General features: G+C 51.0%; 55 protein-coding genes (2 of these 55 cut by a window edge). 24 read left to right on the forward strand and 31 right to left on the reverse strand.

Going from position 1 to position 57,671, the window contains the following annotated elements; genetic code table 11:
* From DFR42_RS13250 to DFR42_RS13270, 5 genes are all read left to right on the forward strand, one after another.
* Positions 1 to 1,137, forward strand: partial view of a hypothetical protein gene (locus tag DFR42_RS13250; protein WP_245936950.1) — the 3' portion only. The gene continues 75 nt to the left of window position 1, outside the view; only the last 1,137 of its 1,212 coding nucleotides appear in the window; its start codon lies beyond the left edge, outside the window; its stop codon occupies positions 1,135 to 1,137.
* Entirely contained in the window at positions 1,134 to 1,904 is a 771-nt protein-coding gene (locus DFR42_RS13255) for an SDR family oxidoreductase (RefSeq protein ID WP_110255437.1), read from the forward strand. Before DFR42_RS13250 ends, DFR42_RS13255 begins: the two co-directional genes overlap by 4 nt.
* 204 nt (positions 1,905 to 2,108) lie before the next feature.
* Positions 2,109 to 3,218 (forward strand): ABC transporter ATP-binding protein, encoded by a 1,110-nt coding sequence (locus tag DFR42_RS13260; RefSeq protein WP_110255438.1) that lies wholly within the window; start codon positions 2,109 to 2,111, stop codon positions 3,216 to 3,218.
* A 9-nt stretch (positions 3,219 to 3,227) separates the two neighbouring features.
* Complete coding sequence (locus DFR42_RS13265) at positions 3,228 to 4,532, forward strand: amino acid deaminase (protein ID WP_110255439.1); 1,305 nt, start codon at positions 3,228 to 3,230, stop codon at positions 4,530 to 4,532.
* Positions 4,533 to 4,534: 2 nt separating this feature from the next.
* Entirely contained in the window at positions 4,535 to 6,001 is a 1,467-nt protein-coding gene (locus DFR42_RS13270; RefSeq protein ID WP_110255440.1) for an N-acyl-D-amino-acid deacylase family protein, read from the forward strand.
* A gap of 97 nt (positions 6,002 to 6,098) precedes the next feature.
* Here the strand turns inward: DFR42_RS13270 and DFR42_RS13275 are convergent, their stop codons facing one another.
* Together DFR42_RS13275 and DFR42_RS13280 are read right to left on the reverse strand one after the other, a co-directional pair.
* Entirely contained in the window at positions 6,099 to 7,223 is a 1,125-nt protein-coding gene (locus DFR42_RS13275) for an SEL1-like repeat protein (protein WP_110255441.1), read from the reverse strand.
* Positions 7,224 to 7,973, reverse strand: coding sequence for a ubiquinone/menaquinone biosynthesis methyltransferase (locus DFR42_RS13280; RefSeq protein WP_170133512.1), 750 nt, complete (start codon positions 7,971 to 7,973; stop codon positions 7,224 to 7,226).
* A 199-nt stretch (positions 7,974 to 8,172) separates the two neighbouring features.
* Here DFR42_RS13280 and DFR42_RS13285 point away from each other — a divergent pair, with 199 nt between their 5' ends.
* Positions 8,173 to 8,559, forward strand: a complete 387-nt coding sequence (locus DFR42_RS13285; protein WP_146218843.1) for a hypothetical protein — start codon at positions 8,173 to 8,175, stop codon at positions 8,557 to 8,559.
* Positions 8,560 to 8,667: 108 nt separating this feature from the next.
* Here the strand turns inward: DFR42_RS13285 and DFR42_RS13290 are convergent, their stop codons facing one another.
* On the reverse strand, positions 8,668 to 9,501 hold the full coding sequence (locus tag DFR42_RS13290) for an isocitrate lyase/PEP mutase family protein (protein ID WP_170133513.1): 834 nt from the start codon (positions 9,499 to 9,501) through the stop codon (positions 8,668 to 8,670).
* Positions 9,502 to 9,667: 166 nt separating this feature from the next.
* Between DFR42_RS13290 and DFR42_RS13295 the strand changes: the two genes are divergently transcribed.
* Positions 9,668 to 10,120 (forward strand): NIF family HAD-type phosphatase, encoded by a 453-nt coding sequence (locus DFR42_RS13295; protein WP_211324298.1) that lies wholly within the window; start codon positions 9,668 to 9,670, stop codon positions 10,118 to 10,120.
* Between the two features lie 211 nt (positions 10,121 to 10,331).
* On the opposite strand, the gene DFR42_RS13300 is transcribed toward DFR42_RS13295, so the two are convergent.
* From DFR42_RS13300 to DFR42_RS13320, 5 genes are all read right to left on the reverse strand, one after another.
* Entirely contained in the window at positions 10,332 to 10,952 is a 621-nt protein-coding gene (locus DFR42_RS13300; protein ID WP_211324299.1) for a YdcF family protein, read from the reverse strand.
* Between the two features lie 62 nt (positions 10,953 to 11,014).
* On the reverse strand, positions 11,015 to 11,713 hold the full coding sequence (locus DFR42_RS13305) for a hypothetical protein (protein ID WP_110255445.1): 699 nt from the start codon (positions 11,711 to 11,713) through the stop codon (positions 11,015 to 11,017).
* Positions 11,714 to 11,723: 10 nt separating this feature from the next.
* Positions 11,724 to 12,218: a hypothetical protein gene (locus tag DFR42_RS13310; RefSeq protein WP_110255446.1), complete on the reverse strand. Its 495-nt coding sequence runs from the start codon at positions 12,216 to 12,218 to the stop codon at positions 11,724 to 11,726.
* A gap of 122 nt (positions 12,219 to 12,340) precedes the next feature.
* The gene (locus DFR42_RS13315; protein ID WP_211324300.1) at positions 12,341 to 13,615 is read right to left on the reverse strand and encodes a M56 family metallopeptidase; all 1,275 of its coding nucleotides are present in this window, start codon (positions 13,613 to 13,615) and stop codon (positions 12,341 to 12,343) included.
* Positions 13,605 to 13,982 (reverse strand): BlaI/MecI/CopY family transcriptional regulator, encoded by a 378-nt coding sequence (locus DFR42_RS13320; RefSeq protein ID WP_211324301.1) that lies wholly within the window; start codon positions 13,980 to 13,982, stop codon positions 13,605 to 13,607. Before DFR42_RS13320 ends, DFR42_RS13315 begins: the two co-directional genes overlap by 11 nt.
* 215 nt (positions 13,983 to 14,197) lie before the next feature.
* On the opposite strand from DFR42_RS13320, the gene DFR42_RS13325 reads away from it, so the two are divergent.
* Positions 14,198 to 15,883 (forward strand): glycoside hydrolase family 43 protein, encoded by a 1,686-nt coding sequence (locus tag DFR42_RS13325; RefSeq protein ID WP_211324302.1) that lies wholly within the window; start codon positions 14,198 to 14,200, stop codon positions 15,881 to 15,883.
* On the opposite strand, the gene DFR42_RS13330 is transcribed toward DFR42_RS13325, so the two are convergent.
* The 3 genes from DFR42_RS13330 to DFR42_RS13340 form a co-directional block, all read right to left on the reverse strand.
* Positions 15,880 to 16,515 carry a 2-dehydro-3-deoxy-6-phosphogalactonate aldolase gene (locus tag DFR42_RS13330; protein ID WP_110255449.1) on the reverse strand — a complete coding sequence of 212 codons (636 nt, stop codon included), beginning with the start codon at positions 16,513 to 16,515 and terminating at the stop codon, positions 15,880 to 15,882. The genes DFR42_RS13325 and DFR42_RS13330 overlap by 4 nt on opposite strands.
* A 37-nt stretch (positions 16,516 to 16,552) precedes the next feature.
* Positions 16,553 to 16,882: a hypothetical protein gene (locus DFR42_RS29225; RefSeq protein ID WP_170133514.1), complete on the reverse strand. Its 330-nt coding sequence runs from the start codon at positions 16,880 to 16,882 to the stop codon at positions 16,553 to 16,555.
* Between the two features lie 154 nt (positions 16,883 to 17,036).
* Positions 17,037 to 19,985, reverse strand: coding sequence for a TonB-dependent receptor plug domain-containing protein (locus DFR42_RS13340; protein ID WP_211324303.1), 2,949 nt, complete (start codon positions 19,983 to 19,985; stop codon positions 17,037 to 17,039).
* Between the two features lie 422 nt (positions 19,986 to 20,407).
* On the opposite strand from DFR42_RS13340, the gene DFR42_RS13345 reads away from it, so the two are divergent.
* The 5 genes from DFR42_RS13345 to DFR42_RS13365 all read left to right on the forward strand — a co-directional run bounded on the left by DFR42_RS13345 (position 20,408) and on the right by DFR42_RS13365 (position 27,692).
* Positions 20,408 to 22,849, forward strand: a complete 2,442-nt coding sequence (locus DFR42_RS13345; protein WP_245936951.1) for an outer membrane beta-barrel family protein — start codon at positions 20,408 to 20,410, stop codon at positions 22,847 to 22,849.
* Positions 22,850 to 23,127: 278 nt separating this feature from the next.
* Complete coding sequence (locus DFR42_RS13350; RefSeq protein ID WP_110255452.1) at positions 23,128 to 23,847, forward strand: response regulator transcription factor; 720 nt, start codon at positions 23,128 to 23,130, stop codon at positions 23,845 to 23,847.
* Positions 23,844 to 25,388, forward strand: coding sequence for a sensor histidine kinase (locus DFR42_RS13355; RefSeq protein ID WP_110255453.1), 1,545 nt, complete (start codon positions 23,844 to 23,846; stop codon positions 25,386 to 25,388). The genes DFR42_RS13350 and DFR42_RS13355 overlap by 4 nt, the downstream gene beginning before the upstream one ends.
* The gene (locus DFR42_RS13360) at positions 25,385 to 25,651 is read left to right on the forward strand and encodes a DUF4212 domain-containing protein (protein WP_110255454.1); all 267 of its coding nucleotides are present in this window, start codon (positions 25,385 to 25,387) and stop codon (positions 25,649 to 25,651) included. The genes DFR42_RS13355 and DFR42_RS13360 overlap by 4 nt, the downstream gene beginning before the upstream one ends.
* 4 nt (positions 25,652 to 25,655) lie before the next feature.
* Complete coding sequence (locus DFR42_RS13365; protein ID WP_110255455.1) at positions 25,656 to 27,692, forward strand: sodium:solute symporter family protein; 2,037 nt, start codon at positions 25,656 to 25,658, stop codon at positions 27,690 to 27,692.
* A 26-nt stretch (positions 27,693 to 27,718) separates the two neighbouring features.
* Here DFR42_RS13365 and DFR42_RS13370 read toward each other — a convergent pair whose 3' ends face one another.
* The 3 genes from DFR42_RS13370 to DFR42_RS13380 all read right to left on the reverse strand — a co-directional run bounded on the left by DFR42_RS13370 (position 27,719) and on the right by DFR42_RS13380 (position 29,186).
* Positions 27,719 to 28,300, reverse strand: a complete 582-nt coding sequence (locus DFR42_RS13370) for a hypothetical protein (RefSeq protein WP_110255456.1) — start codon at positions 28,298 to 28,300, stop codon at positions 27,719 to 27,721.
* A 130-nt stretch (positions 28,301 to 28,430) separates the two neighbouring features.
* A complete protein-coding gene (locus DFR42_RS30000) occupies positions 28,431 to 28,841 on the reverse strand; it encodes a GFA family protein (protein ID WP_110255457.1) in 411 nt (136 codons plus the stop codon).
* A 78-nt stretch (positions 28,842 to 28,919) separates the two neighbouring features.
* Positions 28,920 to 29,186 carry a hypothetical protein gene (locus tag DFR42_RS13380; RefSeq protein ID WP_110255458.1) on the reverse strand — a complete coding sequence of 89 codons (267 nt, stop codon included), beginning with the start codon at positions 29,184 to 29,186 and terminating at the stop codon, positions 28,920 to 28,922.
* 604 nt (positions 29,187 to 29,790) lie between these two features.
* Between DFR42_RS13380 and DFR42_RS13390 the strand changes: the two genes are divergently transcribed.
* The 3 genes from DFR42_RS13390 to DFR42_RS13400 all read left to right on the forward strand — a co-directional run bounded on the left by DFR42_RS13390 (position 29,791) and on the right by DFR42_RS13400 (position 31,344).
* Positions 29,791 to 30,024: a hypothetical protein gene (locus tag DFR42_RS13390; protein ID WP_110255460.1), complete on the forward strand. Its 234-nt coding sequence runs from the start codon at positions 29,791 to 29,793 to the stop codon at positions 30,022 to 30,024.
* Positions 30,025 to 30,503: 479 nt separating this feature from the next.
* On the forward strand, positions 30,504 to 30,872 hold the full coding sequence (locus DFR42_RS13395; RefSeq protein ID WP_110255461.1) for a hypothetical protein: 369 nt from the start codon (positions 30,504 to 30,506) through the stop codon (positions 30,870 to 30,872).
* Positions 30,873 to 30,906: 34 nt separating this feature from the next.
* Positions 30,907 to 31,344: a nuclear transport factor 2 family protein gene (locus tag DFR42_RS13400; RefSeq protein WP_110255462.1), complete on the forward strand. Its 438-nt coding sequence runs from the start codon at positions 30,907 to 30,909 to the stop codon at positions 31,342 to 31,344.
* Between the two features lie 379 nt (positions 31,345 to 31,723).
* Here DFR42_RS13400 and DFR42_RS13405 read toward each other — a convergent pair whose 3' ends face one another.
* The 6 genes from DFR42_RS13405 to DFR42_RS29000 form a co-directional block, all read right to left on the reverse strand.
* On the reverse strand, positions 31,724 to 32,017 hold the full coding sequence (locus DFR42_RS13405; RefSeq protein ID WP_110255463.1) for a hypothetical protein: 294 nt from the start codon (positions 32,015 to 32,017) through the stop codon (positions 31,724 to 31,726).
* 294 nt (positions 32,018 to 32,311) lie between these two features.
* On the reverse strand, positions 32,312 to 33,130 hold the full coding sequence (locus DFR42_RS13410; protein WP_110255464.1) for a hypothetical protein: 819 nt from the start codon (positions 33,128 to 33,130) through the stop codon (positions 32,312 to 32,314).
* Positions 33,131 to 33,221: 91 nt separating this feature from the next.
* Positions 33,222 to 33,599: a hypothetical protein gene (locus DFR42_RS13415; protein ID WP_110255465.1), complete on the reverse strand. Its 378-nt coding sequence runs from the start codon at positions 33,597 to 33,599 to the stop codon at positions 33,222 to 33,224.
* Positions 33,596 to 33,991, reverse strand: coding sequence for a hypothetical protein (locus tag DFR42_RS28995; RefSeq protein ID WP_146218844.1), 396 nt, complete (start codon positions 33,989 to 33,991; stop codon positions 33,596 to 33,598). The genes DFR42_RS13415 and DFR42_RS28995 overlap by 4 nt, the downstream gene beginning before the upstream one ends.
* 46 nt (positions 33,992 to 34,037) lie before the next feature.
* Positions 34,038 to 34,295, reverse strand: coding sequence for a hypothetical protein (locus DFR42_RS13425; protein ID WP_110255467.1), 258 nt, complete (start codon positions 34,293 to 34,295; stop codon positions 34,038 to 34,040).
* A 650-nt stretch (positions 34,296 to 34,945) separates the two neighbouring features.
* Positions 34,946 to 35,158 carry a hypothetical protein gene (locus DFR42_RS29000; protein ID WP_146218845.1) on the reverse strand — a complete coding sequence of 71 codons (213 nt, stop codon included), beginning with the start codon at positions 35,156 to 35,158 and terminating at the stop codon, positions 34,946 to 34,948.
* A gap of 279 nt (positions 35,159 to 35,437) precedes the next feature.
* On the opposite strand from DFR42_RS29000, the gene DFR42_RS13430 reads away from it, so the two are divergent.
* The 4 genes from DFR42_RS13430 (at position 35,438) to DFR42_RS13445 (ending at position 39,646) form a co-directional block, all read left to right on the forward strand.
* A complete protein-coding gene (locus tag DFR42_RS13430) occupies positions 35,438 to 36,877 on the forward strand; it encodes a circularly permuted type 2 ATP-grasp protein (RefSeq protein ID WP_110255468.1) in 1,440 nt (479 codons plus the stop codon).
* A gap of 14 nt (positions 36,878 to 36,891) precedes the next feature.
* Positions 36,892 to 37,842: an alpha-E domain-containing protein gene (locus DFR42_RS13435; protein ID WP_110255469.1), complete on the forward strand. Its 951-nt coding sequence runs from the start codon at positions 36,892 to 36,894 to the stop codon at positions 37,840 to 37,842.
* Between the two features lie 12 nt (positions 37,843 to 37,854).
* Positions 37,855 to 38,661: a transglutaminase family protein gene (locus DFR42_RS13440; RefSeq protein WP_110255470.1), complete on the forward strand. Its 807-nt coding sequence runs from the start codon at positions 37,855 to 37,857 to the stop codon at positions 38,659 to 38,661.
* A 106-nt stretch (positions 38,662 to 38,767) separates the two neighbouring features.
* A complete protein-coding gene (locus tag DFR42_RS13445; RefSeq protein WP_110255471.1) occupies positions 38,768 to 39,646 on the forward strand; it encodes a proteasome-type protease in 879 nt (292 codons plus the stop codon).
* 53 nt (positions 39,647 to 39,699) lie between these two features.
* On the opposite strand, the gene DFR42_RS13450 is transcribed toward DFR42_RS13445, so the two are convergent.
* From DFR42_RS13450 to DFR42_RS13460, 4 genes are all read right to left on the reverse strand, one after another.
* Positions 39,700 to 40,791 (reverse strand): acyltransferase family protein, encoded by a 1,092-nt coding sequence (locus DFR42_RS13450; RefSeq protein WP_110255472.1) that lies wholly within the window; start codon positions 40,789 to 40,791, stop codon positions 39,700 to 39,702.
* Entirely contained in the window at positions 40,743 to 41,021 is a 279-nt protein-coding gene (locus DFR42_RS29230) for a hypothetical protein (protein ID WP_170133517.1), read from the reverse strand. The genes DFR42_RS13450 and DFR42_RS29230 overlap by 49 nt, the downstream gene beginning before the upstream one ends.
* A 396-nt stretch (positions 41,022 to 41,417) precedes the next feature.
* Positions 41,418 to 41,876 (reverse strand): DUF4124 domain-containing protein, encoded by a 459-nt coding sequence (locus tag DFR42_RS13455; RefSeq protein ID WP_110255473.1) that lies wholly within the window; start codon positions 41,874 to 41,876, stop codon positions 41,418 to 41,420.
* 149 nt (positions 41,877 to 42,025) lie between these two features.
* Positions 42,026 to 42,586: a DNA-3-methyladenine glycosylase I gene (locus DFR42_RS13460; RefSeq protein WP_110255474.1), complete on the reverse strand. Its 561-nt coding sequence runs from the start codon at positions 42,584 to 42,586 to the stop codon at positions 42,026 to 42,028.
* Between the two features lie 129 nt (positions 42,587 to 42,715).
* Between DFR42_RS13460 and DFR42_RS13465 the strand changes: the two genes are divergently transcribed.
* Positions 42,716 to 44,902 (forward strand): S41 family peptidase, encoded by a 2,187-nt coding sequence (locus DFR42_RS13465; RefSeq protein ID WP_110255475.1) that lies wholly within the window; start codon positions 42,716 to 42,718, stop codon positions 44,900 to 44,902.
* 125 nt (positions 44,903 to 45,027) lie between these two features.
* Here the strand turns inward: DFR42_RS13465 and DFR42_RS13470 are convergent, their stop codons facing one another.
* From DFR42_RS13470 to mutM, 7 genes are all read right to left on the reverse strand, one after another.
* Positions 45,028 to 46,350, reverse strand: a complete 1,323-nt coding sequence (locus DFR42_RS13470) for a tetratricopeptide repeat protein (protein WP_146218846.1) — start codon at positions 46,348 to 46,350, stop codon at positions 45,028 to 45,030.
* A 160-nt stretch (positions 46,351 to 46,510) separates the two neighbouring features.
* Positions 46,511 to 47,674 (reverse strand): ABC transporter permease, encoded by a 1,164-nt coding sequence (locus tag DFR42_RS13475; RefSeq protein WP_110255477.1) that lies wholly within the window; start codon positions 47,672 to 47,674, stop codon positions 46,511 to 46,513.
* On the reverse strand, positions 47,674 to 48,504 hold the full coding sequence (locus tag DFR42_RS13480) for an ABC transporter ATP-binding protein (RefSeq protein WP_110255478.1): 831 nt from the start codon (positions 48,502 to 48,504) through the stop codon (positions 47,674 to 47,676). The genes DFR42_RS13475 and DFR42_RS13480 overlap by 1 nt, the downstream gene beginning before the upstream one ends.
* On the reverse strand, positions 48,501 to 49,976 hold the full coding sequence (locus tag DFR42_RS13485; protein ID WP_170133518.1) for an alpha/beta hydrolase: 1,476 nt from the start codon (positions 49,974 to 49,976) through the stop codon (positions 48,501 to 48,503). Before DFR42_RS13485 ends, DFR42_RS13480 begins: the two co-directional genes overlap by 4 nt.
* Before the next feature lie 349 nt (positions 49,977 to 50,325).
* A complete protein-coding gene (mutY, locus tag DFR42_RS13490) occupies positions 50,326 to 51,543 on the reverse strand; it encodes an A/G-specific adenine glycosylase (RefSeq protein WP_110255480.1) in 1,218 nt (405 codons plus the stop codon).
* 4 nt (positions 51,544 to 51,547) lie between these two features.
* Entirely contained in the window at positions 51,548 to 53,485 is a 1,938-nt protein-coding gene (locus tag DFR42_RS13495) for a dynamin family protein (protein WP_211324304.1), read from the reverse strand.
* 102 nt (positions 53,486 to 53,587) lie between these two features.
* Entirely contained in the window at positions 53,588 to 54,409 is an 822-nt protein-coding gene (gene mutM / locus DFR42_RS13500) for a bifunctional DNA-formamidopyrimidine glycosylase/DNA-(apurinic or apyrimidinic site) lyase (protein ID WP_110255481.1), read from the reverse strand.
* A gap of 109 nt (positions 54,410 to 54,518) precedes the next feature.
* Between mutM and DFR42_RS13505 the strand changes: the two genes are divergently transcribed.
* The 3 genes from DFR42_RS13505 to ispE all read left to right on the forward strand — a co-directional run.
* Positions 54,519 to 56,384 carry a tetratricopeptide repeat protein gene (locus tag DFR42_RS13505; RefSeq protein ID WP_245936952.1) on the forward strand — a complete coding sequence of 622 codons (1,866 nt, stop codon included), beginning with the start codon at positions 54,519 to 54,521 and terminating at the stop codon, positions 56,382 to 56,384.
* Between the two features lie 121 nt (positions 56,385 to 56,505).
* A complete protein-coding gene (gene lolB / locus DFR42_RS13510; RefSeq protein WP_170133519.1) occupies positions 56,506 to 57,144 on the forward strand; it encodes a lipoprotein insertase outer membrane protein LolB in 639 nt (212 codons plus the stop codon).
* A protein-coding gene (gene ispE, locus DFR42_RS13515) for a 4-(cytidine 5'-diphospho)-2-C-methyl-D-erythritol kinase (protein WP_110255484.1) crosses the window boundary here: on the forward strand, positions 57,141 to 57,671 show its 5' portion. 357 nt of this gene lie beyond the right edge of the window; 531 of the gene's 888 nt are visible here — the first part of the coding sequence; the start codon lies at positions 57,141 to 57,143; the stop codon falls past the right edge of the window. The genes lolB and ispE overlap by 4 nt, the downstream gene beginning before the upstream one ends.

The following is a 57,671-nucleotide window of genomic DNA, read 5'->3' on the forward strand; positions in this document are numbered from 1 at the left end:
GTCGATGCTGCACTGGCCATGGGTGTCACCGATGTCAGCCTGGCTTGCAGCTACCACGCAGGTAAATTCTTGCGCCCACATGCACGCAAGGGGCCCAGGGTGATTTTCCCTGAAGATGGTGTGCTTTATTTTGAGCCACGGCAAGAACGATATGGCGAAATCAAACCACAGGCGCATAGTGATGCAGCCATCCGTCATGTGCTGGCAGATTTATTGGCCGACGGCCGCCTGCGTGTGCATGCCTGGACAGTCTTGCTGCATAACACCCGTCTGGGTACAGCTTACCCGCATCTGACGACGCAAAATGTGTTTGGTGACCGCTATGTGTATAGCCTGTGCCCCATGCAGCCAGCCGTGCTGGAATATGCGCGTGCAGTTTGCCGTGACCTGGCGCAGCAATATGAGCCAAGCAGCCTGATACTCGAAAGCCCGGGCTGGCAACCCTATGCCCACGGCTATCACCATGAATTTGCCCAGATGCCCTCGAATGCCTGGCTGGATGTCATGCTGGGCATGTGCTTTTGCGATGCCTGCCAGCGTGCTGCCACTGAGCAAGGCATACAGATCAAGGCTGTGCAGCAACGCATTGCAGGCAATATCAACGACTATTTGAGCAACCCCGTGCCCGTTACTGCCCATCAGGCACAAGACTGGATACAGGCAGACTTGCTCAGGGACCAGGAGCTGCGTGCCTTCATCACTTTGCGACAGCACCGCGTCACCACGCTGGTAAGCCATATCGCTGCAGATTTACGCAAGACCACGCAACTGGCCGTCATCCCCACGGTACAAAGGCCGACTGCCTATTGCTGGCAGGAAGGCAGCGACCTGGCTGCGCTGGCCGATGCGGCAGATTATCTGGAAGTGCCGTTTTACGAACCCAGCGCAGCCCGTGCCATCAATGATGCGCGCCATACCTTGCATGCCGTCGGCGACCGGCCAGAAAAGATACGTGCGATATTGCGACCCGGTTACCCTGATCTCAACACTGGGGCAGAACTAGATGCCGCTATCACGGGCCTGCGTGAACTGGGCATCAGTGATTTTGCATTTTACAACTATGGCTTGCTGCCACAAAAACAACTGGCTCATCTGGCGGCGACACTCAACAGCCAGTTTGGAAAGGACACAGCATGAAACGCCATGTACTCATCACCGGAGCATGCGGCGGCATAGGCAGCGTGCTGTGCCAGCGCTTTATCGCCAACGGCGACCAGGTCTATGCCCAGGATTTGCCTGATACAGCACTCGACGCCCTGGTAGCAAAACTGGGGGCACAAGACTGCGTTGCCGTTGCCGCTGACCTGACTGATGCTGCCGCCTTGCAAACCTCACTGGCAACAGCCCTGCAAGGTAATGGCATTGATGTACTGGTCGCCAATGCCGGTGCAGCACAAAGCCTGAACCTGGCCAGCACCACAGCAAGCAGCTGGAAGCAGGACCTGGACCTGAACCTGAACGGCACTTTCCACAGTGTTGAAGCCGTACGCGACGGCATGCAGGCCAAACGCAAGGGCAATATCGTCCTCATCGGTTCAGTCAATGGCATGACATCGCTGGGCCACCCCGCCTACAGCGTCGCCAAGGCTGGCCTCATCAGCTATACCAAGGCGCTGGCAATGGAGCTGGGCAAACATGGCATACGCGCCAACATTGTCTGCCCCGGCACGGTAAAAACCCAGGCATGGCAAGCCCGCGCCGCGAAAAACCCGCAAGTGTTTGAAGACCTGAAGAAATGGTATCCGCTGCAAGACTTTGCGACGCCTGACGATATCGCCGATGCTGTGCTGTTCCTGGCATCCGATGCAGCACGCGTCATCACCGGCGTCGCCCTGCCAGTAGACGGCGGCCTGATGGCAGGCAACCGCATGATGGCCATGGAATTGACGCAAGAGGAAATTTAAATTGTTGTTGAAGACCTCTCAACACAGAGGCACAGAGGGGGCACAGAGGTCACAGAGAACTGCAAAATCAATTTAAGGTCGTCTTGGTATTTTGCATTTCTTGTTCTTTTTGTTTTTCTCTGTACCCCTCTGTACCCCTCTGTGCAAACTCTGTGTCTCTGTGTTGAAAGGTCTTGATCTTCGGTAACAAGCAGAAAGAATGTAATGGCAGCCGTACAGTTAAAAAACATCGTCAAGCACTATGAGCAAACCCCGGTTGTGCATGGCATAGATCTGGACATTGCTGATGGTGAATTCGTGGTGCTGGTCGGGCCTTCGGGTTGTGGCAAAAGTACGCTCATGCGCATGGTGGCGGGGCTGGAAGAAATTACTGCTGGTGATTTTTATATAGGCGGCCAGCGGGCAAATGATTTGCCTGCGCAGCAGCGCAATATTGCCATGGTGTTCCAGAGTTATGCACTCTACCCGCACCTGACTGTGTATGAAAACATCGCCTTCGGCCCCAAACTGCGCAGGGAGCCAGAAACCAGCTACAGGCCGCGCATAGAAGCAGCGGCGAAGATGCTCAATCTCGTGCCTTACCTCGACCGCTTACCCAAGGCCTTGTCGGGTGGACAGCGTCAGCGCGTCGCCATGGGGCGTGCAGTGGTGCGCGAACCTGCACTATTTTTGTTCGATGAACCCTTATCAAATCTCGATGCCAAATTGCGCGTGCAAATGCGGGCCGAGATCAAGTCCCTGCACCAGCGGCTGAAGAATACCGTCATGTATGTTACCCATGACCAGATTGAAGCCATGACCATGGGCGACCGCATCGTCGTCATGAATGCCGGGCGCATAGAGCAGGTCGGCAAGCCACTGGATTTGTATGACAGGCCAGCCAATCTGTTTGTCGCCAGCTTCATCGGTTCACCCGGCATGAATTTGATAGCAGGCATACTGAGCATGGAAGAAGGGCAGCCATGCCTGCGCACAGCCAATAATTTGCGCATACCTGTGCCTGTATCGTCTGCCCGGCAAGGCCAGGCGATTACACTGGGCATACGACCTGAGCACGTGGTGGCCAGGCCGTCCGGCATCGCTTCCATAAGCACAGACGTGAGCACGAGCGTCAGCATGAGCATAGACAGCATAGAACCAACCGGTGCTGAAACTTACTTTTATGGCAACCTCGATGGCATACTTAATGAGCACACCTGCTGCCTGGCATCCCGTGAACGCCTGTCAGTAAGGACAGGTGAAAAATTGCCCCTGCATTTCCCGATTGAACTTTGTCACCTGTTTGATAGCCAAACAGGTTTGCGCTTGAATTAAGAGAACACCATGCTGAACCTGACATCCCTGACTGAACAAAGCCTCTTGCCTGGCACCAAGGGCCTGGCCCTGACTGCCCCGCTGCTGCAAAAAGACCTGGGTGCACAAGCCTGGAATATATTGAATGCTGACACCAGCTTCCCTGTCGCCATATTGAAAGACAGCGCCCTGCAACATAATTTGCTATGGATGAAGGCCTTCTGCGCCAGCCGCAATATCGTTCTGGCCCCACATGGCAAGACCACCATGAGCCCGCAACTGTTTGACATGCAATTGCGTAATGGTGCCTGGGGCATGACCCTGGCCAATGTCAACCAGATGCGCGTGGCCCAGCGTTTTGGTGTCAAGCGCGTCATCATCGCCAACCAGCTCATCAGCAAAAGCGATATCCATTCTGCCCTGGCCTTGCTGGCTGAAGACGCGGAATTCACTTTCTATGCAATTTGTGATTCCATCGCAGGCGTCAACATGCTGGCTGATGCCGTGCATGAAGCGGGCTTGCAAAGACCCTTGCCCCTGTTGGTAGAACTGGGCTTCGCCGGGGGCCGCACGGGTTGCCGCAGCAGGCAGCAGGCTCTGGAACTGGCACGCCATATCCACCGCAGCCCTTACCTGCAACTGGCAGGTGTAGAAGGCTATGAAGGCTTGCTGGTTGGTAAAAACCGCGAGCAAGACCTGATGCAGGTTAAAAGCTTTTTGCAAGACATGACAACGGTATGCCAGCAAGCTGATCGCGAACAATTATTCGACCTGCCCGAGATAGTAATCTCTGCCGGTGGCTCTGCTTATTTTGATCTTGTGGGTGAGGAATTTGCCAGCGAACTAAAGCTCTCACGCCCCTTGCTGCCCATCTTGCGCAGCGGTTGCTATGTCACGCATGACCATGGTTTTTATCATGGCCTGGTGGAAGAAATGCATGGCCGCGTTGCTGACTTGCCAGCAGGCGGCTTGCGGCCTGCACTGGAAGTCTGGAGCATGGTGCAATCGCGTCCTGAAAACGACCTGGCCATACTGACCATGGGCAAGCGCGATGCGTCTTACGATATCGACCTGCCCTTGCCTTTCGCAACTCACAGGCCAGGCCATGCCAGTGCACCATTTGCCCTGCCTGCCGGTTGCAAGATAGAAAAGATGAATGACCAGCACGCCTATTTGCGCCTGCCCAAAGACAGCGGCCTGTGCCAGACCCTGGCGGTAGGTGACCTCATCGCCTGCGGTATTTCCCACCCTTGCACGACCTTTGACAAATGGCCACTGATGCTGGTAGTCGATGATGCCTATCGCGTGCAGTCTGCCATCAACACAATATTCTGATCATGCGAGACGCTACATATGATGTGGTGATATGCAATGCCCTGGTCTATGACGGCAGCGGCTGCGCGCCCTACCCTGCCGACATAGGAATACGCGAGCAAAAGATCGCTGCCATCGCCACCCCTGCCAGCCTTGGCGGGCAGCACATCATAGATGCCAGGGGCATGGCCGTGGCACCCGGCTTTATCGATGTACATACTCATGATGACAGAGTAGTCTTGCAACAACCCGCCATGCAGCCCAAGCTCACGCAAGGCGTGACGACAGTCATCACCGGCAATTGCGGCATCAGCCTTGCACCTTTGAAGGCCATTGCTGCCGTGCCTGCTCCCCTGTCACTGATAGGCACACAAAAAGACTACCAGTTTGCCAGCGTTGCCGACTATGCCGCAGCCGTCACAATTGCTGAGCCTGCAGTCAATGTCGGCATGCTGATAGGCCACTCCACCCTGCGTGTGAATGCCATGGCAGACTGGACAGGCCCAGCCAGCACCACAGAAATCAGCAAGATGCAAACCCTGCTGGCAGAGGGCATGCAGGCTGGGGCACTGGGTTTCAGTTCTGGCCTGTTCTACCAGACCAGCAAGGCGGCAGACAATGCCGAAGTCATCGCCCTGGCCACGATCGCTGCTCAGGCTGGTGGGGTCTACACCTCGCATATACGTGATGAATACAATGGCGTCATGGATGCCCTGGCAGAAGCCTGCGATGCCGGGCAAGCAGCGCAATTGCCAGTCATACTCTCTCATCACAAATGCGCAGGCCCGGCCAACTGGGGGCGCACGAGCGAAACACTGGCGTATATCAGCGAACGTCGCCGCACCCAGGCTGTGGGGCTGGATGCCTACCCCTATGCCGCCGGTTCCACCGTGCTTGACCCAGACTACGTCGATGGTGTCATACGCATCATGGTGACGTTTTCTGAACCTTACCCGGCCATGTCGGGACGCGATCTGTCCGATATTGCTGCTGAATGGCAGGTCGGTCAAAAAGAAGCCGCGCGCCGCCTGCATCCTGCCGGTGCCGTGTATTTCCAGATGCGGGAAGATGATGTACAACGCGTGCTCAGCTATCCGCATACCATGATAGGCTCTGATGGCCTGCCACATGATGAGCATCCACATCCACGCCTGTGGGGCGCTTTCCCGCGGGTACTTGGCCACTACGTGCGCGAAGAAAAACTCTTCAGTCTGGCTGAAGCGATACGCCGCATGACGAGCTTGTCCGCTGATCATTTTGGTCTACAACAACGTGGCCGCATCGCCTGCGGCTGCTGGGCCGACCTGGTGATTTTTGATCCAGACACAATAAGTGACGCCGCCACTTTTGCACAGCCCAAACAGGCGGCCAAAGGTGTGCTGTGGGTACTGGTGAATGGCGCAATCGCTATGGCAGACGGTAAGCTGACCGGCAAACGTGCTGGCAAGGTTTTACGCAGGCAGGATGAACGTTACAACCGTAACGACTAAATTTATGATGGGTTTCGTATTGGGCAGGATGCGCATGGCGCACCCTGCATGTCATTTATTTTTTTTTGAAAAAAACCAAAAATCTCACAGATGAAGATTATTTTTCCACCTTGAGTTTCCATACACGTATGTTGTCAAGCGCATTTGATCGCTGCTGGGTGGTGAGTTGTTTTTCAATTGAATCTATTACTTTAAGCTGCCCCTCATTCTTGATATCTGCAAGTTTCATCCAGAAATAAGCCTCTTCATAATCTCTGTGCGTTCCCCTGCCAAGCGCATGCAAAGTCCCTAGATTGTACATACCGTCAGGGTATCCTTGTTCTGCACTCTTCTTTAGCCAATAAAAAGCTTGCTTGTCATCTTGCACGGTACCCTGTCCCTTAAAATGCATCATGCCCAGACTATGCTGTGCTGCTAAATGACCCAAATTGGCAGCCTTACTGAACAAGGAAAAGGCTTTCTTTTCATCTTTGGGCACACCTATGCCCTGCAGATACATCACCCCCAGGTTCTGCATTGCCTCTTTTGAATTCTGTTCAACAGCCTTGTTATACCAGTACAAGGCTTTTTGATGATCTCTGGTGAAATTTTTTCCATTCCCATACAGATAAGCCAGATTAACCTGTGCCGCCACATCGCCCTGTGTAGCTGCTTTAAGGTACCAGGATGCTGCCAGTGCTTCATTCTTTGCAATGCCGATGCCGTGAGCGTATATATCACCAACGATACTCTGTGCCACGACATCACCCTGCTCCGCCGCCTTGGTATACCAGTACAATGATCGTTGCTCATCTTTGGCGACACCTTCACCACGGGCATACATCTCTCCCATAAGAAACTGTGCATCAAGTTCGCCTTGCTCCGCAGCCTTCAGATACAAGACCGCAGCCCGCTTTTTATCTTGCGCCACACCACGGCCATGGTCATACATCCATCCCAGTTTTAATTGGCCGCTGGCAAAACCCTGGTCTGAAGCTTTTTTGTACCAGGCAATCGCCTGCTGGTCACTGGCAACAACACCTAAACCATTTTGGTACAACCAACCCAGATTGGATTGGGCATTGGCATTGCCTTTTTCAGCCAGTTTTTTAAAACCAGTAAACGCACCCGCGTAATCCTTACGACCAAAGGCATCAAAGGATTCTTGAAATGTCTGCGCATAAACCCCCATGCCAGCAAGCATGGCACATGAAACGATCAATATCTTGAAAAAAATCTTCATCTATGCCAGCCCCGGTTTCCTTGCCGTATGCACCGCCACTATTCCCAGCGACAGTCGTTCAAACTGGATGTCGCTAAAGCCCATTTCCCGCATTTCTGCGGCGAGTTGTTCTGCGCCAGGAAATTCGCGTACACCGTGCAACAAGTATTTATAGGCCGATGCGTCACCGCCCGTGGCTATCCAGCCTATGGCCGGGGTGCAGATGGCCATATACATCAGGTAGGCACGGTGTAGCCATGCCGGGCGTATATTCGAGGCCTCAAGGATGATAAGGCGGCCACCAGGGCGCAAAACCCGCAAGGCTTCTTGCAGGGCCAGATGACGCTGGCAGATTTTTAGCCCCAGTGAAATCGAATAGGCATCCACGCTGCCGCTCGCAATGTCAGGCATGCTGTGCATGTCGAGCTGACTGAGGCGGACTTGTTCACCATGCTGGCCCAGCTTGCTTTGCGCAATCGCCAGCATTTGCGGGCTGATGTCGGAGGCAATGATACGGCGGCTGGCTGGTATCTGTTTTTTCAGCACACGCAACATGATGTCACCTGTACCCGTTGCACCATCCAGCAGAGTTTGCCATTCTTCCTGCGCGATAATGTCGGCGACCCTTCGCTTCCACATCCTGTGTATGCCAAAGCTGAACAGGTCGCACAGCCTGTCATAACGGCTGGCAATGCGGCCAAAGACGTCGTCGCTTTGGGCTACGAATTCTGCAGCATTGCCGGATGGTCGTGCAGGCATTTGTTCGGGCATGATGGCAATAAGAATAGAAATAAATCCTGAGTGTAGCGCATCAGGAATGACAAGTCTCATTTTTGGCGACACCACACTATCAATTCATTTATGCTAAGCTCAATGCCCTCCTTGATGCGTGCTGCAAAGGAAAGATAAGTCATATACAAATAATGAGTAAAGCCGTCAGATGAACTATCCGCAATTTTACTGTCACTGGATGCAGACAATCGGACTGGATATCTCAGCCATGCCGGATGCTGCGCAAAGATTAAGTCCCGGCACACCCAGCTTGCCGCTTGCACTGCTGACCTACTACCAGTGCGCAGGCAATAGCGCGATCAATACTGCATACAATCAACTCCTGTCACCTGAGGATATCTATCAGGAACAGGGCTACCTGATTTTCATGCATGAAAACCAGGGTGTGGTGGACTGGGGTATACGCCTGCAAGACCTGGAACAAGCCAACCCCATAGTCTGGCAAAGAAATAATGATGAGCAGGCCTGGTATGCAGAGGATTATCAACTCAGCAGTTTCTTGATGGCCAACTGGTATTGGGCAGAGTTTGGCGAAGAAAAGCCTGAAGAATTTTTCAGGCTGTAGACTGGCAAAAAAACAAATAAACTTTGTGAACCATCACCACGGAATAAGACCAAAAATCTCACTGCAGAGGCACTGAGGCACAGAGATGGCACAGAGGCCTGAAATTCTTCAAGCAAACAATTCTTCCGCTTCCGCAAACCCGTAAAAACTACGTTCCATGTTTTGCCAGCTACCTGTCTTCCTGGCTTCTTCTGCAATATCACGCACTGTACCCATCACTGCCAGCATGGGGCAGACACCGAGGCTGACGCGACTGGCACCGGCCTGGAACAAATCCTGTGCTACCGGTGCACCCGGCATGGCCATGATATTGATGGGTCCCTTTATAGCTTGCGCCAGAAGCGCAATAATAGTCAGATCAGCCAGGGCCGGTATAAAGACCATGTCAGCACCGGCTGCCAGATAGGCTCTACCACGCTGTATGCTCATCGCTATGCGTGTCTCGATACCCTCACCCAGGCCAAGCAGGAAAGTATCCGTGCGGGCATTGATCCACAAAGGCAGGCCAGCCTGGTCTGCTGCCTGTCTTGCTGCCGCGATGCGTGCGCATTGGGCATCCACAGCAAACAAAGGCTCGCTGGAAGAACCATGGCTATTGTCTTCAAGATTGACGCCGACTGCACCGGCAGCGATGACTTGCCTGATGGTTTCTGCTACCGCTTCTGGCGCAGCACCATAGCCTGCCTCGATATCAGCATTGACAGGCATATCGACTGACCTGGCGATGGCGGCTATCTGCGTCATCATGCTATCGCGTCCTATCAACTCGGCATCGCAAAAGCCTTGCGCATATGCGATGCCGCCGCTGGTCGTACCGAGAGCAGGAAAACCTGCTTTGGCAAAAATGCGGGCGCTGGCGATGTCCCAGGCATTGGCCAGCATGAACTGGCCCTGCTGGTTCAATCGACGAAATTGCAGGGCCAGTTTGATTTGGTGTTGCATGGAGGGCTCCTTTGCTGTGCTTGAAAGTTGCGCATTGTTCCATGACATGGTGCGCCAGACTGGCAGCTTTCGGCCCTTGTAATTTTCACACTATCCCAGGTTTACCCCCATTACATGGCGGGTATAAGGATGCGATACTATGCCTTCTTTCACCTGACTTCACCCAATGAAAAAGATAATACCCAAAGTACTGGCACTCGACCTTGAAGGAACACTGATTTCAAACGCCATGAGCCAGATTCCACGCCCTGGCCTGTTTGAATTTCTGGAACGTTGCGCTGTACTTTTCCCCAGACTGGTAATGTTCACGACAGTCAATGAAGACAAGTTCCGGCACATCGCCCGGCTGCTGGTGGAAGAAGGCAAGGCACCTGCATGGTTTGCCCATATTGAATACGTGAACTTGCAAGGCGACACCAAGAATCTCGAATTTATACCGGATGCCATAGTGGAAGAAAGCATCCTGGTCGATGATTTTGAAATCTATGTCCATCCCGGCCAGGCTGCGCAATGGATGCAGATAGAATTTTTTGATTATCCCTATTCTGAAGAAGACCAGGGATTGTTTAACATGCTGGCAAAGCTCGAAGCCGTATTTAAAAATCCTGGCAGCAAGTAACTAGCCAGAAAAGTGTAGGAGCGGCTTTAGCCGCGAAGATTTTTCCCAGGAAGCATATGCCATGTGTGCTTAGTAAACCCGGTTCGCGGCTGAAGCCGCTCCTGCAAAGGAAGGCCGCATATTTGTCCGAATCAATCTCAGACGAAATGACGTAGCCTCTGCTATTTTTTAGAATTGATTTTTCGAATCTGGACTTGAACAAAGATTTCTTTTATTTTTTTGCTTCACATGAATTTTCAGTTTCATCAAGCAGCTTATATTTCACATAAAAGAAACTCTCATACAGCAATGCCTGGCTTTTTGAACGCCAGCTGACATAGCGGCTTGTCGGTGTAGCCGCAGAGATGGCATTGATATGCAAATCATTTGCCATCGTCATTGCCCGCTTCATGTGCAAGGGGTCACTGACTATCAGCACTTTTTGCAGTTTGTTTTCCTGCATGAGCTGACAAGCCTGCACCAGGTTTTGCCAGGTATTGGTCGAGGCTTCTTCTATCAAAATTTGCGTTGCAGGAACACCTTCAGCAATCGCGTACTGACGGGCAGCGGCTGATTCTGACAGACTATCACCTTCACTCAAGCCGCCTGTAAAAATCAGGTAAGAGACATGGCCAGTTTTATATAGCTGTATACCGTGCTTGATACGCTCAGCAAATACTGGCGAAGGCTTATCTTTCCAGACCGATGCTCCCAGTACTATCGCTGCATCCGCTTTGATATTTTCAGGCTCTGCAAATTGCTGGCTCAGCAGTGCGGGGTAACTAGCGATATTCAGCACGACCAGAATAAAACCGGCCAGCAGCAGAAAAACCATCCACAAGATGAGGCGCATTATGCTGATTGTGCTGAAGTAGCGACGCAGCCCTGGCAAACGAGATATCACTGGCTTCCGATCTACTGCTTGCTGAGCACGCGCCAGGGCTTGCTGGTTTTGGGGTCGACAGGCAGGCGCTTTTCATTGCTCGCATAATCATCTTCAAACACCACCCATGCATTCCCCCGCTGGACCAGATACCAGAATGGCAGCTTGCGGCCTTCTACCCGCAGGGGTGTACCATACAAATCCAGTTCAGATAAATCCAGTGACAAACTTGCCCTGGCTGGCTTGCCATTGATGCTGAGTTTGCCATCCTGAAAACACCATTGCTCTTTTTCCTCGCTGACAAAACAACCTTGTATGATGCGCGCCAGATATAAATCAGCTTCTTTTTGAGCCAGGCTACCCAGGCGTTGATATGGGCCCTGTTCTGCCCTGTGTTTGCCGTCACCAAGTAACCAGATTTTGTCGCCTTGCAGGCGCAGGCAATATTCTGTTTCATCACCTTCATGCCAGGCCAGGTTTTGCCTGATGCGGCCATCGCTGATGGTGAGGGCATTTTTTTGGCTGTCAGTGGCTGTCATGGCGGCAGTCCAGTTGCCATGTTTTTTCAGCAAATCAAGGAAAGGGCTGCTACTCCAGTAGCCTTCCAGTTTTTTCAAACCGGCATCGCCAGTGCAAAGCTTGTCAGAAGCAGCCATGGCAGTTGATGCACAGAACAGCATCAGCGCGATGCTGACTTTTTTGATGATGGAAGCCATGTTTGATTTTTTCATCTTGAAGCTCTTATTCCATCGTGTGCAAGTAGTCAATCCAGAGTTGAAAGTAATGTTTCAATTCTGCTTTGCGTATATGGGTATCGGCATGATGGATTAAAAAATCGGCCTGGTTTTGTATTTTGTCCGCCAGCAGCATCTTCCTGACTTCTGGCAATATCCATCCCACATGCAAGTGCAGATCGTCTATACACCAGTCATCAGTATGTGGCTTGCACAAATAGGCATTGGCGGCACGGCGGTATTCCATGACCAGCAATATCACCTCTGGCGCAAAAGTCGATGCCAACGGTGCGTATGTGACCAGGTCCTGATCTGCCTGAAACAGCGGGTGCAGGCAAAAAGCCTTTAAGGCATTTAGGCTGGCATCCAGGTTTATCATGACAGCCAGGCCATCATCGATATGCTTCATCAGCAATTCCTGGCTGCGCCCGGCACGACGTTCGCCATAGACTTTGCTGACTTCCTGGTATTCCCTGGTTTCTGTGATTATGTGTTGTAACACTATGCTTGCCTGAAATTTTCCATGTTTATTTTTTCCACCTGTGTGAATTTATGTAATAGATTTTAACAGAACAGCAAGGTCAAATCGCCTGACTCTGAGCTTGCTGTCAGATTAAGGACTGTTTAGTTGGTCTTCTTTGCCAGACTGACCGTCATCTTGATATCAAAGTCCAGTTGCTTATCAGGCGTTTCTTTTTGCAATGTGGCTGTTTGATTCAAGCCTGAGATGAGTTTTGGCTGTGCTACAAGTGCCCCATCTTTCTCAACTTTCATGTCGATGATGACGGCATCTTTGTACTGGCCTTCAGGCGCTGGCACCAGGGTAAAGCTGATATCCCATTTGGCTTGCTGGCTTTTTGATGTCAGACCTATCCTGGCTTGCTTGCCCTGTTCAACGATGACGGTAGGAGTAAGTGTTTCGCCGCCCACACTGATATTGGTATTGACGAGATAGCTATCGGTGCCAGCTTTGATGGCCTCCTGTTTTTGCGCGGCTGGAGTAAGCACCACATTGGCTGGCGTAACGGCCCAGGCGCTGTAGGCGCTGGCAGCGCACAGACCGCTCAGCATGATATAGGCAACACTACGCTTAAACAGACCAGGTTTTGACTGTTGCAATTGCATGATTCTTTCCTTCAAAGGATGGTGGGAAGGCCAATGACAGGCCAGGGCGCTGGGGGTAATACTGAGCTGGGTTTTGAGCATGGCTTCGGCATAGGTACGCCTGGCTTGCGGCTCTTGTGCTATCACGAGTGCATCACAGGCCAGTTCCTGATCAAGACGAAAACTTCTGGCCGCGATATGCATCAGGGGATTGAACCAGAAAAGGCATTGCAGCAATGCGCACAAGCTATTGGCAATGACATCACCGCGCCGTTTATGCATCAGTTCATGACGGATGATGAGCGCCTGTTCTGCCACACTATAACGTTCAAAAAAATCTGCTGGCACGATGATTTTTGGTTTGAAGCAACCTGCAAGCGCAGGGCCAATATCATTATCACTGGCAAGATAAACACCCTCGCATTGAGTCAAAGTTCCCAAGCGACGCAAGAAACGCTGGTGCTGCATTCCAAACAGCAGCAACATACCAATACCACCTATCATCCAGGCGCTGACAAGCATGCTTGGCCAGATACTGGCTGGTGCTATGGTTAGCAGAGGCACGCTGGCAATGATCTGGCTTGCCGGCGTGTCAGGCATCGCTGCCATATCCAGATATTGGCGATGCGGGAAAAGCATGGCAATCAAACTCAGAGGCAAAATGCCCCATAGCTGATAGGCGATACTGGCACCCGCCAGCTTACGCAAGCTTTGCCGCACTAACAGAATGAAGACAATCAGGACGCTGGTGACCAGGCAGGCCAGCATGGCAGGCTGCAATAAATTATTCATCATCATCCAGCTCCCCTATCAGGCGTTTGAGTTCAGCGATGTCCTGTTTGGATAATTTTTTTTGCTCGCTGAAATGCGCAACCAGAGGTGCAATGCGGCCATTGAACATGCGGTCAAGAAAGCCCTTGCTCTCGCACATCAGCCATTGCTCACGCTTCAGGAAGGGTGAATACAGGAAACGTCTGCCGTCTTTTTCTGCCTTGATCGCGCCCTTCTTCAGCAAACGATTCAATAGTGTCTTGACGGTGGCTTCCTGCCAGTCTTGCTGTTGCACAAGGATGGCGCTGACCTCTTCAGCCGCCATGGGATGGCGTTGCCACAGAGTTTCCATGACCAGCGATTCTGCTTCGCTGATGGCGATGTTTTTCATTATTGTCTCCCGCATTATTAATCATTTACAGATGTAATCGACAATTAATGATTACACGCGTAATCATTCAAGTCAACAAATAAATACACAACAGTAAAAAACTTCACTTGCGTGGACAGAACAAGACTTGCATAATTGGTCTTACCAATTTTAAACTGGTCAACCAAAATAAAAGAGGATGTATGCAGAGTTGTATTTGGAGGCCATTGCCAGTCATGACTTGCATGATGGCTGGTCTTACGGCTTGCCTTAACGGGTGTCTTACCGGGAGCCTTAGCTGGCTCCTTCAAGCATGTCTATTAATCGCCAGCCTGACAACGCCCGGCTTTGCCGCTGAAATTGATACAGTTAAAACAAGCTATCAAAACCCCATCATCCATGCCGATTATTCTGACCCCGATGTAATACGTGTGGCCGATCGCTATTACATGACATCATCGAGCTTCAATAGCGCACCTGGCCTGCCTTTGCTGGAATCGGCAGATATGGTGCACTGGCAGTTGGTTGGCCATGCCCTGCCCCAGCAACTGCCGCTGGCAGATTTTGCCAGACCGCAGCATGGCAATGGCGTGTGGGCACCTTGCCTGCGCTATCACAATCATCGTTTCTGGATTTTTTACCCTGACCCTGACCAGGGCATCTATGTGATGACGGCAGAAAAATTCAGCGGCCCCTGGAGCACTCCTCATCTGCTGCTGGCAGGCAAAGGCATTATTGACCCCACACCTTTATGGGATGACGATGGCCAGGCTTATCTCGTACATGCCTGGGCCAGGAGCCGTGCTGGCTTTAACAATGTACTGAGCCTGCGCCGCATGAATAATGAAGCGACCAGGATACTCGATACAGCAGGCCAGATCATCATTGATGGTAACAGGCTGCCCCATTACAAAACCCTGGAAGGCCCCAAGCTATATAAACATCAAGGCTATTACTATATATTTGCTCCGGCTGGTGGTGTTGAAGAAGGTTGGCAATCGGTCTTTCGCTCACGCCATATCGCAGGTCCATATGAAGACAGGATAGTCATGGCGCAAGGCACCTCGCCCACCAATGGCCCACACCAGGGTGCCTGGGTGCAAACGCCGCAAGGTACTGACTGGTTTTATCATTTCCAGGACAAACGCGCCTATGGCCGCATCGTCCATCTGCAACCCATGCAGTGGAAAGATGGCTGGCCTGTCATAGGTGCAGACATCAACAATACAGGCAGGGGTGAACCTGTACTCAGCCACGCCATGCCGCTGAAGGGAAATTTTTCATTCGCAGAACCAGCCACCGCAGATGAATTCGACAAGCAGGAACTAGGTCTGCAATGGCAATGGAACGCCAACTGGAAAGCCGCATGGTTTTCCCTGGCAGCCAGGTCAGATCATTTGCGTCTGTACACGCAATACGACGCCAGCTTTGCTGCCGAAAAAAGTCTGACCAATGCACCCGCATTATTGCTACAAAAACTGCCATCAGAACAATTTACGGTAGATGTGAAACTGGATATCAGTCAACTCAAGAATGGTGGCAGCAGCGGCCTCATTCTGTATGGCCTCAACTATGCATGGCTGGGAGTGCGCCAGCAAGAACAGGGGAGTGAATTATTGTTGTCCATATGCAGCAAGACCGCAGCGTCTGCGTCTGCATCCCCATGCACAGAAACTGTCCGGGCCAGCCTGCCCTGGAGTAACAACATCGCCTACTTGCGCATGCAGGTACAGGCTGGCGGCAAGACCCGCTTCTACTACAGTACGGACCAGCAGCAATTTATAGAAATTGGCAGCGGTTTTACTGCCAGCATGGGACGCTGGGTAGGTGCGCAAATGGGCTTGTTCAGCATCAGCAGCGATAGCCCTGCATCAGCGAATAATTTTGTAGACATTGATTACTTCAGGGTCACAAGAAATTAATCCCTGTCAGCCAGCGCAGTAATAAAACCGCTAGCCGCCTGCATGACTTGCTGCACCGACCATCCGGGTTGGTACAAGCTGGCCCCCAATCCAAAACCATTCGCCCCTGCCTGCAGATACGTCTGCATGCCTGCCGGCTTGACGCCGCCCACTGGCAGACACAGGCAATCCGCAGGCAAGACTGTACGCCAGGCTTTCAAGACCGTAGGCGGCACCGACTCTGCCGGAAACAACTTGAGCCCATCCGCCCCTGCATGCAGGGCAGAAAAGGCTTCGCTGATCGTCGCCACACCCGGCAAACTGCACATACCACGCTGCCTGGCCGCAGCAATCAGGCTCACATCAGTATGCGGCATGACAATCAAACCCCCACCCGCATCCTGCAACTGCCCCACCTGCTCCAGCCGCAGCACTGTCCCCGCCCCCAGCAAACAATCCTCAGGCAAAGCCCTCGCCAGCAGACCTATACTGCGCAAGGCATCTGGCGAATTCAAGGGAATCTCTATACAGCGAAAACCTTGCTGATACAGACCGAGCGCAATCTCCTCGCATTCATGGGTCTGGATGCCACGCAAGATGGCGACCAGGGGGATGGGATTGAGATAGGTGGAAAAATTAGTGGATGGGGGCATGGTGTTGTTCGTTCTTGTCTTGATAAGATGGATGATGCTATTTGATGAATATATTACTCTTGAACGTAAAGTAACCCGGGTTTTGAATTTGGTGTTGCTGTTGCTGTTGCTGTTGCTTTTGACCTTGCTTTTGACTTTCCGAATTTCCCATGTGTAGACGCCGTTTGTGCAGTACAGAAAATGGATTGAGAAATGCCCGTGTTTGAGCGCAGCGAGTTTCGGGCGTTTCCCATTTTTTGTACTGCACAAACGGGAACCCCGCAGGGGCGGCTACGCCTGGGTCGCCTTTTTGGCCCACCTTTTTTGGCGAGACAAAAAGGTGGGTAGCCGCCGGTCTACCACCGGCCTGCATTCTTAAATAACGCATGCAGGCAATTAAAAACGAACTCAGAAATATCGCTTCGTTTTTAAGAATACGTTGACCGGAGGTCGAGTGTTGGGCTGGTGAAACATAGCCCAACCTAAGAACTAGCGAGGCCCAGCCAAACCTACGAACTCGACCTCGTCCTTAATCCATACCCTCATTTAAACTGATAATTAAACGACAGCTTCACTATCCTCCCCAAAAAATTATCATAATTATTAACCCCATAATTCCCACGCGGATCATATTCCGGCCTGTGATTAAACAGATTCTGAATATTCAAATCCAGCTTCATATCCTTCCTCAACCGCCATGAAATATTACTGGTCCAGGTCGTGATGGAAGCTATACCCTTGCTGCACAAAGATTTTGGTGTATCCAGCCGCGTTTCACATGACTCCTGATCGTAGGATGGATCATACCAGCCGCCCACGCCTTGCAGCCTTTGTGGTCCGGTGTAGTTGGCGGCGAGAGCCAGGTCCCACTGACCGTAATTCCACAAGGCCGAGAAACGGCCCGTGATGCGTGGGCTGTTATAGGCACCGACAGAGTTCTCTTGCCATTCACCATCAGCACCCTTGACGATAAAACGACGGGCAATGGTAGTTTGCAGGCCGAGGTTGAGGCGGCCATATTCACCCAGGCCAAAACGAGCATTGGCATTCACATCAAAGCCATCAACCAAGGTTTGTGACTGGTTGATATAACTGCCTATCATGCCGCCCACCTGGCCAACAGTATAGACAGGCAGCTTGCTGCACAAGCCAGGGTTGGCGGCACACACAGCAGCAGCCTGCCCCTGGTTGGCCTTGTCTTGCGGCGAGACTGGTGTGCGCAGCATGACACCGGGCACGTCAGCTATGTCAGGGCCAAATTTGGCGATGGCGCGTTCCAGCAACTGATTATAATTTTCCGGGTTGATTTCATTTTTGCGATTGATAAAATAATAATCAGCAGAAATATCAAAGTCTTTTGTGGGCTGGAAGACAAAGCCGACTGTGGATATCCTGGCTTTTTCTGGCATCAGTTTTGAATTGGGGCTGGTGACGCCGCCTATGTTATAGGCACTGCATTCTGAGTTCAGCAAGTTTTTGCCGGTTGTGACATCACTGGCATTGGCTGACTTCATGAGTACATCGGCAATCGCATTGGTTTGCGCGCAGCGTATGGGATCTTGTACCTGGCTCACGGCATAGATGCCACCCGTGCCTGACTCTGCCAGGCTGGGCGCGCGGAAGCCTTCTGAGTAGGTGCCGCGTACCAGCAGGGTATTCAGGGCTTGCACTTTGAGACCGACCTTGGGCACGATGTTATTGTCAAAGCCGGGGTATTTATCATCACGGATGGCAAAGTCAGCTTCTATGCTCCTGGTGATGGGTGCCAGAAATTCAGCAAACAAGGCCTGGCTGGTGCGCTGGCCCTTGAACCAGGAACCGCCCTGCCACCAGATATCGCCATTCGCTGCTGCCGTGTCGCCAGGGCTGGAATAGTTTTCATAATTGAGGTTGAAGCCAGCGGCCATCATCAAGTCACCTGCGGGCAGGGTGGCGATCTTGCCTGAAATTTTTCCATCGAGATTGGCGACCTTGTCCCAGGAGGGGTATTGCACATTCGGGTACATTTTTTCCAGCAGAGCACGGTTGCTGGCATTGTCGACACCGAATTTATACGCCGGGTTATCACTCATGATGGTGTAACCGGTTTTGGGGTCAGTAGTATATGGACCAAACGCTGCCAGCAAACCACTGACACTGGGGTTACTGCCGCGCTGGTTCATGACGCTATGCGTCTCTGCCAGGGTCAGGGCAGTTTCCCAGTCCCAGCGGCCGGTATTACCTTTCAAGCCAGCAACGAGGCGGAATTCATCATCCACCGTGCTTTGTTTGGCCAGGCCCGCCGCATCAAGAAAGCGGTAAGAAATACCGGCAACGCCACCCATATTGCCCTGCAATTTTGCAGGCAAAGTGTTGTAAGGATTTTTGGCTGACAGATAAGGAAAGGTCAGAGTATTGAGTTTGACACCCGTATTACGCGCATACCAGGAAGGATAATCACCACTGCTGAAATTTGGCGGCCCCACTGCGGTAGTGAGGTCTATATGGGTGACAGCCAGCTCGGCAAAGGCTTGCACATTGTCATTGATATCAAAGTGGGCGCTGATGAAGCCATTGGTGCGTTTGGATGAAGGCACCCAGAATTTACCGAGGTTCAGGGTATTCAAGGCGCAGGTAGTATTGCTGCCATCTGCCTTCAGTGACAGGGGGGTGGGGCAACCCTGGGCCGGTGCGCGGTTGGTACCGACACTACTGAAGGCGAACAGGGTGCCGGGGTTAAGCACACCGGGGCCGCTGCCTTCGGTAATACGCATATTCGTTAAAAAACTGGGATGATATTTGTAGTAGTCGTCAGGTATGGACGACAATATCTCGGGCAGATAAACCGCATCACGCTGGTAATAACTGAGTGTGCCAAAGATATTGAACTTGTCTTTGGCGAGGTCACCAAAGCCATAAGTAAAGGCGGCACCATATTCGCCATTGCTATTGGTCTGCATGGATTTTTGCGCATTCACGCGCACATCCAGGCCACGATAACTGGTCTTGGTGATGACATTGATAACACCGGCTATCGCATCAGAACCATAGATTGCCGACGCACCATCAGCCAGTATTTCTACCCTCTCTATCGCATCGACAGGGATGGAATCTATATTCACGAACTGGTACTGGAAACCATAGGTTGCGCCATAGCTGGACAGGCGGCGGCCATTCAGCAAGACCAGGGTTGCCTGCGTGCCCAGGCCGCGCAAGTTGGCAGAAGATGCGCCGTCCATGCCAGTAAACAGGCTTTGCGAATCTTTCAGGTCAGGTACATTGGCACTGATATTTGCCAGCACTTGTTGCAGGGTACTGGCCCCCATTTGTTCTATCTGTTCACGCTTGACGATCTGTATCGGTGATGCCTGCTCCTTGTCTATGCGCTTGATGCTGCTGCCGGTAATTTCTACCCTTTGCGTATTCTTCTCGGCTTCTGGCGTATTGTCCTGTGCCTGCACGGCAACAGGCAGCATCATGCTGCCAAAGGCCAGGCAAAGTGCGCGTGTCATTACTGTCTCACGTATTTTCATTTTTCTGTTTTTCATGTTCCTGGTCTCTGTTTGGCTGAGGTTTCCGGGTGACAGACGTGAGCGGTCCCTGCATGCCGCTCTCGCGTATGCTTGCGCTTTTGTCTGTTTACAAATCGGGAATCTGAATATGTTTTGCTAGTCAACATCATTGAGGTGTCTGGCAAACTCTTGTGGAGCTTGGCACACCTGATTCGACATGAAAAAGTCTAAGTCGTATATGAATGTCACGCCATCGACATATTTTTAACTTCACGTTTAGCTAAATTTGATGGTGGTGAACTAGTTGATTTGTAACGGAGTGAATAAAGCAGCCCCTCGCACATGGATTGATTTTTGAACTACGGTAAAATCCTGCGCTCTGATGCTCAAGCCGTCGCCAAGCAGCTCTCTCAAATAAAACCATGACACCTTATAAAAAAAGCAAGCCGGCGATGGCTTTGGCAGCAACATCTACACATCATAAGCAGCGCCTGTGTGTCCTCTTGCTGGGCACACTTTTTACTGAAACCATCTGGGTAAATCCAGTATTGGCGCAGACCGTTGCCAATCCGGCAAAACCTGCGGTCAGCACGACAAGCAATGCAGAAAAACCGGCTGCGGCCAAGCCTGCGCCTGTTACTCCAATTACTCCAGCAAAGTCAGAGAACAAGCCAGAAAATAAATCTGAGGATAAGTCAAACAGCAAGCCGGATGCCAAACCAGCATCGCCGCCAGAAGCTGAAGCACCAACAGTTACCGTCACAGCCGAACGCCCCAGTAATCGTATCGACCGTCAGGTCTACGATGTCAAATCCGATGTCAGCAGCACCAATGGCTCAGCCGCTGATGCCCTGAACAATGTGCCCTCGGTCAATGTAGACCCGGATGGCACGGTCAGCCTGCGTGGCAGCACCAAGGTGCAAATCCTTATCGATGGCAAGCCATCTGCGATGCTGCAGGGTGACAACCGCGCAGCCACGCTGGCGGCCATGCCTGCGAATGATATTGAATCGGTCGAAGTCATCAATAATCCAGGTGCGCAATTTGGCAATGAGGCAGGTGGCGGCCCCATCATCAACCTGGTCATGCGGCGCACGCGTCAGCCGGGTGGTTTTGGCGTCATCAATGCCAATGGCGGTTCTGCCGGTCGCTACAACACGGCACTCTCTGGCAGTTATCATGAAGGCGCATGGGGCATACAGGGTGGTGTCAACTTCCGCCATGATGGCCGTAATTCTGTGGGTGAAGCCGTGCGTGACCGTCTCGACGGTTTCAGCACGACACCGCATAACACCCAGACTTCCAGCGCAAAAGGCTTGAACAACTCCTCTGGCCTGAACGCTGCGCTGACGTATAACCTGGGTGCAAAAGATACCCTGGGTGCCAATTTTGCCTACAATGCGCGCAACAATGACCAGCAGTCGGAAGACCACTACCAGTCTTACAATGTGGACCGTAGCCTGTTCAGTGATTATGTACGTACCAGCCAGCGTAAAGGCGACAGCACCAGCTATAGCTGGGGTGCACGCCTTGATCACAAGGGTGACATCAGCGGCGAAAATCTGAAACTGGATTTGCGGGTGTCTTCCTCCGAGAATGAAAGTGTCAGCAATTATGCGAATGTATATGCAGTCAAGCCCGCCTTTATCTCTGACAGGTATAACCTGCAAGACAGTAACAGTAATGTAAGACTGGTCGATTTTACTGGTGACTATGAGCGCCCGCATGATGATGGCCTCATCAAGCTGGGTTATAAAATCGCTGATAATAAAAGTGAATTTGATACCGCTTATTTCGATATCAACCCTGTCACCAATAGCCAGACCGTAAATGCCAGCAGGACCAATCGCTACAGCCTGGATGAAGGCAATCTGGCCCTATATGGTTCTTACCAGATGCGCATCAATGAGCAATGGGGTGTGCTGGCAGGCTTGCGCACAGAATACACGCATATCGATATACGACAACTGAGCGCCAATGTCGGTGCGAAAAACCATTACCTCAGCTATATACCCAGCTTTTTTGCGAGCTACAAACTTTCCGACGATACCACCCTGCGCCTGAGTTATGCCCACCGCATACGCCGCGCAGGTGCTGCTGAACTCAACCCTTTCATCAGCTATCGTGATGACCTGAATGCGTCCAGCGGCAATCCCAAACTGAAACCCACCCAGACCGATTCTCTGGAGCTGGGCTATGAAACCCGCGTTGCCAAGCTGGATGTGAATGTCAGGGCCTACTACCGTCAGGAGAGTGATTCCATCGTGTATCGCCGCTCTTTCATCAAGAATGGCGTAGTACAAACCGTGTCAGACAATTGCAACATCGTGCAGACCACGCCAGACTGCGGCATCTTGCTGACCACGCCAGAGAATGGCGGCAGCAGCCATACCAGCGGGCTGGAATTCACCCTCAGTGGCAAGGTAACGCCCAAGTTTTCTATCAACACCAGTGGCAATCTCTTGTTTGGTGAGCAAACCTATATCAACACAGCCGGGCAAGAAGTACACAGGCCTTCAACTTCCCTGAGCGTGCGCGGCAGGTTCAATTATCAGCTCAGTGATGATGATCACCTGCAACTGAGCCTCAATAGCCAGGGCCGCACCGTATCCGGCGAGGGTTATCGCCAGCCCAATTCCACGGCCAATTTCAGCTATCGCCACAACATCACCAAGAGCCTGAACCTGGTAGTGAATGTGACGGATATCTTCAATTCCAACAAGACAGAAACCCAGGTCGATACTGATATCCTGAAAGAAAGAAGCATACGCCGCTATGATGGCCGCCTGATCTACGTCGGCTTTTCTTACCGCTTTGGTGGTGTGACACCGGGTGGCGGCAATCCCCGCCCACCGCGTGGGTGAGACGAATATTGCAGGGAATGTGACAAATAAAGTCACAGCTTTAGTTTTTCCCTGCGTCTTCTCGCAAGCAAAGCCCGGTTTTGGGGTAAAGTGATGCCAGTGCTGTACCTGCCTTCAGGCAGAGTCGGCAAGAATTTGACATAGATCAAGTAAATGTTTGCCTGATGGCGGCATCTTAAGCTGGCTGGTAGCGCATCTGTTTCTGTAGTGACAATGTCGCATGGGCAGCCTTTGATGCCGTTCAGGTCATTGCCATTACAACGAGACAAACCATCATCATGCGTATTTTGCTAGCAGAAGACGATAGCGTCCTGGCTGACGGCCTCACCCGTTCGCTGCGGCAATCCGGTTATGCCACGGATTGCGTCAACGACGGCGAGGCAGCCGATACCGCCCTGACTACCCAGGACTTTGATTTACTGATACTCGACCTCGGCTTGCCCAAGCTCAGCGGCCCGGAAGTCTTGCGTCGCCTGCGCGCGCGCAATTCACGCCTGCCGGTGCTGATACTGACGGCGGCAGATTCGGTAGAGCAAAGAGTCAAGGGGCTGGACCTGGGGGCGGATGATTACATGGCCAAACCCTTTGCCCTGTCTGAACTGGAGGCGCGTGTGCGTGCCCTGACGCGCCGTGGTGCCGGTGGCGGGCCTACTGTCATCAAGCACGGGCCGCTGACCTATGACCAGGTCGGGCGCATTGCCTATATCCATGAACAGATGCTGGATTTGTCGGCGCGTGAACTGGGCTTGCTGGAAGTGCTGCTGCAACGCACCGGGCGGCTGGTGTCCAAGGAACAATTGGTCGACCACCTCTGCGAATGGGGTGAAGAAGTCAGCAATAATGCCATCGAAGTCTATGTACACCGCCTGCGCAAGAAAATAGAAATTGATGGGGTACGCATCGCCACCGTGCGCGGCCTGGGTTATTGCCTGGAAAAATTCTTTGTTCCTGCGTCTCCGTCCGGCGCTGTCCCGACAGTAACAACTGAACAAAAATGAGTGTCCCGCCAGGCAGTGCCGACAGCGACGCAGTAGCGCCTGACAGCACGGCAGGCAAGCAGCCGGAAGAAAAAATCCAGCGTTCATTGTTTGGCGAAATCCTTGACTGGATGCTGGCCCCGCTGCTGTTGTTATGGCCCATGAGTATCGCCATCACTTATCTGGTGGCAAAGTCCATCGCCAACCAGCCCTTTGACCGGGCGCTGGAAGACAATGTGCTGGTGCTGTCACAGCAAGTCAAGGAAATTGACGGGCAGACCATTACCCAGCTCAGCAATCCGGCGCGCGATATTTTACGTGCCGATGATCTCGACAATATCTATTTCCAGATCAAGGGCCTCAAAGGCGAAGTGGTCGATGGTGACCGCGATTTGCCCGCCCCGGCAGAAGAAGACAAACCACCCGCAGGCAGCGTGCAATTCAGGAATGCTGTCTTGCGCGGCATAGACATACGCATAGCCTATAGTTATATCGACCTCAACAAGACGGGCAAGCGCGGTCCTGGTATAGACACACGCAAAGACCCCCACCTGGCACTGGTGCAAGTGGCAGAAACCCTGGAAAAACGCAGCCTGCTGGCCAATGAAATCATCAAGGGCGTGATACTGCCGCAATTCATCATCCTGCCGATTGCCCTGGCCCTGGTTTGGTTTGCACTGAGCCGTGGCTTGTCGCCGCTGGCAGAATTGCAGCAAAGGATAAGAGCGCGCAGGCCGGATGATCTCAGCCCCATAGACTCGCGCCATGTGCCGGAAGAAATCACGCCGCTGGTCAAATCACTCAATGAAATGCTGGAGCGGCTGGCGCAAACCATCGCCATCCAGAAACGCTTTATTGCCGATGCCGCCCACCAGATGAAGACGCCGCTGGCGGGCATGCGCATGCAATCTGAGCTGGCCCTGCGCCAGACTGACCAGCATGAGATACATCAATCCCTGACACAGCTGGCCACCAGCTCCGAGGCTGCCACCCGACTGGTGAATCAGTTACTGACACTGGCGCGCGCAGAAAACCTGGCCCCCACCAACCAGCCACGCGAGCAAATCGATCTCAATATCCTGGCACGCAACGTCGTCCAGGACTGGATACAGGCTTCGTTTGCAAAAAAGATAGACCTGGGTTTTGAGCAGGACAGAAATGCGGTACTCATCTTTGGTAGCCCGCTGATGCTGCGTGAAATGCTCAGTAACCTCATCGACAATGCCTTGCGCTACACCCCGCAAGAACATAGCGTGACCGTGCGTGTACGCATAGACCATGATGAGGCACTGGCGATACTGGAAGTTGAAGATAACGGCCCCGGCATACCGCAGACTGAAAGAGAACGCGTGTTTGAACGCTTTTACCGCATCCTGGGCAGCAATGTGCAAGGCAGTGGCCTGGGCCTGGCTATCGTACGCGAAATCGCCAGCCAGCATGATGCGCGCATACAGATACTGGATAATCCGCAGCCACAAGACCCTGCTTATCCCGGCTGCCTGTTCCGTATTTCTTTCCAGCTGAATCCCTATGATGAAGTAGCCATGGAAGGCTTGTCATGAGCAATAAAGCAGACAATACGGCTGGCGTCAGCAAGCACTACTGGCGTCATACCAGAAGGCTGACCACGGCCTTGCTGGCGTGCTGGGGCGCATTATGCTTTGGCGTATTATTTTTTGCGCGTGAATTATCGGCACTGACTTTCTTTGGCTGGCCTTTTTCCTTTTACATGGCAGCACAGGGCTTGACGCTGAGTTTTGTCATGATACTGGCTATCTATTCCCTGGCTATGCACTGGATAGGCCGCAAGCAAACAGGACATTGATCACATGCCACAAAAACGCTTCACCCAGAAACTGACGCTGTACTATTTGTGGTACACCCTGCTGTTTTTTATTTTCCTGATCAGCCTTGCGATACTGGAAAAAGAAGGCGTGCCGCGTGCCTGGATAGGTTATCTCTTCATGTTCGCCACCATCGTGCTGTATGCAGGCATAGGCGTGGTCAGCCGCACATCCGACATCAGTGAATATTATGTCGCCGGGCGACGTGTGCCTGCCGTCTTCAATGGCATGGCCACCGCTGCCGACTGGATGTCCGCCGCCAGCTTTTTAAGCCTGGCTGGTGGCCTGTATCTGCAGGGGTTTGATGGCCTGGCCTACATCATAGGATGGACTGGCGGCTTTTGCCTGGTGGCGATGCTGATAGCGCCCTATCTGCGCAAGTTTGGGCAATACACCATTCCTGATTTTCTTGGTGCGCGCTTTGCTGGCACACCTGAAAATAATATGGTCAGGATCATCGCCGTGTTTGCTACCGTCTTCATCTCCTTCATTTACGTGGTGGCACAAATCTATGGTGTGGGCCTGATCACTTCGCGCTTTACCGGCGTGGATTTTTCGGTTGGTATTTTCCTGGGCCTGGCCAGCATCCTGGTGTGTTCTTTCCTTGGCGGCATGCGCGCCGTTACCTGGACCCAGGTGGCGCAATACATCATCATCATCATCGCGTTTTTGATACCTGTGGCCTGGCTGTCGGTCAAGCATACCAATAACCCGGTTGCCCCATTGTCATATGGTGCCGTGCTGCCTGAACTGGTCAACAAGGAAAAGAGCTTCCAGGCAGACCCAAGGGAACAGGAAGTGCGCGCCATCTACCGCCAGCGCGCTGATGAGCTACAAAAGAAAATACAGCAACTGCCGCTTTCATGGGAAGAAGGCCGGCTGGAATTGCAGCACAAGCTTGATGAATTAAAGTCTGGCAATGCCTCGCTGCTGGAAATCAAGGCTGCCGGACGGGTGCTGGCCAACTATCCCAAGTCACCCCAGGAAGCGCAAAACCGCTGGGGTGATATCCGCAATAATTATCTGAACAAGGCGCAACCCGGCTTTTCCAAATACACGCCTTATGCCGCAAAAGACAAGAATGAGTCCGACAACAAGCGCAATAACTTCATGGCGCTGGTGCTATGCCTGATGATGGGCACAGCCGCCCTGCCCCATGTGCTGGTGCGCTACTACACCACACCCACCGTCAAGGAAAGCCGCGACTCGGTATTCTGGTCGCTGTTCTTTATCATGCTGTTGTACATCACCATCCCGGCGCTGGCCATCCTGGTCAAATACGATATCTACAATTCCCTGGTGGGCACTGAATTTGCAAAACTGCCCGCCTGGGTCACTTACTGGGCCAATATAGACCGCATCAACCCGCTGGTGAACATTACCGACATCAACCATGACGGCATAGTACAACTGGCCGAGATCGTGCTTGATGGCGACATCGTCGTGCTGGCCACGCCAGAGATTGCCGGGCTGCCCTATGTTGTATCTGCCCTGGTCGCCGCCGGTGGCCTGGCCGCCGCCCTGTCCACCGCAGATGGCTTGCTGCTGACCATATCGAACTCACTGTCGCACGACATCTATTACAAAATCATAGACCCGCAAGCATCTACCCAAAAGCGCGTGACCATTTCCAAACTGCTCTTGCTGGTGGTGGCCCTCGTTGCCGCCTATGTGGCCTCGCTCAAACCTGCAGATATCCTGTCACTGGTGGGCGCGGCCTTTTCGGTCGCAGCATCTGCCCTGTTCCCTGCGCTGGTGCTGGGCATATTCTGGAAACGCGCCAACCGCCAGGGTGCCATCTGCGGCATGATCGCAGGCTTTATCATGTGCGTGTTCTACATGCTCTACACCCACCCCCTGTTCGGTGGCAATCCCGCCAACCAGTGGTTCAACATCGCCCCTATATCCGCAGGCGTGTTTGGCGTACCGGCAGGTTTCATCACCATGCTAATAGTCAGTTTTTTTACCCCAAAACCGGATCAAAAAACGCTGGAGCTGGTGGATTTTATACGGCAACCCTAAAGAGTTATTGTAAGATCAAGCGCGATTCAATCCAGCATTTGCAAGCTGCTGACCATGATGACAGGATCGCGGTCATCGACATTCGTGTAGGCATATGCATAGACATGGACGATGGCTTTTTTCTCGTAGGCGTATCGGGCGACTTTTTTGTAAAAGCCGTCCCATAAGCTTTTTTGAGCATGCACGCGATAAAAAGTCACAGGCGTTTTCTGCCATAGCGGGATTTTCTTTTCTTCATGCTCATCGGGGGCGAATATCAGAGTATTGCCAAACTCTTCTGATACTTCGGTGTGTATCTTACCCTTGATAGTTACCCGACCAGAGAACAGATAAGTATGCTCAGGAACGTCACCAGGCTTGCTACAAAAATTGCTCAGCCTGAATGGCTTACCCAAAGTAAAAGATGCACTATCTTCCGGCGTGGGACAGCGACACAGGCTCTGGTCTTCTGCAGCGATCAATGGGGCAGTTTTTGTCCCTGTATTGTCACGCGTTTTAAATGCCAGCTCGGACGTAAATACTGCAGGTATTACGCAAGATGAGGCAGCCTGACTATTTACCGCAAAGAGTGAAAAACCCAATAAAACTGAGAAATATTTAAGATTCATGGGAGACATTACTGGTTATGTGTGCAGAGTCATTTTCAACAAAATTGTTGTGGTCCCGGTCCTGATAAAATTCTGAGCCTAACCAGGTTATTGCAATGCAGCCAGGCTAACTCTCCTTCAGTTGCTTGCCCTATTTGCCGCGACCTGGCTCATATCCGTCGTATCGCGGCAAATCCGCATCCAGATCATCCCAGCTTGCTCTTGACGAGACAAAGTTATGCGAAACTGGCCTTTCTGTGATCTCTGTATCCAGGATACCCAATCTCAGGCGTAACCTGTCCGGTGCCTGTTCATTGCTGCTGAAAATGGGAGACGCGCATACTTTGCAAAAATGCCGCTTTTTACCTGGAGCAGTTTCGTAATGATGAATGGATTCTTGCCCGGTTTTTATCAGCATGTCTTTGCTATTCACAAATCCATTCGTCGCGTATGCAGTGCCGCTACTCTTTCTGCACTTTGAGCAGTGACAATGAATGATCGCGTCTATCGTGCCAAGCACTTTCAATGTTACTGCGCCACAAAGGCAACTGCCCTGGTACATATATTTCCTTCTTTATTGCTGAAGATTTATTGATGAAACAGCCTGATATTTAAACCGGTGCTGATTTTACTCTTGCTTTCAGGAGAATCGATCGTCAAATGCACTGTCAGGTTCCGACACCTGGTCCTCAGAATTGACCACCTTGACCGGAACGACTTTGGTTATGACAGGCGATCCTTCCATCAGGGTAGGCAATATCTTAGACATGACCCAGCCATGCGTCCGCAAATAAGTCTTGCCGTGAACGTTCATGCACCAAGGCAGAGCCTGATCACCCGTAGGTGTAAAAAAGCGAACCAGCTTGCCGCCGCGATACTGTTCAATGATGCAGTCGGTATTTTTCATTTAGCTTCTGTATATGGGCCATGTCAGGACTCGACCACGGAAGCTTTATTGCTGCGGCCGTGGCGCTGCACAAGAAAATACACTAAAACGGCTATCAGTACGAAGGCAATTTGAGTAACCGCTGTCACCAAACCGTGAGTTCTACGCTCAAGAAACGCTTCAACAGGCCAGAGCAATAACAGGGAGAAAAATGCCGAAACTTCGCTGAGAGATCTGGTTTCAGTTCAGGAAGCGCCTTTTTCGCCAGAGCCATTTGGTGCAACGCATCGCAAGGATGGCTATCGCAATAATGATGAAGGACGCGATAGTATCCCGTATTGGCGATGTGCCATAGCCGAGCATAATGATTGGCATGGCAAAGAAAAAGACCATAAGGAAAGCCGAGATCAGGGACAAAGTGCGCACGACAAAAGTCATGGAAGGGTCTAAATTGCTATCGAAAGACAGGCTTGCAGCATACCATCTCTGCCTGCTTCGACAATAATCCGGGAACCAGTCTTTGTGTTTGCAAAAGCATGATATTTGTACCAAAATGAGATTATGCGTACACTTTTTGGGGCCGCACTGCCAAGGATGGCACACTACTTATCAGAGGTTTTAAAGCATGCACAAGACATTACAACAAAGGTTCACGGCACGGATGCAGCAAGTGCAGGCAGGTTCAGTGACAGGGCCGGGCGAGCTGGTCACACCAGCACAGCCAGACGCCGGGAAACTGGCGGCAATATTGGCGAAGCTTACTCCAGAGCAGTTCCAGAATTTTCTGGCGATGTCAGACGATGAGCAGAAAGCATTCGTGGTATCCCAGAAAGAACAGCAAGCGACGCCCAAAAAGTAATACATCGGTCGGCAGCGACGCTGCACAAAGTACCGGTACAACGGATGCACTGGCATCCCTCTTCTTACTCCTGCTGCAAAAGATCAACTGGCCTAGGGCCACGCATATGGGGTCAGTCTCAAAAGACGACAATTCTAAAATAAGAGACTATTGCAAAATTAATCTGGCGTTGTTGCGCCTCCTTGTCGTACTAAAGTACCGCCAGCGTCGGCGACGCATTGCCATCTTAACTTTGCAACAGTCTCTAAGAAATGTATTAATGTAAGACCTGACTCAAGCTTTGCCGCATCTTTCATTATACGGCAGCCGTGAGGGTTTTTCAGGATGCTTGCAGGCAGTAAAATACCGCCATGTCCAGGAGGTGCATAAAGCACTTGGCTACTGCTGCACTTCCCCATTTTTACTGATACCTGTCTTACTGGCTTTAAGGTAAATTACCATGCGCTCATCCAATTTTGAAACCAGGCTTAGCTCCCCCCATGCCAGCGTTCTTGTTATTTTTCTTGATGTGCTGTATACCCAGCCTTGTTACGGCGGATGACTGGAGAGGACTTCTGGGGCTTCTTATCGTACTGTTCTCCCTCCCGGTGACAGCCATCAGCATGGTGGTGAGTCTGGTGCTTATCAGCAAGTGCAAGTTCAGAACATCTGGTTTTTTCTCAAAGTATGCTGCCAGTTTTATTGCTGTTACAGCCGTACTCGTCATGTTCAGCTATATGTGGAATTATAAAAAATCACTGCTTTATCCGCTACAGGAAGAATCGATACTGCTGGTCATCATTCTGCTACCGGGATTCATACAATATGTGCGGCGGCACCGACATGATCAAGAAATTCCGCAAGACTGAAGTCCATTTGTAATAACTGACAGGGAGAAAAACCATGACAAAACTTTCGTCCAACGCTCAACTTGTTTCGACCATCTTCGATGAAGTCGCCAAAGGGAATGGTGTCCCTTTCTGGGAGGCCTGTCATGAGGATCTCGTCTGGAGAACCATAGGGGATAGCTCATGGAGTGGCGAATTCGTCGGCAAACGTGTCATCATTGATGAAATCTTCCGCCCCCTTGGTCGAGTTCTCATTGAACGTGCCACGATTCCCAGTCAACTGATAGATGGTGGCGACATCATCGTATTGCAGGCCAAAGGCAAAAACCTCACCACTGACGGCCAGCGATATGACAACGATTATGTCTTCGTGATCCATTTCAGAGATGGCAAGATCGCCCGATACGAAGAATATTGCGACACTGAGTTAATCACTCGAATTTTGCCTGACCGCATCGCTGCCAAGGTCATGCTCAAGTCCAGGCCCACTTAAGCCGGACATCAAAGATTGCCTGCGCCAGCAGCGTAGTGGCACAACACGGGTTCGCAAATATCGGGCAGGTCATACATTCACTGATCATCACAGAGTGACGGCGCTATAGTTTGTCATGTTTCGCTTCTTCATGGAATTCGCCATCCGATAATTTCCAGATATAGCTCTCAGTCCCAGCTTCATGATCTGCATGGAATATTCCTGTCAGATATCCCCGCTTCATTCACAGATTTGTATTTACAATCAGGGCACTTTAGCATTAATGCTGTAAGTGTTTGATGCGCCAAGAATATGTGCAGCATCAGTTTAAAAATCAGCGTAGTTTTTTAAACTGATGCTGACCTCATTTGTTCATTTTTTTGACCCCATTTTTTTGAATCTAATCGGAGCTACGCGGGCTAGCTTTTTCGACCAATTCGATAGCATCAGTGTCAACAGCAATTGCATGAATTTCCGTCTCTCCATCTTGCCTTTTCCAAATCAGACTTACCCAAACCAGACCATCTTCATAGACATCAAATACAGGTAAGACTTGCCCAAGCATTGACGAAACATCTGCATGCTCATCTCCAGCCAATCGCTTTAGGATAGAAGGGCGAATACGTAATAAACGAACTAAATCATCATTTTCAACAATGTTGCCCAACCTATCTGATCCAAGGTATTTTTTCATTTTTTCCAATTTAATTATGAATTAAATCACCTCCGGCAAAGCCGGAGGTTTATTGCTGGGGTGCCTTGAAGGTGCTGGTAACCCTTGATCCGCCTAAAGGTGGCTACACGTAAAATAGGGGCAGGTCTGACATTAAGACAATTTCAAACTATGGAAATGCATGAATGAAAGGCCTGATACCGGCTTTGAAATGTTTGTCATAGTCTGCTGTCAATGACTTGATCCACCTAAGGATCAAAACCAGATTAGCATAAAAGCAAATCACTTACTCTACACAGAGCTGGGGCACCAGGCTTAGTAGAGACACCAATACAATTCCAGCCAGCTCTCACCATCACCCGGAGAGAGACATATCGATAGCGTAGCGTTATATCCGCCATCGTGATACCAAAACTCCAGTGCCGTTGACACCATCTCGTCTGTCAGCAATTGAACGAGTTTTTCTGCCAATTCTATCCGTGGCACTGCGTTAGACTGCGAAGGTGTTCCCAGGACTTGGTTAAGAAAGATGGAGATACCTCTGATATCAACCTTGACAAAAGAACCAGCTGAACGATCGGTGTCGCGGCCTACATAAGTAACTTCAAGATTATTCCTGTCAAAACTCGCCGGAAAAGTTATCGCTAGCCCACCCTGAGGGTATTGCCCGTGAGAAATCGCAGCCAGGCTTTCGAAAAAACCTTTGAGACGAGGTGGAAGCACGTCGACATCGTCGGCACTGAAGGTCTGCCGTGCAATGCCATCTTCCAAGGCTTGCTCGCTTGACAGAGCTGGACGCCCCTTCATGATCCATTCACTTACTGCCAGGGCAGTGTCGGGCTGGGATTGAAACTCCCGAATACATCTATTGTCAAAAGCTGATGGATTTCGAGCAACCTCAGATGCAAATCGGGAAATAAACTCCCGCTCCTCAATTGCATAAGAAGACGCCTCGTCAGGAGTCAGGCGAATACTTACATCAAACAAGCCCACAGATCCGCAAGTGACGACAACAATAAATCCTGTGCCGTCGGAGAAGAGCATCCAGGACCAGGGCTCTGCAGCTATTACATTCATAATGGGTAGCCAATCGACAAAATCTTTAGCAGAGCAAGCACATAACATCTTGTGCATTATCTATAGGCTACTTGACTACCAGGGGCTAATGGGTGAGCCCATATTTTCTGTGTAATGGGTGACCACAGTTATTTTTCGAGAACGCCTCTCAATTATTCAAACATAACTTCCAACAGCGGTCATTCGTAATTGATGGTTTAAGCTTGTCCCCAGCTAATAAACCATGCTGTACACTTCCAGACATGGTCAGTGTAAAAATAATGGCAACCAACAAACCCATTGGGAAAGAGTCAATAAGCTCATCAAATGTTTTTTTGCTTAGGATAGTTTTCGAAAAAAGAAATACAAGCACAAAATGTGAAATTTGCCCTATAGAACCTAGAATTACTAAATACCAATTTATTTCTGGTGAATTTTCCGTCCTGCTTTTAAACCAACATAAGTCCCATGACAGAAAGTTACCCAAAAAAACTATTACATATGCAATAGTAGCTACAATCACAAAGAATCGAATAAAATTTCTCATTTTTCACAGCACTCTTCAACAGTGACTTTTTTCACTCTCGCCGTTCCGTTCATAATTGAAGCTGACCAAACATCTGTATCCGCACCCAAACCTTTGGTATCAGAGCAAGCTCCACCCATCGCCATTTCACCATATGGAGACAATTGAGTTCCGATACCGGTACTCGCTGAAATATTTGAAAACGCACCATTAAAAACATATGCATTAATATAAACTAAGCCATCATCCATACTTAAATTTGTACCACTTGCTGAAGTGAAACTGCTTGGTCTACCGCCAGCAGAAATAGTTGGGCCTGATACGTCGCCCTCAACTCCTCCTAATGCAACTAACCTGAATGTGGCTGGCACCGTGAAATCGTAGGCCTGTTGCTGAAATATGATGATGCGCATACTTGAGGTTTCGCTTTACTAAACCAGATTTTAGAGCTACGCCGACTTACTTTTCTTTAGTTTCTTTACTTTCATCAGTATTTGGGTGACCAAAAAAATGAGCCCGGGCTCGTTTAAAAGAATTAACAACATTAATTCCAGACAAAACAAAAACGACAATAAAAAAAACAAAACACAACGCGTTTATAAGCGTCTGATTCAAGCCTGCACTTTTACCGAAAGAGATAGTCAAGAAAAAAATCCCAAGACAAATCAATATTGCAGGCATATGCCATTTGAAAATTTTTTTCTGTTTCTTGTCCATTATTCTTTCTCCTGGTTTCGGCAAAATAGGGGCTTACATTACGACAATTTCAAACTAAGAAAATGTATGAATATAAGACCTGATCCCATCTTCCCGCGAATGCGAAGCTAGAACTCATAAATTACTACCGTCAAGTTTGAGTCCGCAATTTAAACATTTTCTTGAAAAGCTGTTATAGACATGGGGCGAAAAAAAGTCTGTGCCATAGCGCTTCAAGTGAAATTTCTCACCACACCTAGGACAAAGGTATGAGTGAAGAAAAAAACTGAGAAAGAATCCGACAAATGCCCAGAAAAAAAATAGTTGGTAAATCGGCAGAACCGCATGCTTGAAGCTCGATGGAAGCACCAAAAAACTAGCAGCAAATAGAATCGTCACTAGCCATGGAAAATGGCAAACAAACCTAAGCATGCGTAAAGAACTTAGTTTCTCTTGGATTTCCAAAGGGGTTTTTGGTGTGTGCGACATATTGAGTTCTAGCATTTGAATTGTGGGGCGGCGTAGCCGTACCACACGAATGATAAGTTATACATCGTCATCTGGCTTATCCATGAAGTCCTGCCATTCATTTCGGTGGTACACCTCGGAATTTTGCGAACATGGGGTCTGGAAATTATGGTGGATTTTCAAACTGATGCCAACCCCTTCTACTATGAAAAATCATCTTTACCAATCAAATCATCATTAGTTTTTTTCACATCCTTTGGACGTACTTTTTCTGGCGTAGAAAACAGACACACTAAAACCGCTATCCCTATGACAAATAAATCTACCCAAAATGGAGTCCAAGGCAATAGTAATTTATACGCCCCAACAAGGATCGCGCCAATACACAAAAGTGAAATTTTTACGTGAGGATTCATAATTTTTACATTCAAAATCAAAATGGGGTCAGGTCCTACAGTACGACAATTTCAAACTAAGACAACGTATGAATGTAAGCCCTGACCCCATCTTTGAAAGTGGGCAATTTCACAGCCCATGCTTTCAGTTGAGCCTTGACGAAAATGCGTATTGTACTATTGTCAGTTCGGCTACCTTGAACAGCTTGGCGACAAAAAAACCACGTTAGGGTTAGCCACAATGTTATCTGGCACGTTTCTTGATATGCTGTATTGGAACCGTAACCACGAGACGAGAACATGGCCAAGTTTTTCAATGAAATGCATGCCTATGATGCCGCTGCAACGGATGGCGCGGGCGGAGAATTGACGCGGGAACATTACCGAGAGTTTTGTGACTGGCTGGCGCAGCAACCTGCCGAGAGGCTGAAACGCAAGCGGGCTGAGGCTGATCTGAGCTTTCGCCGGGTGGGTATTACCTTTGCCGTGTATGGTGACGATGCTGGTACGGAGAGGCTGATTCCGTTTGACATCATCCCGCGCATTATCCATGCGGGTGAATGGGCTCAATTGCAAAAGGGCCTGGCGCAGCGGGTACAGGCGCTGAACATGTTTATCCATGATATTTATCACGACCAGAATATCATCAGGGCGGGCATCATCCCGGCAGAGCAAATCTATAAAAATGCTCAATATCGACCTGAAATGCAGGGTATTTCAGTCGCTTCTGACATTTATGCCCATATTGCGGGTGTGGATATTGTGCGTGCTGGCGAGGGTGAATTCTACGTACTGGAAGACAATTTGCGGGTGCCCTCTGGCGTGTCTTACATGCTGGAAGACCGCAAGATGATGATGCGGCTTTTTCCTGAACTGTTTGCGCGTAACAAGATTGCGCCGGTTGATCATTACCCTGACATGCTGCTGGATAACCTGCGCTCTGTCGCGCCTATGGGGGTGGATAACCCGACTGTAGTGGTAATGACACCGGGCATGTATAACTCGGCGTATTTTGAGCATGCCTTCCTGGCCCAGCAAATGGGCGTGGAACTGGTCGAGGGCCAGGATTTGTTTGTGAATGACAATGCTGTCTTCATGCGCACCACGCGTGGCCCCAAACGGGTGGATGTGATTTACCGCCGCATTGATGATGATTTCCTTGACCCGCTGGCTTTCCGCCCTGATTCTTCTCTGGGTGTACCAGGCTTGCTGTCGGTGTATCGCGCTGGTCGTGTGACACTGGCGAATGCGATAGGCACGGGCGTTGCGGATGATAAATCGATCTATCCTTTCGTGCCGGACATGATCAAGTTTTATCTGACAGAAGAACCGATATTAAATAACGTGCCAACTTACCAATGCCGCAAACCCGAAGACCTGTCTTATACGCTGGCGAATCTGGGGGACCTGGTCGTCAAGGAAGTGCATGGTGCTGGCGGTTACGGCATGCTGGTGGGCCCGGCTTCGACCAAGGCGCAGATAGAAGATTTTCGCCAGCGTCTGCTGGCCAAGCCTGATGGTTATATTGCCCAGCCTACCCTGGCATTGTCTGCCTGCCCTACCTTTGTTGAAAACGGTATCGCTCCGCGCCATATCGATTTGCGCCCCTTTGTCTTGTCTGGAAAAACCATCTCCATGGTGCCGGGCGGGCTGACGCGGGTGGCCTTGCAGGAGGGTTCACTGGTGGTCAACTCATCGCAAGGCGGTGGGACGAAAGATACCTGGATACTGGAAAACTGAGTCAGGAGAAAAATATGCTGAGCCGCACCGCTGATCATTTGTTCTGGATGGCGCGCTATACCGAGCGCGCAGAAAATACTGCCCGCATGCTGGATGTGAATATCCAGACTTCGATGTTGCCACAGTCTGCCGAAGATGCTGAACGTGGCTGGCGTGCCATGCTGGGTATCTCTGAATTGCAGTCTGCCTTTGACCATCAATATGGCTTGCTGACGAAGAAGGATGTGCTGGACTTCATGGTCAGGGACCCGATGAACCCCTCTTCCATCGCCTCATGCCTGAAGGAAGCACGCGAGAATGCCCGTGCGGTACGCGGCACGCTGACGACCGAGGTATGGGAAACCCAGAATGCTACCTGGCTGGACATGCAGGACAGGTTGTCAGACACGGTACTGGAAAACGACCCCAGCCAGTTTTTTGAATGGGTCAAGTATCGCTCTCACCTGTCGCGTGGTGTGACCCTGGGTACCATGCTCAAGGATGAGGCTGTACACTTTATTCGCCTGGGTACCTTCATAGAACGTGCCGACAATACTGCACGCATTTTGGACGTGAAGTTCCATGGTGCCAAGGACAACGGGCGCGGCAGTGACAGCCTGCAAAGGGATTTTTACTATTGGGCGGCTTTGCTGCGCTCAGTCTCCGGCTTTGAGATTTACCGCAAGGTCTACCGTGATGTGATCACCCCTGAGCGGGTGGCAGAATTGCTGATGCTGCGTGGTGACATGCCACGCTCTTTGCTGGCATGCATGGATGAAGTCGTCGCCAACCTGAAAGAAGTACGCAATGATGTATCGGCAGACACTGAGCGTTTTGCTGGTAAGCTGCATGCAGAATTGCAATTTGCCCGTATTGAAGAAATATTGGCAGAAGGTTTGCATGACAACCTGACGCGTTTCCTGGAAAACATTTTTGACCTGGGTAATCGTGTCAGCCGCGACTTCCTGGTCCCACTGGCGGCTTGAGAAAACCATATCATGCAACTCTTCATACGTCACCAGACTATCTATAAGTATTCAGCACCGCTGACTTACACCATACAACAATTGCGCCTGACACCACGCGCAGAACAGCACCAGCATGCGATTTCATGGCAGATCAAGACTGCAGGACAGCGCCATGCCTATATCGACGCCTATGGCAATCCCTCGCATACCCTGACCATCACGGGCCAGCATCATGAGGTTGCCATCATTGCCGAGGGTGTGGTTGAGCTGACCACGCCTTATCAGGGACGCATCACCGACCCGGATACTTTTTCGCCCCTGGTGTTTACCGTACCAACACGCTTGACAGAGCCAGTACCGGCGATAGTTGACTTTGCAGCCAGCCATTTACCAGGTGAAGGCAAAACCACGACGGCCGCACTATTAAATCTGGCGACGCACATCCGTGGTGCGGTGGAGTACCAGTCTGGTGCAACCATCGTCACGACCAGTGCCAGCGATGCCCTGCAACTGGGCCGCGGTGTCTGTCAGGACCATGCCCATATCATGCTGGCTTGTTGCCATGCCCGCGGCATACCGGCACGTTATGTTTCTGGCTATATTGATCCAGAATCCACCGGCCATGCCGATAGCCACGCCTGGGTCGATGCCTGGGTAGAAGACAACGACTATAGCGGCTGGGTCAGTATCGATGCCACCCATGCTGCCCTGATGACGGATGCCTATTGCCGTCTGGCTATTGGCCGTGACTATGATTCTGCCGCACCTGTGCGTGGTGTGCGCCGTGGCGGTGGACTGGAAACCTTGAGTGTGACGGTGCAAGTGACGCCTCGTTGAGCCTGGTTGCGGTATTGCCCTACAGGCAATCCAATATGACAAGCGTATTTCAGCGCCCCGCTTTCAGGTAGAATTAGCGTTTCGATAGATCAAGAATCCGTACTATATGACTTACTGTGTTGGCATGCGCCTGGACGCCGGGCTGGTGTTTCTTTCTGATTCACGCACCAATGCAGGCGTCGATCATGTGGGTACTTTCCGCAAGATGTCGGTATTTGAAAACCCTGGCGACCGCACCATGGTGCTGATGACGGCGGGTAACTTATCTATTTCACAATCCATACGCCAGTTGGTGTCTGACCATGTCGATGCCAGCGGCAATAGCATCTGGACCGCACCAAATATGTACGAAGCAGCCCGCATCCTGGGTGAAGCCGTACGCACAGTGCATCATCGCGATGCCAAGTCGCTGCAGGAATTTGGCATCGATTTTAATGTCAGCCTGATTTTTGGTGGCCAGATAAAGGGTGAACGTTGTCGTTTATTCCAGATTTATTCTGCCGGTAACTTCATTGAGTCGCACAATGAAAATACTTATTTCCAGATAGGCGAAGCCAAGTATGGCAAGCCCATACTTGACCGTGTCGTTACCCCTGCCACACCGCTGGATGAAGCGGCCAAGTGCGCGCTGATATCGATGGACTCTACCCTGCGCTCCAACGTATCAGTTGGCTTGCCGCTGGACTTGCTGGTATATGAGGACAATAAACTGGCGATCACCCATTTCGTCACCATCGATGAAAAAAACCAGTACTTCCAGATGATACGCAACACCTGGGGCCAGCAATTGAAATCGGTATTTGAAAGCATAGACGCGCCGGTCTGGAACGCCAGCCCTGAAGTGCAGGGCAATGTCTTGTCAGCCACCAATATGCACAGCAAACCTGTGCGCGTGGCAGTGCCGCAAGAATTGCTGAATACGGCGCTGACGCCATCCCCCTTGCAGTCTCTGGCACAAGGAAATGACGACCATACGCAGGCGTAAAATTTTTACCGTTTGACGAAAGATTGCCCTGTGCCTGCACAGCGATTGACGCGTTAAGCAAATAATTTGTATCGCAATATTTGCAACTTGCTGATGATTTCTTCTTTCTTGGCCAGTATGGGATTTTCTACATAGTGCCAGGAAAGAATGGCGAGCAGCGCAGTCATCAGCACGGACGAGATAATCATCGCGACGACAGAAACTCCAGGTACAAGAGCGATAATCATTTGCTGTATGGGAAAAGCATAGATGTAAGCGCCATATGAATAGTCTCCCAGCACATTAAATTTCCGGATAAACCCTGCTGGAACGTAGGCAAGGTAAAACAGCAGGTAAGCGATCGTCATGCAATAGATGGCAAAGAAAATTTCTTTACCTGCGTACAATGCGCACAATTCCAGACCGGCAAAAAGCAGAAAATACCGTGGCCTTAGCCGGATTTTTTCTCTCCAGATATAAAACGACACGCCTGTAAAAAACATAAAAATGAAGCGGATTAAATGGCTCTCGTTTTTTCCTGAAAAATTTTTCATGACCAGCAATACGCCAGAAGAAAGCGCCAGCACGGTAATCAAAAATTCCAGAGAGATAATTTTTGACGCATGTATTTTTAATTTTGCGATAGATTTAAAAATTGCCCAGAATATCAGCAACAGCAAGTACATCTTCAATTCATAAATAATGGTCCATAGCGAACCATTCATCGCCGTAAACTTATGGTTTTCAAACACGCCCGGCAAGCTCATTGAAATCCCGGCTAATACCGTCATGCCCTTAAAAAGAAATTTATAGGTTTCTGGATTTGTAAAATAAGAAGAGTAAGCCAGGCTGGTAAACACAGGGCCAATAAGAAAAACACTAAAGACCGTGAGAATAATCAAGGCGGGAAAAATTCTTAAAAATCTTGACGTGAGATAGTCCATCGCGCTGGCTCTTACCAGCAAACTCTTGCCGACCAAAAAACCACTGCTGATAAAGAAAACGTCAACAGCCAGGGTTCCAACAGACATCCCTAAAAAACCTGACAACGGCTCCTGATAACCAAGCAAAGAAAAACTGTGCCCAATCAAAACTGCGATTGCGGCAATGATACGTATCAGGTTGAAATTATTGTCGCGACCAACAGCATACTTCGATAAAGCCATATTTTAATATTCAACAGTGACTGGATGTCTGCAAGTGCTACACAGACATATTGTTTGACGACATGCGGGAAGTAGCCTGCTATCCATTTTTTAAAAGTGGCAATCTGAGCAAAAGACAGAATGCCCTTTTGCGGATGGTCAGGAAGATTTGATAATTGCGTGCCTGCGCTGAACAAATTTATTCCATAAGTGCAAAACAAAAGTGCAGTCGCTTGCTCAGGGAGATGCACGATCTTCTCCGAATCTCCGATGTGGACGTGCAAATACCTGACGATGACAGTTCATGTCATTCGCTAAAGCGTATTCATCAAGACGAGTTGGGTTTTATGTTTCAGGCGCGGCTTACTTCAACGCAGGTCTATGCACTCATCCAAAAAGTGCATGGAACTTCAAGCAAAGCCTGCCCTGAGAAGACTGTTTCAACTTGATTCAAAAATCTCCTGAAAACGATGATGCAATTAAGTAATATCTTGATACTACAGAAATATTAACCAATAATCAATTGATTTTTTCAGAACACTTTTGAATAAGTAATTACATGATTTGAACGGAGCTTGCACTTATCCCAGTTGCTGGAATACCGTGAAATAAACCCCAATTTACCGGCATAGATTGCGTAGATCAGTCTAACGGCAATACGTGCTCTTATCACGTTCGGCAATAGCCCTGTCATTGGCGTCTGTCCTGGCACCATTTCCATGCACTGCCTTGCCGCTCAGTATGTCTTTGGCGAGATTGCAGCGGGTAGTATCGTCGTCCTTGCGATAATCTACCCTAGGCGAAGGCTTGGCTGCGTTTGCCTTGGCTGCCTTGTCATCCTCTTCCTGCTTTTGCACTTGACGCTTGCGGAATTCAATTTCCTTGTCTTGCCAGCTTTGCGCTGGTGCCGCATTTGCTGAATCTGCTGAGGGTCTTATTTTTACCTCCTCTACCTTGGCTCTTCCTGCGTCATCCTTTTTTTCGGAATAATGCGTTTTCCCATTGGCATCAACCCATTTATAGATTTCTGCCTGGCTGGCAGCAGTGGCAAATAACAATGTCAGGCAAGCCGCCTGCAGGCTTTGTTGGAGAGTAGATTGCTTCATTTTTCAGGAATTTCGCTAAAGGTGTCGAACAATATCAGAGCTGGGGCGAGGAAACAAATAACTAAAGTCATACATGATGGTCATGAACAAGGCAGTTTTCCCGGCCTCTTATCGTAGTTTCATATTAATCGAGGCCGCATTGCCATATTTCACTTCTTGCCCTTGGTTTTGCGCCATGCGCAATCACTTGCATGATCATTCACCATGCCTATGGCTTGCATATAGGCGTAGATGATGGTCGAACCTACAAACTTGAAACCGCGCTTTAACAAGTCTTTGGAAATGCGGTCAGACAATTCTGTGGTGATAATACGCTCACCATCATTGATGATGGGCTTGCCATCGACGTAAGCCCACAAATAGGCATCGAGACTGCCTTTTTCTTCACACAGGCGCAAGTAGGCTTTGGCATTGGTGATGGCCGCAGCCACCTTGAGACGGTTTCTGACTATGCCTGCGTTGGCCAGCAGAGTGGCAACTTTGGCATCATCATAAGCGGCTATTTTTTTGGCATCCCAGCCATCAAAGGCTAATCTATAGTTTTCACGCTTGTTGAGTATGGTTTCCCATGAAAGACCAGCTTGCGCACCTTCCAGATTGAGCATTTCAAACAGTTGTACTTCATCATGGCAGGGCACACCCCATTCATGGTCGTGATAATGCAGGTAAAGTGGATTAGAGGGATTGGCCCAACTGCAACGTGTCTTCATATGTAAAAAGCCATGTGGAATGAGATATGATATGCAAAAAAGCGATTTTTAACAAAAATTTTCAATTCAAATTGACATTCTACTTATTTATCATAGAATCGTCGTTCGTCATCAGATAGTGGAATCATCATGTTGAGTTTCAAGCCAAGCAGTAAAAATCTGTTCGCCTTATCCGCAGTAAGCCTGATCCTGACCGCCTGTGGCGGCAACAGCAATCAGGATGTCAAGCAAGCAGCAGTTTCGCCAGCGCCCGCAATGCAGGCTGCACCTGCCAGCTCGGAAATCATGAGTTTTGCCAACAAGCGTCAAAACTATATCATCACACGCCTGGGCTCCACTTATGCTGTGGTTGATATGTCAGGTGCCACGGCGCCAGTGAGTGTCTCTGCCAGTATCAAGGTGCTGCAATTTGCTGATTTTCGCGTCAATCTGACGATAGGTGACAAGGCCAAACAGCTTTCCACCACCAGCCTGAATAACTTGATTGACCTCTACGTGGCATTCTTTAACCGCGTACCTGATGCCGACGGCCTGTCTTACTGGATAGACCAGGTCAAGGCTGGCATGACAGAAGCACAGATAGCCGAGAGTTTTTATCTGGTGGCTCTGCAGTCACCGGCACTGACTGGTTATACCAGCACAATGAGCAATGACGATTTTATCCGCATCATTTATAAAAACGTGCTGGGCCGTACCGGTAGCACTGCACCCAATGCGGCGGAAATCGACTATTGGTCCAGCCAGCTCAAGAACGGTGTTCCCAAAGGCAGTATGGTCAGAGCCATCCTGGTTTCTGCACGTGAATATGCCAATGATGCGACCTGGGGCTGGGTCACCAACCTGTTGAATAACAAGCTGGATGTGGCGAATTATTTCGCCGTACAACAGGGCCTGAGTTATCTGACACTGAATGACAACATCACCAACACAGTAGCGATAGCATCTGCAGTCACCAGCACCTCGACTTCAGCAGCACTGGACCTGATCGGTGTCAGCGGCAATATCCTCAACCAGAGCACTTCCAGCAACAGCAATAACGGCTACGGTACACCTGCCAGCCTGGCCAATATTTGTACGCCAACGGGTGAAAAGGACTGGGTGCGCGCGCATCTGGATGATGTGTATTTGTGGTACCGCGACATTATCAATGTCCCTAAACAAAACTACACCAATTCGCGGGATTATTTCCAGGCACTGATCGTCAAATCCAAGGACAGGTTCAGCTTCACTGATACGCAGGGCAGCATAGATGACTACTTCCAGACTGGTGCCGATGTTGGCTTTGGTTTTAGCCTGATGCGCGACAGCGGTGGCATACGAGTGCGTTATGTGCAGCCAGGCTCGCCTGCTGATCTGGCACAAATCAAGCGTGGTGCGACTTTGGTCGGAGTTGATAACTCGATCGTCACCTCTTTCCTGAACGATACACAGTATGACGCTGTCTATCCAAGCAAGGCAGAAACCCATAGCTTCCAGATCAAGGACAATGGCTCTTTCAGCAGCCGCTCAGTGAACATGACCGCAACCACGGTCACGACTGCGCCAGTCTTGCAAAACCAGGTGCTCAACGTAAATGGCAAAAAGATAGGCTACATGGTCTTTACTGATCATATACGTACAGCAGAAGCTCCACTGGTCAAAACCATGACTGAATTCAAGCAGGCCGGTGTCAGCGAACTGGTGCTGGACTTGCGTTATAACGGCGGTGGTTACCTGTATATTGCCAATGAATTGTCAGCCATGATTGCTGGCAGCAAGGTCACCGACAAAGTCTTTGAGAAACTGCAATTCAACGATAAACATAAAGACCTGACGGCAGACAATATCTCGTATTTCTATGATACGGATTCCAACAACCGGCTCTTGCCACAATTGAACCTGTCACGTGTATTCATCCTGACTGGTAGCAATACCTGCTCAGCCAGTGAATCCATCATCAATGGTCTGAAACCTTTCATGCAAGTGATTTTGATCGGCGACACGACTTGCGGCAAACCATATGGCTTCATCCAGACGAATAACTGCAAGACAGCTTACTTCGCCATCCAGTTTGCCGGTGTGAATGCACTGGACCAGGGCGATTTCACCAATGGTTTCACGCCAACTTGCCAGGTATCTGACAGCTTGAATTACCAGTTGGGTGACCAAAGCGAACCGCGACTGTCAGCAGCGCTGAAATATGTCAACACCGGTTCATGCCCGGCAGCAGGATTCAACCCTGCGCCACCACCGGCAGCATTTGATCCGGTCAAGGACAGGGAGCCACGTCCATGGCGCAACAACAAAATCTTGAAGGTCAATGCTGAATTCAGATGATGACAGCAGTAACAAAAAACGCACCCCAGGGTGCGTTTTTTATTGAGTACGACATTATTTTTTAATGCTTGCTCAAACGCTGGCATAGCGTTGAAAATATGAAGCTATAAGCAAACAGCAAATATCTACAAACCAGCAAGCCCCTGCCTGGCCCTGTCGATTTCGCTCTGGTATTGCGGGAACTTTGTCAGCAAACCTGACAATATATTAATCGCTTCTTCCAGCACCGTCTTTGCTGACTGCGTCTGGTTTTGCTGACGGTAGACGAATCCCAGATTAATGAGAGTATGGGCAATCGATGGCTGAAATGCGGAAGGATTTTTTTGTGCCGCACGGCGCAAGAAAGCGACAGCCTTCTCATAGGCCTGCTGTGCTTCATTCCAGCGATTTTCGCGGTGATACAATATACCCAGACTCATCAATGACCTGCCAAGGTCAACAGTTGATGACCCTGGGGAGATTTGCTCACGCTTGCGGTAAAGTCCGACCACCTCCTCATAAGCAATGCGGGCATCCTGATAACGCTGCTGGCTGTCATATTGCGAGGCCAAAAACTCTATCATCGCTGGTGCCAGATACATGTATATATCCGGCATCTTATCGGCGAGAGGACGGAAAATCTGCATCGCCTCTTCAAAGACGAGTTGCGCTTCTTTGGGCTGGTTTTGCTGGCGATGTAAAAAACCCAGACCGTGCAGTGTTCTTACCAGTTCAAATGAATAGCGGGCAGCGTCGGCTTTCATCAATTTCCGATACATCCCTGCCGCCTCTTCATAAGCAGCCCGTGCCTCTGCAGGCTTATTGGCCTGGCTATACACCATGGCCAGACCTGTCAGTTTCTGTGCTACCAGCGCTGTATGCTGAGCGGGATTGGTTTTTTCCAGCTTGCGGTGTATGGCGAGTGCTTCTTCACTGGCTGCAATCGCTTCCTTGTAAAGCTTTTGTTCCGCATATCGATTGCTTAGATTGCTCAATGCAATGGCAATTTTGGGCTGATAGGTTTCAGGGTCGCCAACAGCCAGTTGGCGATACAAGAGCAGCGCTTCTTCATAACTGGCTTGCGCCTCCTGTTGCCGCTGTTCAGATTCGTATGGAATACCAATATCAATGAGTGCACCGGCAAGTTCTGCCATGTATCTTGCGGGGGCTTCTTTTGACAATTGACGGTAGATATTAAGTGCTTCCTCATAAGGAAGGCGAGCTTCTTTGACGCGATTGCTTCTGGTATAAATCCTTCCTTGCGCGCTAAGCATCTTTGCCAGTTGCGGCAAGTATTGCCCGGGATCTTTTTCTGCCAGTTGGCGATAGCGCGCCAGGTTTTCTGCGCTAGCACTTTCACTCGCAGGACTACTAGCAGACGTTGCGTCTGCTGCAAGGCAGGATTGATGATTGAGGTTGGCAGCAGTCAGAAAGAAAGCCAGGCAGAAATAATAGCTAGTCTTGTTCACAATGTTTTTATCCCAAAAGATTCTTGCCTGATATGGCAAATTTACCAGGCACACCCAGATATCTTATTCATTGAATGCAGGCACAAATGAAGGCGCTCATTCATGATACTGAAAATGAGCGCCTGCCGTCATCGCTGAATACCAACACCCATACCCGCACTCAATGCATCACCACCCTGCGCATTTTTTGCGAGATATAAGCAAGGCTGGCGAGACTCATCAAAGCGCAGACCAAAAATGCAATGCCAACTGAGGCGGTGCTCAGGGTTTCACCTTTTAATACCTGGTTCATCATCTGGTTTTGCGACAGTACCGGCACCCACTGGAACCAGGCAGGTTCGCGGCCAGGAAAGAGTATGGGGACCAGTGATACAAAGGGGATGAACATGGTCACCATCTGATTGCGTACCTGGGCTTCCTTGTAGCTTTTGCAGTCCAGTGAAATGGCGATCTGTATCGCTGCCACGCTTGCGGCCAGAGGCAACAAGACCAGCAAAAATCCCATGGCATCCTTGAAGTTGAACTGGAACTCGGCGCGCAGGGTTTCATTATGGATCAGCCATTGCGAAGGAAAGAAGCTGAAGATGGTCAGCACCACCACGCCCATGCCAACGATGGCGACTGCGCCCCATTTTCCTATGGTCAGTTGCCAGCCTGTGACCGGGTTCATCATCAGTGGCTCCAGCGAGCCGCGTTCACGCTCACCTGCCGTGGTATCGATGGCGGCATACATGCCACCGAGGACGATGGCCATCAAGACCATCATGGGCAGCATGGTGGTGATAGTGGCTTTGCGTTCTTCCGGTTTTTTCAGATGGCGTTCACGCACTTCTATGCGTTGCAATAACTCTATGGAGACACCACGCATGGACAGCCCCAGGGAGGCGACTTCCTGAGAGTAACCATCCAGCAAACGACGCAAGGGGCGTACGCCGAATTCTGCCTGGCGGTTGGAGGTATCAAAGGCGATTTCCAGTGTGCCCTTTTCGCCGGTCGCCAGTTTTTCATCAAAGTTGTCAGGGATTAGCAGGACAGGCTGATCCAACTCCTTGCTTTGTGATTTGGCGGCGTAGTCTTCAGGTGCAGTCTTGATCTGGTAACCCTGACGCTGGATATAATTTTCCAGGCCGCGGGCATGTTCTATGCCCTTGACCATGACGGTGCGTTTTTCTTCTTGCGATTCGACTTGTGTCAGGACCACAGAAAAAATCAGCAACATCAAAGGCACGCCCAGCAAAGAACTGATCAATGCCACCAGCAGGGTACGGCGGTCACGCAGGGCATCGCGCAATTCCTTGCGCAAGATAGCTAAAGTTGCTTTCATCAATTAACTCCTGTCAGGGATTTTTGTGGATGCAAAAATGCCAGCTTGACGAATGCATCTTCGAAATTGTTTTCGCCGGATTGCTGTAGCAATTCATCGACCGTGCCATGGGCCACGTCCTTGCCATCGGCAACGATGACAACCTGGTCGCACAGGCGCTCAACTTCCTGCATGATGTGGGTAGAGAAAATGATGCACTTGCCACCACCTTCTGGCGAACGCAGGAAGCGCAGGAACTCTCGCAAGGCACGGGTAGCAACTACGTCGAGGCCATTGGTAGGTTCATCAAGGATGATGTTCCTGGGGTCATGGACGAGCGCCCTTGCCAGCGCAGTTTTCATGCGCTCACCCTGGCTGAAACCATCGGTACGGCGGTCAAGCAGTTTGTCCATATCCAGCCATTGCGACAATTGCTTTGTACGTTGCTCTGCATGTTCACTATCCATGCCATGCAGCACACCATAATACTGAATATTTTCTCTGGCGGTCAGGCGTGGATACAAGCCCCGGGCATCCGACAGCACGCCCATATGGGACTGAGTGGATGAAGTACCCGCCTTAACAGCAGTACCATCCACCGTGATCTCGCCTTTGTCTGCTTCCAGCAAGGCAGCAATCATGCGCAGCGAGGTGGTCTTGCCTGCGCCATTGGCACCCAGCAAACCAGTGATGCAGGCATCCTGCGCACTGAAGCTGACGCCATTGACTGCCTTGACGACCTCACTGTTTTTTTTCATCAGGCCCAGAGTGCGGGCAGTCTGGACCAGGGCATTGCCTGAAGATTTACCCTGGCGCACAAATTCTTTATGCAAGTCATTGACGATGATCATGGCTTGGCCTCCTTGCCAGTTTTATTGGCAGAGGGCGCAACAGGTGCCTGCCATGCCAGTGCACGTGGTATCTGGCGCACACAGGCGGTATCAAGCTTGATGGCCTCGCTGTCTTCCTTGGCGTTCAGGAAACGGTGTACGACATCGCGCACGCAACCTTGTGCCAGCAAGCCATGGCCAGTGTTTTCTATTTGTACATGCAGTGCCTTAGGCCCCAGTGCCTTGGCGACTTCTGTACCATGCCTGGTTGGTGTCACCGGGTCGAGGCCACCACTGAGCAGCAAAGCGGGGGATGCGCTTTGAGGAATAGTGAAGAAGGCGGCGGGTATCTCGGCACGCGGCCAATTTTTGCAAGTCTGGGTATACATTTCTGCCATGAGTTTTTCAAAATCATCATTGGCGGGCAAAGTCGCAGACTGGGCAAAGGCTTCACCGCACCAGACCGAGAAATGCATGCCGTAAGAAATACCACCTGGGCCAGGCAAGGCAGTAGCACCGCTCATGGTGATCAGCGGCGCATAGTTGCCCTGCTCTGCCTGTGTCAGTGCATATGGCAGGGCAGCCAGTGAATTGGGGTTATACAAGGTTTTATGTACCAGACCCAGCAAGCCGTCACGTGTCATGTCCATCTTCATGGGCGTACCCATGCGCGGATGTAGCATGCTGATTTTTTGTGGCTGGCTGGCCAGCAATTTTTTCCAGCGATTTGCCAGATCAGGATAACTGGTATTGCAGGCTGGTTCTTTGACGCAATCCGTGAACAAGGCATCGAGTGCCTTTTGCGCATCGGAACTGGCCAGGCGCATGCTGGGTGGCACCACGCCATCGAGCACAATGCGGCGCACTGATTGCGGATACTGGCGCAAGTATTCCAGTCCGGCACGGGTGCCATACGAAGCCCCGACCAGATTGATGCGGCCATAGCCTTGATGCAAGCGCACGGCTTCCAGGTCTTGCATGGCGATGCTGGTGCTGAAGTATTGCAACTCACCATAAGGCAAGGTTTGCAACTGGCGCATGCAGTCATCAGTCATTTTGACTTTTTGTTCTGGCGACAAGACCTCATCGGCTTTTTCCAGCGCCGGGCATTCCAGCGGTGCGCTGCGCCCTGTACCACGCTGGTCAACAAATACCAGGTCACGGCGGCGATTGAGACGCGACATCAGGGCCGTACCCCAATTCGACACACTGATGGCACTTTGCCCTGGCCCGCCAGCCAGCAGGAAAACCGCATCCGGCAGCTTGTTGCGATCTTGCGATGGCACGACGACATAATGGATATCGATCTGCTTGCCTTGCGGCTGCGCCGGGTTCAGCGGCCTCTGAATCTGGCCGCATTGCACTTCCTGGGGGAAGTCTGGCAAGCGGCAAGGCTTGGTGGTGGTAGTGGCTGCAGCAGCGTGTGCATAGCCCGCCACCGCACCGCATAGTGCCAGCCCGGACATGAGTCTGAGCATGAATCTTTTTTTCAAAGTGGTCTCCTGAAGTGCAATTATTTTAGAACTCATTTCATCAATAGGGATGAGATGCGTTTGCCTCATAACGTGGGCTGGCAAGGCGGACGAGGCAGTCAATAGCGGTGCTATTGATAACGAGTCCAACGCAGTCCAGCGCGCGTTATGAGGCAAACCCTCCGGGAACTGACGATTTGGGCGGATTGCAGCGCGTAGTGTGTCACCCTCCCTCGCTAAGGCACCAAGCCTTAGCAGCGCAGGGTAAACACATGAGGCCTTGCACTGCATCCCAAATCGTCTTGTTCGCACTCATCCCTATTGATGAAATGAGTTCTATTAGCAAGCTCAGGAGTCTAAGCGCAAATACTCAATCAGTAAATGGTAGCTGCGATTGCGTACCGAGATTCGTCAACAATGTCTTGATGGGTGCAGGCAAACCCAGTTGTGCGGCATCATCAAGTGCATGCCAGCCATGCTCGCCTTCTGCGACTTCCAGATGGCGTTTTTTGAGTTGCACATGCACGGGCAGTATATGCAATTTGAAGTGGGTGAATACATGGGCAAACACCGGCAAGACCCGGATGCTGGCAATATCACCAAAGCGGCTGGCACGCGCACGCACAGTCGCCATTTGCGCATCGACAGAGAAGGCATCATCCTCGCCGCTATATTCCTGCATGCCTGCCAGTTCTGGCAGCGACAGCAAGCCACCCCAGATACCGGTTGGCGGCCGTCTTTCCAGCAAAACCTTTGCACCATCCTGCACCAGCAGCATGATGGCCTGTTTTTCTTTTTGTGCTTTTTTTGGTTTGCGTACAGGCAGCTCTGCCGTCCTGCCCTGAGCATAAGCCACGCAACGTGGCTGGAAGGGGCATAGCGTGCATTTTGGGCTGCTGCGCGTGCAAACAGTAGCACCCAGATCCATCAGGCCCTGGGTATAAGCGCCTATGTCTTGCGCGGGCAATAAAGCCTGGGCGCGCAACCACATATTGTCTTCAACTGGTTTGGTGCCGGGATAACCGTCTATGCCAAACACACGGGCAAACACACGCTTGACGTTGCCATCCAGAATGGCTGCCACTGTGCCATAAGAAAATGCCGTGATCGCAGCAGCGGTTGAGCGACCTATGCCGGGCAATTCTTGCAGCAGGGCCGGGTCAGCCGGGAACTTGCCCTGGTATTTCTCCACTACCTGTTTGGAGCACTGATGCAGGTTGCGGGCGCGGGTGTAATAACCCAGGCCACTCCAGTGTTCCATCACTTGCTCAACTGGCGCTGCAGCCAGGTCAAACACGGTAGGAAAAGTCTCAAGGAAACGCTGATAGTAAGGGATGACTGCCGTCACCTGGGTCTGCTGCAACATGATTTCAGACAGCCAGACGCGATAGGCTTCACGGCTTTTTTGCCAGGGTAAACCATGGCGGCCATGCTGTTTTTGCCAGGCGATGAGCGCTGCAGAAAAACTGGGATCTACGTATGGGGCGACGTTTGGAGATATAGCAGACTGAGATTCAGACTTAACCCGAGGCTCAACCCGAGGCTGACCCGCCGGGTCAGCCTTGCTGCGTGATGCTGTGGACTTCATTACTTCAGGCAGCCACCCTGAGTGCAGCCAGCTCTGCCGTCAATGCTGATTTCAAGCCATCTTCCAGATCAGTCAGCGCTTTTTTCTGCGCATCGATATCTGCCTGCAAGCTCTCGAACGAGGATATCTTGTCTTCCAGGCTGTCGGTCGCCACATGGATACGCTGTATCGACTGCATGCGGTTTTTCAACTGGCCCTTGTGTTCACGTATCTGTGCTTCCAGCGGTGCCATAACGACTTTTTGCCAGGCTTCGACATCGCGGTTGGCTTGCAGGAAGCTTTGCTTGACGCGGGCAGCAACAGAATCAAAGAACTTGTGCATCAACACGACTTGTGGTGTCGTCAGCAGAGTAGCGGTACTGAACTGCTTTTGGTACACGCCTTCAATCGCTTCAACTTCCTTGATGTATTTGTCGAGCGAGAATGACATCGGTGCCGACAAGGCCAGACCATGCTCGGTCGAAAACTTGCGGTACATGACGGTCATCATTTCCGAAATTTCATCAGTCTTTCTATTCGATGTCTGCAGGTTCAACTTCACCTGGGCAAAGAATTGTTTGACCGATTCACGCAGGCCGATAGAGAATTTGCTCTTCTCCATGGCATCACGTGATTTACGGATTTCTTCACGCAGGATATCCATGCCAAGGCTGGTGTAGACCTCGGTAGACAAACGGGTGAAGACCGAACGTGTGCCCTGCATGCGCAAGAGGCTGGCGTCGAATTCTTTTTTCTCGGCATCGATACGCTTCATCATGTGTTCGATGACGTTCATATTCTTGCCACGCAAGCTCTTCAATTCCATCATCTGCTCAACCATGCTGCGGCTACGGGCAGAAATAACTGATTGTTGCGCGTGGATGATTTCATTGATTTCTGAAGTCAGCTGGGCACGGATGATATTTTGCTTGGCTGGTATCAATTCCTTGGACAGGGCATATTCCAGCGTGGGCAGGCGGCTCTTGGCCAGCAGGGGTGCATCTTTATTGATCTTGGCAACCAGGCCTTTTTGCGCAGAGATAGGGAAAATCTGCTTTTCTTCCAAACCCAGTGTATGTGCAACTGTACTCACCTGGCGGACAATCTGCGCTTCGATTTCTTCCGGCGTGCGCAATTCATCCCACATGCTGTCTATCTTGTTCAAGACCACCATGCGGCCAGGTCCGTTGCCTATATTATTGCGCCAGACATCGATATCGCTCTTGGTCACGCCAGTGTCAGCAGCCAGGATGAACAATACGGCATGCGCATTCGGGATCAGGTTCAGTGTCAGTTCCGGCTCGGTACCGATGGCATTCAGGCCAGGGGTATCGACGATGATCAGACCTTCTTTCAACAAAGGATGCGGGAAATTGATAATGGCATGACGCCATTGAGAAATCTCTACCAGGCCATCTTCATCGATTTCCAGCGGTGCATCCGGGTCTTCTTCATCGAACAGGCCATACTGCTTGGCCACTTCTATGCTGACTTTCTTGGTCAGGCTGACTTGCTTGAAGGCTTCCAGCATGCCGTCGCCAGAGCTGATATTCAGCGGCAAAACCGTCCAGACATGGCTTTGGCCCTTGTATTCACTGGTCGATTGCGCTTCTGCCCGGGTTTCTATGGGCAGCAGGCGTATGCAAGGCGGTATGGTGTCGTCGTACAAAAGCTCGGTCGGGCACATGGTGGTGCGGCCAGCAGATGACGGTAAGATGCGCTGACCGTAGTCAGCAAAGAATATGGCATTGATGAGTTCGGACTTGCCGCGTGAAAATTCAGCAACAAAGGCGATGGACAGTTTGTCGTCAACCAGACGCTCCATCAGGCGTGCAATACGCTGATCACTGGCGGCATCGGCCATATCCGATCCATGTATCCATGACCGGTACTGCTCCAGCGCTTTGACCACTCCTTTGCGCCAGTCGCTGTACTCCTGGAATTTCTGAACCAGATTGCTCATGTTCCCCTCAGTTAACTTTTTTGATATTCCAAGTATATATGGAAGCGTTAAAAAAATACGCGTAAATCGAATTTTGCTTACATTTCAGCCAGATTTGTGGGTTTATTTCTGACATTTTGCACAATAAAAGCTGCTACGTTGTCCTTGTTTTATCTGTTTGACAGGCTCGCCGCAAACGCGGCAGGGCTCTCCCGTGCGGTCATACACAAAATAAGATTGCTGAAAATAGCCACTTTGACCATCCACTCCCATGAAATCCTTGAGGGTGCTGCCGCCCTGCTGTATGGCTGCTGCCAGGGTGGCGCGTATGGCCTCTTCCAGTAAAGTATAGCGCTTAAGGCTGATGCGTCCAACCTGAGTTTTAGGGTTAATGCCTGCTCTGAACAGGCTTTCAGATGCATAAATATTACCAACCCCAACCACGATGTCCCCGGCCAGCAAGACTTGCTTGATGGGGGCGCTACGGTTTCTGGTTAATTTATACAATAATTCTGCACTAAAACCGGCTTCCAGTGGCTCTACGCCCAGTTGGCGTATCAGCAAATGCTCTTCGAGCTCACCATCGGCGGCATCATGCCAGAGCACGGCACCAAAGCGGCGTGGGTCTGTCATGCGCAAGGCAAAATCACCGACGACAATATCAATATGATCATGCTTTGCTGCCTGTACGTCCTTATCCAGCACACGCAGATGCCCCGACATGCCCAGGTGGATGAGCACAGTGCCATGCTGGAAATGCAATAAAAGATATTTGCCCCGACGCCCGGTCGCCATGATGCGCTGCCCATTCAACAAGGCGGGCAGATTTTCAGGGAAAGGCCAGCGCAAGCCGGCACGGCGCATGATCACATTGGTGACTTGCTTGCCAGTCAGATGCGGCTCTACGCCGCGACGGGTCACTTCTACTTCAGGTAATTCTGGCATGGGAGGGAACTTTTACCATTACAATTTGACACAGTGTATAAGCGCTAGCGCACGCACAGTTGTGCAGCTTCAGCGTAAAATCAGTTATCAACGTCAAATCGGATTCGTTTTGAAAACATTGCCTACATTATTATTCAAGCCTATTGTATCTGCTATCAGGGCTGCTTCGCTATGGCAGCCCGCCACGCTACTCTTGAGTGTGGCACTGATCAGTGGATGCGCAACGGTGGGCAAGCAAGGCAGCGTAGCTGCCGAAGACACTCATCATGTCAGCGACGCCGCCCAGGCAGCCCTGTCTGCTGAACAAACCCTGCACGGGGTCACCAGCCTGCCCGCCTATGAAGACAAATTGCCTGAAGTGGCTCTTTCAGAAGAATTATTCTACAAGATCATTACTGCTGAAATCGCTTATCAGCGCGGCAGCTGGCAAGGCGCATATGTGACCCTGTATTCGGTCGCCCAGCAAACCCGCGATCCGCGTCTTGCCAGACGCGCAGCTGAAATTGCCCTGTCTGCCAAACAATCCGGTGAAGCCTTGCAGGCTGTACGGCTGTGGCGTGAACTGGCCCCCAATTCCAATGAAGCCACTCAATACTATATGGGCTTCATGGTGATGAACAATAACCTGGCTGAAATCCAGAGCGTATACACAGAAAAACTGAAATCATCCGACCCCAAACAACTGGGGGTGACGATGTTGCAGGCCCAGCGTTTATTGTCGCGCGGCCGGGATAAAAATGCCGCATTTAACGCACTGGAAACCCTGCTGGAACCATATAAAAACAATACCGACGCCCATATGGCACTGGCACAGGGCGCCTACACCAAGGGTGATAACAAACGTGCGGTAGCCGAAGCACAAGCGGTCTTGAAGGCAAAACCGGATTCACAACTGGCAGTGCTGACCATCGCCCAGGCTTCGCCGCAGGCAGATGCGGCCAAGGCTTTATCGGCTTTCCTGGTAAAGAACCCCAGTGCCCGTGATGTGCGCCTGGCCTATGCCAGCATACTGATAGACTTGAAGCAACTGGATCAGGCAACCCATGAGTTTGAAACCCTGGCACGCGACAAGCCTGACGATGCCAGCGCCATCTACACGCTGGGCGTGCTGGCGATGGAACGCAATCAGTCGCAAAAGGCAGAAACTTATTTCCTGCAATACCTGAAAACACTGGAAGGTAAAACCGGCGAAGAACGCGACCCGACGACGACTCTGGTCAATCTCTCACGCATCGCCGCTGAACGCAAGGACTACAAGGCTGCGCAAGAGTGGCTGGCACAAGTGGAGTCTTATGATGGCCGCAACCCGGCCTGGTTCAATGTACAGATACGCCGCACTTTCTTGCTGGTCAAAGAAGGCAAATTGCTGGAAGCACGCGCCTTCATACAGCAAATCAAGGCCAGCAATGAAGCCGAGCAAATCCAGTTGATACAGTCTGAAGCACAATTATTGCGTGATGCCGGTTTGCCGGATCAGGCCAAGGCGGTACTCACTGAGGGAATCAAGCAGGCCCCCAATAACCCTGATCTGCTGTATGACTTTGCCATGCTGGCAGAGTCACAAAAAGATATTCCCAGTATGGAAGCCTCATTGCGTAAAGTCATAGAACTGGCCCCTACCAGCCAGCATGCCTACAATGCCCTGGGCTACTCTTTTGCTGACCGTAATGTGCAGCTTGATGAAGCTAATACCCTGATAGAAAAAGCCAACCAGCTGGCACCGGATGACCCTTTCATTCTGGATAGCCTGGGCTGGGTCAAGTTCAGGTTATCAAAGTTTGATGAAGCAGAACAAGCCTTGCGCCGCGCCTATCAAATGCGGCCTGATGCCGAGATTGCCGTGCATCTGGGCGAGGTATTGTGGACCATGGGCCAGAAAGATGATGCGAAAAAAATCTGGCGCGATGCCCAGAAAAAAGACCCGGATAATGCCACCCTGAAATCCACGCTGGAAAGACTGAAAGTCAAACCCTGATGCTGTAGCAGGGCTCAGTAGCTCCTGAGTTTATTCCGCATTTTATGCATTCAGCGACAGCAGGCGGACAAGCTATGTCCGCCTTTTTATTTAAGCGAATCACTTTATAAGCATGACAAACATGTTAACAACAACCCGACTCAGCTTGCTTGCTCCGCTTGCTTTTTGTGCCCTGTTCAATACTGGCTGTGCCAGCCTGAACAGCCAGACGCAAGCACCCATAGCTGCGCCTGCGACCAGCGCTAATGCAGGCAATGCCGCTGCCAGCAGCAGGCAATACCGGCAACAGATACAAATCAGCGGCAAGATATTGCTTCAATACCAGCAAGGCGACAAAAGACGTGTCGAAAATATTGGTTTTGAATGGGAACAGGATGCTCAGGGCATACGCATCAATTTACTGTCACCGCTGGACCAGACAATTGCACGCATCACCCAGAATGCACAAGGCGCAACACTGGAACTCAATGGCAAAGCACCGCGCACAGCCAGCAACCTGGACCAGCTCTTGCAAGATGCTCTGGGCTGGCCTTTGCCCGTTGCAGGTTTGCGTGACTGGTTGCAAGGCTTTGTCGCCATCGATGGCAAGCCGCTGACAGCATTGAAGGCAGAAGAACAGACCGTCAATACCCAGGGCTGGAAACTGCACTATGTCACCTGGCATGAACAGCCTGCCTTCCCCAAGCGCCTGGACTTGCAAAGATATACCGAGCAGGCTGGCGATGTTTCCATCCGTATCGTGGTGAATGAATGGAAATGAGACGACTCGATAATTGCCCGGCCCCGGCCAAACTGAATCTCTTCCTGCATGTGACTGGCCGCCGGGCCGATGGATATCACTTGCTGCAAACAGCCTTTCAGCTGATAGACCGTTGTGATTACCTGGATGTGGAAGTGCGTGAAGATGGCCAGATATGCCGCACCAATGATATAGAAGGCGTGCCTGCCGACAGCGACCTCATCGTCCGTGCAGCCAGGCTATTGCAAACGCATACCGGCTGCCAGCTTGGTGCCAATCTGACACTGCGCAAGCATCTGCCCATGGGCGGAGGTGTGGGTGGCGGCTCATCCGATGCGGCAACCACCTTGCTGGCCCTGAATCATTTGTGGGAAACCGGCTTGCAGCGTGAAGAATTGATGCGCCTGGCCCTGCAACTGGGGGCAGATGTGCCCTTTTTCCTGTTTGGTGAAAATGCTTTTGCCGAGGGCGTGGGCGAAGAATTGCAGGCTTTGACTACGCCAGACGTCTGGTTTGTGGTGCTGGAACCGGGCGTGCAAGTCCCCACG

The sequence above is a fragment of the Undibacterium pigrum genome (assembly GCF_003201815.1).
GTDB classification, from domain to species: Bacteria; Pseudomonadota; Gammaproteobacteria; order Burkholderiales; family Burkholderiaceae_D; genus Undibacterium; species Undibacterium pigrum.

Excerpts from the sequence above, each read along its gene's own strand:
- DFR42_RS13255 (WP_110255437.1), top strand. The coding sequence starts at position 1,134 with ATGAAACGCCATGTACTCATCACCGGAGCATGCGGCGGCATAGGCAGC.
- DFR42_RS13260 (WP_110255438.1), top strand. The coding sequence starts at position 2,109 with ATGGCAGCCGTACAGTTAAAAAACATCGTCAAGCACTATGAGCAAACC.
- DFR42_RS13265 (WP_110255439.1), top strand. The coding sequence starts at position 3,228 with ATGCTGAACCTGACATCCCTGACTGAACAAAGCCTCTTGCCTGGCACC.
- DFR42_RS13270 (WP_110255440.1), top strand. The coding sequence starts at position 4,535 with ATGCGAGACGCTACATATGATGTGGTGATATGCAATGCCCTGGTCTAT.
- DFR42_RS13275 (WP_110255441.1), bottom strand. The coding sequence starts at position 7,223 with ATGAAGATTTTTTTCAAGATATTGATCGTTTCATGTGCCATGCTTGCT.
- DFR42_RS13280 (WP_170133512.1), bottom strand. The coding sequence starts at position 7,973 with ATGCCCGAACAAATGCCTGCACGACCATCCGGCAATGCTGCAGAATTC.
- DFR42_RS13285 (WP_146218843.1), top strand. The coding sequence starts at position 8,173 with ATGCAGACAATCGGACTGGATATCTCAGCCATGCCGGATGCTGCGCAA.
- DFR42_RS13290 (WP_170133513.1), bottom strand. The coding sequence starts at position 9,501 with ATGCAACACCAAATCAAACTGGCCCTGCAATTTCGTCGATTGAACCAG.
- DFR42_RS13295 (WP_211324298.1), top strand. The coding sequence starts at position 9,668 with ATGAAAAAGATAATACCCAAAGTACTGGCACTCGACCTTGAAGGAACA.
- DFR42_RS13300 (WP_211324299.1), bottom strand. The coding sequence starts at position 10,952 with ATGCGCCTCATCTTGTGGATGGTTTTTCTGCTGCTGGCCGGTTTTATT.
- DFR42_RS13305 (WP_110255445.1), bottom strand. The coding sequence starts at position 11,713 with ATGAAAAAATCAAACATGGCTTCCATCATCAAAAAAGTCAGCATCGCG.
- DFR42_RS13315 (WP_211324300.1), bottom strand. The coding sequence starts at position 13,615 with ATGATGAATAATTTATTGCAGCCTGCCATGCTGGCCTGCCTGGTCACC.
- DFR42_RS13320 (WP_211324301.1), bottom strand. The coding sequence starts at position 13,982 with ATGAAAAACATCGCCATCAGCGAAGCAGAATCGCTGGTCATGGAAACT.
- DFR42_RS13325 (WP_211324302.1), top strand. The coding sequence starts at position 14,198 with ATGACTTGCATGATGGCTGGTCTTACGGCTTGCCTTAACGGGTGTCTT.
- DFR42_RS13330 (WP_110255449.1), bottom strand. The coding sequence starts at position 16,515 with ATGCCCCCATCCACTAATTTTTCCACCTATCTCAATCCCATCCCCCTG.
- DFR42_RS29225 (WP_170133514.1), bottom strand. The coding sequence starts at position 16,882 with ATGCGTTATTTAAGAATGCAGGCCGGTGGTAGACCGGCGGCTACCCAC.
- DFR42_RS13340 (WP_211324303.1), bottom strand. The coding sequence starts at position 19,985 with ATGACACGCGCACTTTGCCTGGCCTTTGGCAGCATGATGCTGCCTGTT.
- DFR42_RS13345 (WP_245936951.1), top strand. The coding sequence starts at position 20,408 with ATGACACCTTATAAAAAAAGCAAGCCGGCGATGGCTTTGGCAGCAACA.
- DFR42_RS13350 (WP_110255452.1), top strand. The coding sequence starts at position 23,128 with ATGCGTATTTTGCTAGCAGAAGACGATAGCGTCCTGGCTGACGGCCTC.
- DFR42_RS13355 (WP_110255453.1), top strand. The coding sequence starts at position 23,844 with ATGAGTGTCCCGCCAGGCAGTGCCGACAGCGACGCAGTAGCGCCTGAC.
- DFR42_RS13360 (WP_110255454.1), top strand. The coding sequence starts at position 25,385 with ATGAGCAATAAAGCAGACAATACGGCTGGCGTCAGCAAGCACTACTGG.
- DFR42_RS13365 (WP_110255455.1), top strand. The coding sequence starts at position 25,656 with ATGCCACAAAAACGCTTCACCCAGAAACTGACGCTGTACTATTTGTGG.
- DFR42_RS13370 (WP_110255456.1), bottom strand. The coding sequence starts at position 28,300 with ATGAATCTTAAATATTTCTCAGTTTTATTGGGTTTTTCACTCTTTGCG.
- DFR42_RS30000 (WP_110255457.1), bottom strand. The coding sequence starts at position 28,841 with ATGTACCAGGGCAGTTGCCTTTGTGGCGCAGTAACATTGAAAGTGCTT.
- DFR42_RS13380 (WP_110255458.1), bottom strand. The coding sequence starts at position 29,186 with ATGAAAAATACCGACTGCATCATTGAACAGTATCGCGGCGGCAAGCTG.
- DFR42_RS13390 (WP_110255460.1), top strand. The coding sequence starts at position 29,791 with ATGCACAAGACATTACAACAAAGGTTCACGGCACGGATGCAGCAAGTG.
- DFR42_RS13395 (WP_110255461.1), top strand. The coding sequence starts at position 30,504 with ATGCCAGCGTTCTTGTTATTTTTCTTGATGTGCTGTATACCCAGCCTT.
- DFR42_RS13400 (WP_110255462.1), top strand. The coding sequence starts at position 30,907 with ATGACAAAACTTTCGTCCAACGCTCAACTTGTTTCGACCATCTTCGAT.
- DFR42_RS13405 (WP_110255463.1), bottom strand. The coding sequence starts at position 32,017 with ATGAAAAAATACCTTGGATCAGATAGGTTGGGCAACATTGTTGAAAAT.
- DFR42_RS13410 (WP_110255464.1), bottom strand. The coding sequence starts at position 33,130 with ATGCACAAGATGTTATGTGCTTGCTCTGCTAAAGATTTTGTCGATTGG.
- DFR42_RS13415 (WP_110255465.1), bottom strand. The coding sequence starts at position 33,599 with ATGAGAAATTTTATTCGATTCTTTGTGATTGTAGCTACTATTGCATAT.
- DFR42_RS28995 (WP_146218844.1), bottom strand. The coding sequence starts at position 33,991 with ATGCGCATCATCATATTTCAGCAACAGGCCTACGATTTCACGGTGCCA.
- DFR42_RS13425 (WP_110255467.1), bottom strand. The coding sequence starts at position 34,295 with ATGGACAAGAAACAGAAAAAAATTTTCAAATGGCATATGCCTGCAATA.
- DFR42_RS29000 (WP_146218845.1), bottom strand. The coding sequence starts at position 35,158 with ATGAATCCTCACGTAAAAATTTCACTTTTGTGTATTGGCGCGATCCTT.
- DFR42_RS13430 (WP_110255468.1), top strand. The coding sequence starts at position 35,438 with ATGGCCAAGTTTTTCAATGAAATGCATGCCTATGATGCCGCTGCAACG.
- DFR42_RS13435 (WP_110255469.1), top strand. The coding sequence starts at position 36,892 with ATGCTGAGCCGCACCGCTGATCATTTGTTCTGGATGGCGCGCTATACC.
- DFR42_RS13440 (WP_110255470.1), top strand. The coding sequence starts at position 37,855 with ATGCAACTCTTCATACGTCACCAGACTATCTATAAGTATTCAGCACCG.
- DFR42_RS13445 (WP_110255471.1), top strand. The coding sequence starts at position 38,768 with ATGACTTACTGTGTTGGCATGCGCCTGGACGCCGGGCTGGTGTTTCTT.
- DFR42_RS13450 (WP_110255472.1), bottom strand. The coding sequence starts at position 40,791 with ATGGCTTTATCGAAGTATGCTGTTGGTCGCGACAATAATTTCAACCTG.
- DFR42_RS13455 (WP_110255473.1), bottom strand. The coding sequence starts at position 41,876 with ATGAAGCAATCTACTCTCCAACAAAGCCTGCAGGCGGCTTGCCTGACA.
- DFR42_RS13460 (WP_110255474.1), bottom strand. The coding sequence starts at position 42,586 with ATGAAGACACGTTGCAGTTGGGCCAATCCCTCTAATCCACTTTACCTG.
- DFR42_RS13465 (WP_110255475.1), top strand. The coding sequence starts at position 42,716 with ATGTTGAGTTTCAAGCCAAGCAGTAAAAATCTGTTCGCCTTATCCGCA.
- DFR42_RS13475 (WP_110255477.1), bottom strand. The coding sequence starts at position 47,674 with ATGAAAGCAACTTTAGCTATCTTGCGCAAGGAATTGCGCGATGCCCTG.
- DFR42_RS13480 (WP_110255478.1), bottom strand. The coding sequence starts at position 48,504 with ATGATCATCGTCAATGACTTGCATAAAGAATTTGTGCGCCAGGGTAAA.
- mutY (WP_110255480.1), bottom strand. The coding sequence starts at position 51,543 with ATGAAGTCCACAGCATCACGCAGCAAGGCTGACCCGGCGGGTCAGCCT.
- DFR42_RS13495 (WP_211324304.1), bottom strand. The coding sequence starts at position 53,485 with ATGAGCAATCTGGTTCAGAAATTCCAGGAGTACAGCGACTGGCGCAAA.
- mutM (WP_110255481.1), bottom strand. The coding sequence starts at position 54,409 with ATGCCAGAATTACCTGAAGTAGAAGTGACCCGTCGCGGCGTAGAGCCG.
- lolB (WP_170133519.1), top strand. The coding sequence starts at position 56,506 with ATGTTAACAACAACCCGACTCAGCTTGCTTGCTCCGCTTGCTTTTTGT.